Origin of the sequence: Fibrobacter sp., from assembly GCA_024398965.1 — a bacterium.
In the GTDB taxonomy this organism is placed as follows: Bacteria; Fibrobacterota; Fibrobacteria; order Fibrobacterales; family Fibrobacteraceae; genus Fibrobacter.
The window spans coordinates 1-57,671 of record JAKSIF010000014.1 but is presented as its reverse complement, the minus strand read 5'-3'; the positions used below and the strand labels follow the sequence as shown (position 1 = coordinate 57,671).

Sequence of the window (57,671 nt, the reverse complement as noted above, 5' to 3'; positions counted from 1 at the left end):
TAACGTGCGGCGTATGCGCCGGAACGGTCCACCTTGGAAGGATCCTTACCGCTGAATGCGCCACCACCATGACGACCCATGCCACCATAGGTGTCCACGATGATCTTACGGCCGGTGAGGCCGCAGTCGCCGTGAGGACCGCCAACCACAAACTTGCCGGTGGGGTTGATGAGGTAGCGGGTCTTCTTGTCCAAGAGCTTTGCAGGGATCACCTTCTTCACCAGCTTTTCGATGATTTCCTTTTCGATCTGGCTGTGCTTCAGTTCCTTGCCGTTCACCTTTTCTTCGTGCTGGGTGGAGATCACCACGGTGTCTACGCGAACCGGCTTGTCGTTTTCGTCGTATTCAACAGTAACCTGGGACTTGGCGTCGGGGCGGAGCCACTTGATTTTGCCCTTTTCGCGGAGGTTCTGGATTTCTTCCATGAGCTTGTGGGCGAGGCTAATGGGCAGCGGCATCAGTTCCTTGGTGTCGTCGCAGGCGAAACCGAACATCATGCCCTGGTCGCCAGCACCCTGCTTGTCATCTTCCTTACCTTCTGCAGCCTTGGCGTCAACACCCTGGGCGATATCCGGGGACTGCTTGTCTACAGCGACCATGACGGCGCAGCTCTTGTAGTCGAAACCGATTTCGGAATCGGTGTAGCCGATGTTCTTGATGGTTTCGCGGGCGATAGCCTGGTAGTCCAGGTCTGCCTTGGTGGTGATTTCACCAGAAATCACAACGAGACCGGTGTTCACCAAAGTTTCGCAAGCGACGCGGCTGGCGGGGTCCTTGGCAAGGCAGGCATCCAGGATGGCGTCGGAAATCTGGTCGCAGACCTTATCCGGATGACCCTTGGATACGGATTCAGAAGTAAAGAGATAATGTGCCATTATTGGCTCCTTTTTGGCATCAGGCGCGAAATGAATGCCGACCCTTGTACGTGTTTCGCAAAATCGCGGCAACCACAACACCAGATGAACCTAGTTTATGTGAATTTTTACGGACGCAAATTTACAAATTTGCGAAAACGCTGGCTAATGAATTATTGTAAAAAGAAGATGGAATCCTAAGTTTATGGAAAATTCTTTACTACCTTTCCCGGCATGGAACTCAAGCAATTTTCCTCCTGGCTCAACGACCTGCTTTCTCCGCAGGCTTTTCATGACTACTGTACCGATGGCCTTTGCGTCGAGGCTAATGACAAGGTGACTAAAATCGTCACGGGAGTCTCCTTCCGCGACCGCCTCATTGACGTCGCCATCGAAGAGAAGGCGGACTGTATCATAGTCCATCATCCCAACGGTTTCTGGAAGGGGGAGGACCGGGTTCTTGTCGGTAAGTTCGGTGAACGCATGCGTCGCCTGATGCAGCACGGCATTTCCCTCTATGGGTTCCACTTGCCTCTGGATGGGCATCCTGAAGTTGGCAACAACGCCCTGATTGCCAAAGCCATGAACCTTTCCAACTTGCAGGGTTTCCTGCCTGAAGGAGAAAAGTTTGTGGGATGGATTGGTGAATATTCCCAGCCTCTCACTCAGGATGAATTCCTGGCCCAGGCGGAAAAGGCCTTTCCTCATGGGGTGCAGAACCGTTTGATGTATGGCTCCAAGACCATCAAGAAGGTGGCGATCTGCAGCGGCTCCGGTGCCAGCGGAATCGAAGAGGCCATCTCCCTGGGAGCTGACGCCTTCATTACCGGCGAAATCAAGGAAGCAGTTCCCATTACTTGCGAGGAACTTGGCTTCAACCTGATTAATTGTGGACATCATCGTACCGAGGTTTTTGGAGTACGGGCCCTGGCCGAAAAAATCCAATGCGAACTTGGCATTCCGTCAAAGTTCGTTGACCTGGACAATCCAGTGTAAAAATGTGTTTTTTTTGAAAAGGCCTCCGAAAGGGGGCTTTTTTTTGTGATTTTTGCGAAAAAAGTGGATTTTTTACATTTCCGTCCACTTAATTATAACTCATTGAGTATCAACAAGTTACGTTCATTTGGGGCTATTCTTGGGAACACTTGTGGAACTTTTTGTGAGTTGAAATACTCCTTTTTTGGGGTGCATTTTACTACTTTCGCGCCCATGGATTTCATGAAGACCACCATACACTTCCAGAATTCAACCAGTTCTGTGACGCTGCATGTTCCTGCCTTCCTTTTTAAGGCATGGCCTGTACTTCGTGTGTTCGTGGTCCTTGGCCTGGTTCTTTTTGCGGTCCAGGTCGCATCCACAACGATTTATGATGGCATCCTGAAGCACCAGCTTCATAACCGCCAGAAACTGAATCAGGAAATGTCCCAGATTCAGGAAACCATGGATTACCTTTCCAACACCACTGCGGAATTCCTTAGGGACGAGAACCGAGTCTACGCTCGTTTTAGCCTGCCTACTCAGGACGAGGCCTCCCGTGAGTTGAGTACCGGTGGTGCCGTGAGCCCCGAGGAACTTCTGCTCCGCAAGACTTCTCCGGTTATGGAAAAGATGGCAATCCTTAGCGAAACATCCAGCCGTATCCAGGGAAAGCTTCTTAACAACGATGCTTCTTTCAAGAAGATGCACGCCTACATGGACCAGAAGATGGCTCTCTGGCGTTACATTCCTTCTATCGCCCCGACCAAGGGTCGCTATGCATCCTCCTTCGGCCCCCGTATTCATCCGGTGACCGGCCAGGTAGGCAAGATGCACCAGGGCGTGGATATTTCCAACGATCGTTGGACCCCGATTTTTGCTCCTGCCGATGGCGTTGTGGAAGTGGCTCAGCTCAGTTCCTCCTTCGGTAATTTCGTGACTTTGAACCACGGCAACGGAATCAAGACTCGCTTTGGCCATATGCAGAAGTATCTGGTCCAGCCCGGTGAACTTGTACATCGTTACCAGGTTATTGGCTACATGGGAAATACGGGCCTTTCTGTTGGTCCCCACCTCCATTACGAGGTATGGGTGAACAACAACCCGGTGAACCCGCTTGCTTACATGCTTCCCAACGACCACTCCATAGACTAACTCTCAAGTTAGTGGTCTGACCTAGGAACGCAAGCCATCCGAAAAAATAGCGCCGGCTGGACTGGCTAAGGATGGAACTCCCCTGGAGGGAGTTTGAAAATCTCTAAGGTATTTTGTTCTTTTGCTGTGGCACGAGCCATGGCTTGTCCGCTGTTTGTGGAAATCTTCCCGGATCCGTCGGATGTTCCCGATAACGAGGGGGAGTTTGTTGAAATCCGGCTGGACCGGAATGAGGGAGATGCACTTCCCGATACCCTTGTGGTTCAATTTGAGGAGAAGGAACCCCTGCGGTTTTTGTATCCGGAGGGGAAGCGCCTTGTCCTGGTTCATGACCTGGCGTACTGTCCGGAGGGAGACGGGGTTGCCTGCGGGGAGCTTGGCGGGGTGACGCTTCCTAATTCCAGGGAATCCTACTGGAAACTTTGGACCGAAAGTTCCTCCCTGTGGGGCGGTGTTGAAAGGTCTTGCCCAGACTCCGTGGGATTGTCGAAGCCCAAAGCGGGAAAGTCCTTCCAGAGGGTAAAGGAGTCTGACCGATGGGAGCTGACGTTACCAACCCCGGGGGTGGAAGACGCCTACTATGAACAGCAAGATGGATTGCCCGATGATGAGCCTGGCGTGTCCGGTGTGGATAGCCTAACGGGAGAATCCCCTCTGGTCATAACCGAGGTTCATCACTGTCCTCTTGAGCCGGAGCCGGAGTGGGTCGAAGTCTATAACCGGACGGACAAGCCTGTGGCTCTGGACAAGTTCCGTTTCTGCGGGCGTGGAGGGACGTGGAAAGGAGTCGTTGGGCCATACGAGTCCATGGTCTTTACCCGAGATACCTTGATGCTTCGGGAATTTATCGGCTATAAGGATGTCAGGCTGTTTCAAGTCGCCATGGGCTATTTGAACAATACGGCGGGAAACATTTCCGTCTGCTTCGGCCAGCAGGTTGTAGACAGTGTGTCCTGGGACAAGAAGACGGTTGCATGCCCCTCGGGCTTTAACCCTCTTTCGGGGCGAGGGGAGAATACGCCTGGTTTCCAGCGAAGGCTGGATGTGGGGAAGAAACTGACGGAACCCTTCACGTACAAGCTTTCTTCTCGGGTTCTTCGTGCCGGCGGGAACCCCCTGCGGGTTTACGTGGAAGGGGATGTGCCCGTAGAGATACGACTGCTGGACTCCGCAGGCCGTAGTGTATGGCACGCGCAGGCTCCCGCAGGGTCTAACCGCTGGTGGGATGTTCCCCTGAGGGACTTGCCCGGACTGGGCGTTGCCTATGTGTCGCTTACTGCAGGCCGTTTCGAGAATACGGTTGGCATTCTCCTGAGACCGTAATATGTGGATCGCTATTCTTATCTTGTTGATAGCCCCGCTGGCCCATTCCGTATCGGGGGAGCCGGAATTTGTTCATCTTCCTGCAGGACGTCTGGATAGCCAAGTGGGAGTGTCTCCGGCAAGGCCCGCGGATCCCTCTTTCGGCTTTGCCTATTACGGCGTTGCCCAGGTCTCGGAGAACGCCTTTCTTGCTCAGGGCGAGTTTGGGTCGGATTCCTACAGGCTTGGTTTTCAAAGTTCATTTTTAATGATGGATTCCATTTACCGGAGGTCCTATTCGGAGGCGGCTGGCGCCTATATCTGGCAGGGGCTGGCTGTTGGATTAGGTTACGGATTTTCCATGGAGTGGGTTCCTATTCTAAGCGATCAGTGGACGAGACATCTGGTGAAAGTGGGAACTTCCTTTCGTAGGGGATGCTTTTCTTTGGGAGGTGTACTAGAAAGCTGGACTGAAGAACTACTTTCCGTAGACTATGTAGTGGGCTTGCATCTGGATGGAAATCGTTTTGGATCTTTTGTTGAATTTGATGGAACCTCTGTGGAATTGGGAAGCCGATTTCGGTTCGCCTTTCTTGAATTTCTGTCATCGTACCGGTTCCCTGGTTTTGGGGTCTCTGTTTCTCTGGTTCTACGGTTCGATGCCTTCGAAATCGGTAGCTACTACGGCTTTTCCAATGAATCTTTGGAGTGGTTCGGGGGAGGCTTCCGCAAAAATTTGAATAAAAAGACTATCTTGTAGATTGACGGTTCTGTTATGGTATTCTCAGCAGTCTTTGTAGCTTTGGTTTTTGTTCTTTTTGTTGTGGTGGTTGCCCTGGTGATCGCCATACTTTTGGTACGCGATATCCAAAGAAAGGAAACCATATTCCATAACTACAAGATTCATCTTAACCAGATTGTTGTGGTTCTTGCGGAATGGGGCGAAGTTCTAGATGTATTGCCTCAGTACGCGACAGATCCTTTCTTTTCCCAAATTATTGAAAAAAAATCCTTGGAAGGTATTTTACCTCCGGCTGATGATGAACGCCTAAAGGGCTATATCAAGGGCTTGGACGCCTATCCGGATATTCCCTTTGTCTTCTCCTATGCGGGAGAATCTGGCTTGCTTTGGTATGAGCTTAGGGCTCACGTGCGAACCGACAAGAATGAACGTGTCAGAGTTCTTGTTATCCAGAACATCACCTCCGAGGCTGTTTCCAGATTGAAGCTGGATAGCCTTCAGGAAAGGGTTGACCTTCTTTTGCAGAATACGGGAGACTTTCTATGGAGTTTCGACGCCGATGAAAGACGTTTTTCCCTATTGACACCCATAATTGATGAAGAGGGGAGGGTTGTTCCCAGATCCATGGGTGTGCAGGATATTCATACCTTTTTCCCAGGGGAAGACTGCGCCCTGTTTGAACGACGCATTAATGCAAGAATCGTTGATTACCGTGCATCTGGCCACGACGTTAATGAACAGGCCTTTGTTCGTTTACGCATGATTGGCGATGGTGGCAAGATGGTTTGGTATAGTTTCCGTTGCAAGCTCTCGACGACGGAAAATTCGAAGCTGGTCTTCAGGGGTGTGGCGCGACGAATGGACCTCCTGCTGGATAATTCCATGGATGACGAGGAATGGGGGCAGGATTACTCCTTTGCCTCGGTCATGGCCATGCCCGATGTCCGCATATTCTGTGTTGACCGCGAGTACAAGGTGATTTTTGGAAACATGTTGTTCGCCTTGACCTTCGGCCACAATAGTCCCAAGAGGATTGTGGGCAAGCGTTTGCCCGAAGTTGTTCGACCCAAGTATTTCTCGTTTATGCAGGGGATTATTTCGGATGTCTTTGAAACAGGGAAGGCTCGTTCCTGGAAGGGACCTTTTGAAAGAGATGGTCGATTGCTTTGGTTCAATGCGACTCCAATCAAGAGCCGCGATGGAAGCATCCAGAGAGTGATGGGTGTGTATATTCCCATTGACATTGAAGACTTTAATTCTCTAGGACGGGGCTTGAAAATAAGTGCTAAATCTCCCGTTGAAAATGAAGATTTAATATAAAACAAGGAGCAAAGATGAAGTTGTTTAAGAACATGTTTGTTGCAGCCTGCACGCTGGCTTTTGTTGTTGCTTGTGAAAGCAAGTCTGAACAACCCGCAAAGCAAGAACAGCCTGCAGCTAAGGTTGAAACGAAGCCGGAAGAATCTAAGCGTGTTGTTGCCCATGTTGAAGTTCCTTCTGTTGACTGGGCTAAGGCTCTGGATATGAATAAGGCTGGCGCCCAGTTCCTGGATGTCCGCAATCCCGATGAACTTCGTGAAGGATATGCCCCTAGAACCTTGAGAATTCCTCTTCCGGAACTGAGAAACCGTATGGGTGAGCTTCCCAAGGATCAGGACTTGCTGGTGTACTGCCGTTCTGGCCGTCGTAGTGAAGTTGCTGTTAAGCTTCTGATGAACTCTGGCTTTACCCGCGTGTATAACGTTCAGGGTGGTTACCTGGCTTATCCGCAGAAGTAGTTTTCTGATCGCTGTTTTTTCCAGATGAATTACCTTCGACAAGCTCTCGACGAGTCCGTCTTTTCTATCGGTGTGAGCCGCCCCAATCCGGCGGTGGGTGCCGTCGTTGTGAAGGATGGAATCGTCGTGGGGAGGGGGCGTACGCAGCGCCCTGGGAGTGCCCATGCCGAAGTCATGGCGCTGCGTGACGCGGGCGAACTTGCCCGCGGCGCGGCCATCTACGTGACGCTTGAACCCTGCTGCCATTATGGCCGCACGCCCCCCTGCACCAAGGCCATCATCGACGCTGGAATCGCAAAAGTCTTTTACGCCCACGGCGATCCCAATCCCGTTGTCCGCGGGAACAGCCGCAAGATTCTGGAAGAGGCCGGCATTGAAGTCTACGAAGGCGTGGACGCCTGCATCGCCGCAGAAATTGAAAGTGATTGGGACGACGATAACTGCGGTGGCGAATGCCATTGTCTTTCTTCAAGTCATTCCCCCACACCCCCCGGTGTCAATCTTAACGGAGAACCGCAAGGTTCGGAGTCGAAGAGTCTGGCATCCCATTCAAAAGCTGCCGTTGCCGAAGGTAGCGAAGTTTTCCACGACATCGAACGTTACTTCGAAGCTTACGATTACTTCGTTCGTAACAAGCGTACCTTTGTAGAAGTCAAGAGTGCCATTACCGACGAAGGCTCCATGGGGTACGTTCTGCCCGATGGCTCCCATAAGCCCATGAAAATCACAGGGGAGGGGGCCAACTGCTGGAATCACGAACTTCGCGCCATCAGTGACGCCATTCTCGTTGGGGCAGGAACTGTTCTCGCAGACAATCCCTCCTTGAACGTTCGCAATGCTGCCGGAAACGATCCCGTAAAAATCGTATGGGCCGGCCATCACGAATTTTCTGCCGAGGAAGTTGCAACACTGAAAGTCTTCGGCTTATGTCATTCTGAGCAAGCGAAGTCTTTATTGTGTCATTCTGAGGAGCGAAGCGACGATATGGAATTGTCGGCAACTTGTTGCACTACAATTCCTAGGTTCGAAGGAGCAGAATCCAGAGATGTTCCCGTTATTCACGCTCTTGTATTCTCTTGCGTATCTCAGCCCAACATTCCCAATGCTGTGGTGTTCACCAAGTCCACCTTCGCCGATTGCTGGAGCGAAATGCTGGACCATCTTTCGGCCTTGGGCATGCACCGCCTTATGGTGGAGCCCGGTGCCGGCCTTGCCAAGCAGCTTTTTGCCGACGTTGCCGCGACCTCGGCGCAAAAGCCTCTTTGGAACCGTCTGGATCTTTGGCGCTCCACGGACCACACCATCGAAGACGCTCTGGCCTCCTTCATTGACGAAGGCTCTGTGGCCAAGACCTTGGATTTTCCCGCTATTCCGGAAAAGCTCATTGCCAAGGAATCCTTTATGGTTGGCCCTGATGTGCTTACCGTTTTTTATCCCGGTTAAATACAAAACATCGGCGTAAATAAGCTTCAGTATTTAGTAAATTAGTTTAATCTAACTTTGGCTAGGGTCACCTCTCAAAATCCCCAAAAATAGCCCGTTTTCGCCCCGCTTTCCTCTCGTAATTCATAATTCATAATTCATAATTTTCTATCTTTGGCCCGTATGTTTACAGGTATTATTCAAAGTACGGGAACCATCCTTTCTCTTGAAACGAGAGGGGATGCCCTTACCATGCGCTTATCAGCACCCGGTTTCTTCAAGGGTTGCAATTTGGGCGATAGCGTGGCCAACGACGGCGTGTGCCTTTCCATCGAAAGCTGCACCGACGACGAGGCTACCTTCTGCCTTATGCACCAGACGGTGGAAAACACCTCCTTTAAGCAGGCTGAACCGGGTAAACTTGTGAATCTGGAAAAGGCTTGCCGTGCGGATTCCTTCATGGGCGGACATTTTGTCATGGGCCATGTGGATACTTCCGTAAAGGTTTTGGCCGTCGCCAACCGCGAAACCGGCGTGGAAGTGGACTTGGAACTTCCCAAGGACCTGCGCCGCTATGTGATTCGCCGCGGTTCCGTGTCCCTCAACGGTATTTCCCTTACGGTTGCCGAAAAGTTCGAGGATTCCATCCGCGTGTGCATTATTCCAGAAACTCTCGCCAGAACCAATTTGCGTAACTGGGTGCCCGGCACTATTGTGAATGTTGAAGTAGACATGCTTGGCAAATATATCGAGAATTATTTGAAGGAGCGTGACCTTGCTTAGTACGATCGAAGAAGCCCTTGAGGATTTCAAGGCCGGTAAATTCCTTATCGTTGTTGATGACGAAGATCGTGAAAACGAAGGCGACTTTGTAATTGCCGCCGAGAAGATTACACCGGAAAAGGTGAACTTCATGCTCCACGAAGGCCGCGGCGTCCTTTGCTGCCCGCTGCCCATCAAGCGCTGCCACGAGTTGAATCTGACCCGTCAGACTGCAGAAAACACTTCCATTCTGGGTACGCCTTTCACCATCATGGTGGATAAGATTGAAGGCTGCACCACAGGTGTTTCTGCCCACGACCGTGCCGCTACCATTTTGGCTCTTTCCGATCCTGCATCCAAGCCCAGCGATTTTGGCCGTCCGGGTCATATTTCCCCGCTGTACGCCCAGGAAGAAGGTGTCCTTCGCCGCGCAGGCCACACGGAAGCTGCCGTGGACCTGGCCAAGCTGGCTGGACTTCGCCCTGCAGCCGCCCTCATCGAAATCATGAACGAGGACGGCACCATGGCACGCATGCCCCAGCTGGAGGAAGTCTCCAAAAAGTTCGGCCTGAAGATTATTTCCATTCGCGACTTGATCGCCTACCGCCTGAAGAACGAAAAGCTGGTGCAGCGTGTGGCTGCCCCCAACGTTCCTACCAAGTATGGCGAATTCAAGGCTTATGCCTATCGCAGCGCTACCGATGGGGTAGAGCATGTGGCCTGGGTGGCCGGCAATCCGGACTTCTCTAAGCCGGTGTATGTCCGCGTCCATAGCGAATGCTTGACTGGCGATATTTTTGGCAGCATGCGCTGCGACTGCGGTGAGCAGTTGGAAGCCTCCATGAAGTTTATTGGCGAACACGGCGGCGTGCTCCTGTACCTCCGCGGTCAGGAAGGCCGTGGCATTGGCCTCTGCAACAAGCTCCGCGCTTACGAACTGCAGGAAAAGGGCCTGGATACGGTGGAAGCCAACATCAAGCTGGGCTTCAAGTCCGACCTGCGCCAGTATGGCACCGGCGCACAGATCCTTGCCGACCTGGGTGTCCGCCAGATGCGTCTTCTGACCAACAACCCCAGTAAGATCAGCGGCATTTCCGCCTACGGTCTTGAAATCGTGGAACGAGTTCCTATCGAAATCAAGCCCAACAATGTTAACCGTTTCTACCTCCGCACCAAGAAAGAAAAGATGGGCCACGACCTGAAGTTGGACGAGGCTTAAGGATAAATTATGAACGAACTGAAGAATTCTCTCAATGGTACTGGCCTCAAGGTGGCAATCGCCGTGGCCCGCTTTAACGAAATCGTAACGGACAAGTTGCTGGAAGGCGCACTCCGTCAGCTGGCCATTCTTGGTGTAGATGAAAAGGACATCACCGTGGCTCACGTTCCTGGCGCCTTTGAACTGCCGGGCATCTGCCGTCGTATGGTGGACTCCGGAAAGTTTGATGCTGTCATGGCTCTGGGTGCCGTTATTCGCGGCGAAACCGGCCATTATGACGTTGTTGTGAATAACTCCACCAGCGGTATTGCTGGCATCGCCGCCGAAGGCAAGGTTCCCATGATTCTTGGAATCCTCACCACCGACACTGTGGACCAGGCCATGAACCGCGCAGGCCTCAAGGCTGGCAACCTAGGTTGCAGCTGGGCATCTACTGCCGTGGAAATGGCAAACCTCTACAAGCAGATTTAATTGATAAACTGAAACTTAGAAGAACGAGATTAAAGTTTTATGGCACAAGTAAGTTTTAGACCCGCCCGCGTATTTGCAATGCAGTTGCTGTACGCCATGGAAATTACCGGACAGACCGTTGCCCAGGCATTGCCGGGCGCCATTGAAGCCCAGCCGACTTCTGAAGGCCGTAGCTTCCCGGATGCCCAGAAGAAGTATGGCATGAAGCTGGTGGATTTGATTCTTGAACACCGCGACGAACTTGATGAAGAAATCAAGTCTGCCGCAATGCATTGGGAACTGGACCGCATGGCTAAGCTGGATCGAATCATCCTCCAGATATCCATGGTTGAACTGTCCTACATTCCGGATGTGCCGGTCAAGGTGGCTATTTCCGAGGCAATCCAGATTGCTGAAAAGTTTAGCACAGACGGTTCTGCTGCTTTTGTAAACGGCTTGCTCGCAGGCTTTATGCAGAAACGTGGAATTGTAGTTCCTGGCTCTAAGGAGAAGAAGTAATGTTAAAGGAAAAGTGGATGAAACACATTTTTGCTGGTATCACCTGCCTGGTGGCTTTGATCGTGTATGTCATGACCATGGCTCCCACGGTATCCTTCTGGGACTGCGGTGAATTCGTTGCCTGTGCAAACACCTTGGGCATTCCTCATCCTCCTGGAACTCCGTTCTTCGTGTTCCTGGCTCGCGCTGTAATTGTCTTGCTTCCCTTTGTTGAAGAAATCGCCAAGCGTGTGAACTACATCTCCGTAGTAAGCTCTGCCGCTACCGTTTACGTTACAGCTCTCTTTGCCTGGGAAATCCTTGCCATCGTTCTTGATTCTGCCAAGCAGGTTGGCGAAGGCATTTTCGAACGCCTTTCTGACAAGATTACCGGTAAGGTCCGTACCACGGTTCTTGGCACCGCTGCCCTCGTTGCAGGTTTCCTTCTGACCTTCTCCGACACTTTCTGGTTCAACGCTGTGGAAGCAGAAGTGTACGGCATCGCCATGTTCATCCTGATGCTGGTTTCCTACCTGGGTCTCGTTTGGTATCGCAAACGTGACGAGGACTATAGTGACCGCATTTTGATGTTTATCTGCTACATTGCCTTCCTTGGCGTAGGCGCACATCTCTACACCATGCTTACCGTTCCTGCTGTATTCGTGCTGCTCCTGGTGGCTCAGCCGAAAAAGATTGTGGAACGTATTCCTGTGTGGATTACCGGAACGCTCCTTTGTTCCGTCATTTACATGGTGTCTGCCTTCATTGAAATCTCCATTGCTTGTTTGGTCGTGCTTTCTGTTCTTGCTCTTGCAAAGCCTTTCAAGGCAGGCATGAACCGTAGCGTTCGTCTTTCCCTGGCATTCGCCTTCTTTGCACTTGTCGGCTATAGCACTCACCTTTACATTCCCATTCGTTCCGAACTGAACCCGACCATCGATGAAAACAATCCGGAAATCAACATCCGTGACGATCAGGGTAACCTTCAGTTGGGCAACCTGTTCAAGGCTGAAAACTGGGAAGCCTTCAATGCGTTTATCGAACGTAAGCAGTACGGCTCTGAAAGCATGATTAGTCGTGCCTTCTATCGTCGTTCCCGCGTTTCCCATCAGTTCCTCAGCTTCCCTCACATGGGTTACGGTGGTTACCAGATGGCTCAGTACCTGCCGTACAAGGTGGGCGAGGTGAACTACGCAAACGGCGTGTATACCTTCGATGCTGGCGACAACCAGCCTGTGGAACGTCTTGGTTTCAAGTTCCCCACTCAGATGAGCTTCATGGGTGACGCAACCCTTCCGCAGTTGCTGTTCTTCCTGATCTTTAACGGTCTCATCGTGATGGTCTGCGTATTCGTATGGAAGCGCAACACCAAGATGGGCGTCTTCATGTCTGTCCTTTATGCGCTGTGCTCTCTCGGCCTGTTGTTCTATATCAACTTTGCCGATGGCGCCCGTATGGAACAGCGTGACCGCGATTACTGGGTAAGCGTAATGAACCGTAATATCCAGGATCTCAATAACCGTGGCGCGGGAATCACCGCTCTTCCGGATCCTAACGAATTGATTGACATGCGTCAGAATATTGAACATGCCAGAATCCGCTTGGAAAATCTTGAAAACCGTGGTGGTGACGCAGGCCGCATTGAATCCCTCAAGCGCGAAATTTCCGGTTACGAAAATACTGCTGTTTGGCAGAACTGGAAGAAGATTGAACAGGGCTTTGCCCAGGTTGGGGCTCGTGCGCCCTTCCCGGAATCTGTTCACCTGGAAGTTCGCGAACGTGACTACTTCTATACTCCGGCCTTTATCTTTATGAGCCTTGTCTATGGCGTTGGCGCCGGCATTCTGGTGTTTATGGCGGCAACTGGTTCCATGGCCGTTATGGCAACTCCGGTTGCTGCAACCTTGGTTCTCGTTTCCTTCTTGATTCCCTGCGTTTCCAACTACAAGGAACACGACCGTTCTGGCCTTTGGGTTCCCTGGGATTACGCCTACAACTTGTTGAACAGCTGCCGTCCCAATGCAATTCTCTTTACCAACGGCGATAACGATACCTTCCCCCTGTGGTTTGCTCAGGAAGTTGCCGGCATCCGTAAGGACGTTCGTGTTGTGAACCTGTCCCTGGGTAACACCGACTGGTATATCAAGCAGATGCTTGACAATGAACCGATTCTCAAGCTCAGCTACACCAAGGAAACCATCGATCGCGACATGGTCCTTGACAATAGCTCTGCAAACAATCCTAACCATCAGACTTCCACTTGGGTTAAGAACGCCAACCGTCTGATGCCGCAGCTCAAGCAGCGTATCGATGCTATGGAGGGCCAGCAGCTTTCCGCAGCAGACTCTGCAAAGCTCCTGCAGTTCAAGGTTCACTATCAGGTTTGGGATGCCTTCACCGAATGGGCCGCCCGTACCCGTAGTTCCATGATGCTTGCCCAGCATAAGCTTGTTATCGACCTTGCTCTCCAGAACATGGATCGCCCCATTGAAATTTCCACTACGGTTGGTACATCCAATTTCATGGGCCTTGAAAAGTACATGGTCCAGGAAGGTATGGTTTATAATTTCCAGAAGGGTGACCTGACCGTCCGTCGTAATTCCTTCGATGCCGCCTATACTGCAAGCCTTATCGATACTGTTTACAAGTATCGTGGCCTTGGCGATGGCACCGCATACATTAATGACGAAACGGAACGTCTGCTTTCCAGCTATGTTTCCCTTTACCTGCAGATTTCCTTTGATGCTCGTGACCAGATCGAAAAGCTGCGTAGCGAACATCCCTTCACTGCAGAAAAGAAGGCTAAGGTTGATAGCCTGGCAGCATCAGCCGCCAAGTACCTGGAAATGGGCATTAAGCAGTTCCCCAAGGAATGGCGAAACTACTGGGCTGCCGCATTCGTATTCCAGGCTGCAGGCCAGAAGGCAAACGCAATGGACGTTGTGAACAGAGGCATGGAGGCTGTTCCCAGCTTTGAAGAAGGTGGTCGCGCCCGTCTCGCCATGGCTCAGCGCCAGATCGAGATGATGTCCGACGAACCTCTCAAGGTTGAGGAAGCTCCTGCTGCTCCTGCCGCAGATTCCGCTGAGACGACTCCTGCAGAAAACGCCGTTGTTGCTGCTGCAAACTAAAGAGGTCTTGAATGGATTTAAGTTTGGTCATTCCGGTTAAGGAAGAAAGCGAAAACCTTCCGGAACTCCTGAAAGAAATCGCCGCCGCCATCGATCCTACTGGCTTCAAGTACGAAGCTATCATTATCGATGACGGTAGCCGCGACAATACCTGGGAAGTAATCGAAAACCTCTCCAAGGAGTATCCCTTCCTTCGCGGATACCGTTTCCAGTTCAACTGCGGCAAGGCTGCCGGACTGGCTTTCGGCTTTTCCAAGGCTACTGGCCGCTATGTTGCCACTCTGGATGGCGACCTTCAGGATGACCCTCTTGAAATTCCCAAGATGATCAATATCCTTGAAGAAGGCTATGACCTGGTTTCTGGCTGGAAGATTCGTCGCCTGGATCCCTGGCACAAGACCTGGCCCTCCAAGTTGTTCAACCTGACAGTTTCTGCCGTATGCGGCAAGCGCCTTCACGACTTTAATTGCGGTATCAAGGCATATCGCAGTTCCGTGGTTCGCTTTATCAACTTGTATGGCGACTTCCATCGCTTTATTCCGGTGATGGCCAAGTGGCAAGGTTTCCGTATTACCGAAATGCCTGTGGCTCATCGAGCCCGTGTCCACGGTGTTTCCAAGTATGGCGTATCCCGCCTGGTTTCCGGATTCCTTGACCTGCTTTCCCTGATGTTCCTCAAGAGTTTTTCCGCAAAGCCTCTGCACTTCTTTGGCTTGCTGGGTCTGATCTTTGTGATGCTGGGTCTCGGTGTGTCCGGATACTTCGGCTACGAATGGATCCAGACTGGTGCACTCCATGTGCGTCCCTTGCTTCTGGCAGGAGGATTCTCCCTGGTTATGGGAGTTCAGTTCTTTAGCCTTGGACTTCTAGGTGAAATGATGAACGGAAGCAAGAAACAGACCTATCCGGTGGCGGAACAGATACGGGATACCCTGGAATAGAGTTTTTTGTATATTGAATTATCGTTTTGGAGCGAGAATAATGGCATATCCGAAGAGTTTAGTGATTGTACCGACCTACAATGAGAAGGAAAACATCCTGCTCATTATGTCTGCTATTCTGGAACAGAATGAATGTCTTGAAATCCTGGTAGTGGACGATGGTTCCCCGGACGGAACCGGTGATATGGTCGAGGCAGAAACTCTGAAGAATCCCCGCATTCATCTTCTTCGCCGCCCAGGCAAGATGGGTCTTGGAACAGCTTATGTTACAGGGTTCAAGTGGGCCTTGGAACGTGATTATGAACGAGTATTCGAAATGGATGCGGACTTCAGTCATAATCCTGCGGATTTGAATCGTTTCCTGGAAGCGGCCGAAAAAGGTGCAGACCTTGTGCTTGGTAGCCGTTACCAGCATAATCGCATTAGCGTTGTAAACTGGGATCTCAAACGATTGATTCTCAGCTATGGCGCGAACGTCTATACCCGTCTTGCAACAGGCCTTCCCATTAGCGATGCCACTGGCGGCTTCAAGTGCTATTGCCGCAGTGCTCTCCAGGCCTTGAATCTGGACAAGATGAAAAGTGATGGATACTGTTTCCAGATCGAAACGACCTTCAAGGTTTGGAAGAAGGGACTTACCGTCAAGGAAATTCCCATTGTGTTTACGGATCGAACTCGAGGCACATCCAAGATGAGCGGCGGCATTATTTCCGAAGCCTTCTTCCTGGTTCTTAAACTGCGTCTCGGCTTGGCTTAGTTATTTGAGCTGTTGCAAAAGGTTCTTGTTTCATGGCTGTAGATTATTCCTGTTCCGTCATCATTGTCGCCTATAATTCTTGCGACTTCATTCCTGCCTGTCTTAAGTCTGTCCGCGATGCTAGTGAAGGTATCGATGCGGAAGTCATTGTGCTGGATAACGGATCCCCGGAACCGATCACCGCTGAAATCAAGAATTTTTTCCCGGAAGTCAAGTGGATTGACTCCAAGGAAAATCTGGGCTTTGGCAAGGGCTGCAATCTTGCTGTAAAATCCGCCTCCAAGCCTTATCTGTTTTTTATCAATCCTGATACTCTCGTATCTAGGGATTCCTTCCGCAAGATGCTGGAATTTGTGCAGGAACATCCTGAAACAGGTCTTGCCGGTAGCCGTATCCTGAATGAGGATGGTTCCCTGCAGTTGGCTTGCCGCCGTTCCTTCCCGACGACTTTTTCCGCAATTTCAAAGACGGTGGGCCTGGCCGCCTTGTTCCCCAAGAGCAAACTGTTCGCCTCCTACAACATGACCTACGCCGATCCGGACGAGGTTACGGAAGTGGATGCCATCAGTGGTTCTTTCTTCTGCATGCGCCGTGACTTGTACGAACAGCTGAAGGGCTTTGACGAAGACTTCTTCATGTATGGCGAAGACTTGGATCTCTGCTTCCGCGCAAAGGTGGCTGGTTTCAAGAATTACTATACCCCGGCTACAAACATCCTCCATTTTAAGGGACAGAGCTGCAAGACTCGTCGCTGGAAGTCCTACCTGGATTTCTACAAGGCAATGATCATCTTTGTGAAAAAGCACAAGGACCTGTATTTTGTTCCCTCGCTCTTGGTGACTCTGGGTATTCTGTTTGCTGCGTTCGTGGGAATGTTTACCCGCCTGATTCCAAAGTTCTGGAAGATTTTCCTGGACTTGGGCGTGGTGGCCCTGTGGGCTCTGATTGCTTTTAGGTCAGAACATGAAGTTGTGCTGGATTATGCGTGTTTTGACGATGGGACCAGTAGCTGTCCGGAACCTGTCCATGCGCTTTTACAGCATTCCATATTTGATGGCAGGTTGTTTGAAAACTGGTGGCTTGTAGCTATAGTGGCCATAGTCAATATTGTTTTCCTGACTTTCCGTGGGGAATATGCTAGTGGCAGTCTTAAGGGGGATCGTTTTATCCGTCACCTTTTGCCGTTGAACTTGCTTTCCGTGGGTTGTTATATTGGATACCGCCTTGTTACGCAGCTGCCTCAGACATTTGCTGGTTTTCAGAATCCCATGATGGCTTATGACAAACCCTGGGCGATTATCGTTGGTGTTTCCATTCTGTTCATCCCCTTGGCCCTCAAGGCCTGGCGCCGTGTGGCATTCTGGATAAACTATTTCTACCGTATCTTTGCCAAGAAGCGTCACCGCTCCATTCTTCTGGGCGGATCCCAGGATTCCTTGAACAGCTGGTTTGACCGTTACAATGTGATTCCGGGTATCGAAATCCTTGGCTGCGTTACCAATGACAAGTCTAAAATTACTGACGAAAATCGTCAGCATGTCCTGGGAAACCTGTCCGAGATGGAGTCTATTTGCAACCGTACGGGCTGTCGTGAGCTTTTGGTTGTTTCCAATGCGTCCGGATTCCGTGAATCCTACGACATAAATTGGCTTGATAATCTTGGTTTGAGGGTCTATTTGCTTATTGGGAACGCTGTAAATGGCGATTATGCCCTTGTAAACCTCAAATACTTGCGCTAGCCAAAATTTTCTTTCGAAAATAGAGTTATCTTTAACATAAGTATATGCTATAAAGGGACTTATGTTAGACTCTAAGCTTTTGGATATTCTTTGCTGCCCCGAAACCAGGGCTGCTCTCAAGTTGGCTTCCAGCGAACGTCTGGCTGCTGTAAATAACGCTATTTCTGCTGGCTCTCTGAAGAATGTGGGCGGCGAGGTTGTTACTGAAACCTTGACCGAGGCTCTGGAGACCGTTGATGGTTCCAGACTGTATCCGGTGCGCGAAGGTATTCCTGTCCTTTTGTCTGACGAAGCTATTATGCTTTAGTTGAGGTGTTTATGCCTGTTACAATGGAATCTCTCAAGAAAGCTGTGAACAAAAAGAAGGGCAAGTCCATGGTCTTTGCCTGGCTTGCCGATTTGGAACGCGCAGCCGGTGACCTGGATTCGGCACTCAAGCTGGTAGATGGAGGCTTGACTCTCTATCCGAATGACGTGGCCGCCATGCTGGTCCGTGCCAAGATCCTGTTTGAAAAGGGTGAGCACGAAACCTGCGTTACCCAGTGCGAAAATGCCCTTATTCATGATCCGTTCAATCTGGCTGCCTACAAGATTATGGGCGATGCCTACGATGCTCTTGGCAATGAGGGCAAACGTAATGTTTGCTATCGTCAGTTCCATGACATGGATCCCCTGAACAAATTCTGGAAGGAAGAGTACGAGGCCATGCCGGAAGCAGAAACTGCTCCCGCTGCTGAGGCTGCTGCAGTTGCCGCTGGTGCGGAACTTGCCGATAGCCAGTTCAACATGGACGACTCCTCCCTTGATCTCAATCTGTCCGAAGAACTGGAAGGCTCTTCCGAAGCCGTTGCCGCAGAACCTATTGAAGAGGCTTCCTTTGAGAAGGCCTTTGGTGATGCCTTTGGCGGTGTAACCGACGACGTGGAAGAAGAACCGGAAGGCGGTCTCAACCCCTTTGAAAAGTCCAGTGAAGATCTTTCCGATATCAGCTTGACTACGGTTGAACCCACGACGGAACAGCCCGAAGAGGAATCAGGAAGTTCCCTGTTTGAAAAGTCCTCTGCCAGCACGGGTCTTTTTGCTGGACTTGATGACGATCCCCAGGAAGAATCTTCCTCTATGGGTTCCGTATTCAGTTCTGCATCTGCGGAAGTCGCTGAAGCCCCGGCCGAAGGTGGCGAGGCAGAACTGGACGCTCCTGCTGCGGAATTCTCCGTAGAAGACGATCCTTTTGCAGCTCTTGCAGCCATGCTTCCCAATGGGGACGCAGCAGATGATTCTCAGGTCGAAGACCTGGCCGCATCTCTTGATTCTGTCATCTCTACTTTTGATAAGAGCGAAGGTCCTGTCGAAGAATTCCCTGTGGATGAGAACATCTCCGGTAACGATGTAAACTCCGCTCTGTCTGACATCTTTGGTCTGGAAGATGACCTTGCCGCAGACTCCTCTGCCGAAAAGGTTATGCCCGAAGCATCTGCACCTGCAGTGGAAGACAAGCCCACGACCGTGGACAATGCCTTTGAATCCATCTTTGGCGAAGACGAACTTCCCGAGGAACTGCCATCTACAGCCCCTGCTCCCGCCGTAGAAGAAACGGCACTTGAAGCTCCTGCACCTGCAGTGGAAGACAAGCCTACCACCGTGGACAACGCCTTCGACTCCATCTTTGGCGAAGACGAACTTCCCGAGGAACTGCCATCTACAGCCCCTGCTCCCGCCGTAGAAGAAACGGCACTTGAAGCTCCTGCACCTGCAGTGGAAGACAAGCCTACCACCGTGGACAACGCCTTCGACTCCATCTTTGGCGAAGACGAACTTCCCGAGGAACTGCCTGCGGAAAAGCCTGCTGCCGAAGTTTCCGACGAACTTTCTCTGGACAATATGGACCTGGATCTTCCGGCCATGGACAACGCTGTCCAGGAAGAACCTGCCCTTGATGACGCTCCATTTGAAATTGAAGGCTCTTCCAGTTTGTTCGAAAAGTCCGCCGATTCCAGCTTCTCCTTGGATGATAAGTCCGAAGCTCCGGCTCTTGCATCTGCAATGGACTTTGTCTTGGATGAAGAGCCTGCTGCTCCTGAAGCTCCTACCACATCTGGTCAGACTTTCAGTGTAGATAGTGCTCTTGATTCCCTCTTCGGTGATGATGATGAATTGCCGGAAGAAAAGCCTCTTGCTGCACAGGAAACAGTTGATTCCGTCTCCTTGGCAGAACAGGTCGATCGGGCAGAAGCTGAATTGGAACTTCCTGCAGAACCGAAGAGTAACGGTTCCGACATTGCCAAGGAAATGGGCGGTGCGTTTGCCTCCATGTTTGGTGACGACGACGACCTTGATCTTCCTGAGATGAATGAATCTGCTCCTGCTGCAGATCAGGAAGCTACTGGCGCCATTGTAGAAGAATCCTTTGCAACGCCTGATGTTGCTGAAGGCGAAAATGCTGACGACAGTGTAAAGTCAAGTTTGGACAAGTCCTTTGACAGCCTGTTCGGCGAAGATGACCTTGCTGCCGAGAATGAACCTGCTCCCGCAGTAAGTGCTGCTGAAACTTCCCCGAATTTCAATTCTCTTGAAAACGAGGTGTCCGGCGCCTTTAAGGGGCTCTTTGATATGGATGATGACCTCGAGGCCGAACCGAAGCCTGCAAACAACGGGGTTGATTTCCTCATGTCCGGGGATTCCGACGATGAAATTTCCGCTGGTCTGATCAACAATCCTGACGCGCCCTTGAATCGCGGCAACAATGATCTGGACGACAGCATGAAGACCCGTACCTTGGCTGAAATTTACTTTGACCAGGGCTTGTACGAAAAGGCTCTTGATATCTATCAGGATCTGGCACAGAAGGATCCCGATAATCAGGAAATTGCTTCTCGAATGAGAGAAATTAAAAATCTGTACGACGAACGATTTGGAGGTTAGTTCCCATGGCAGAACTTCGTATTGAACAACTTCTTCGCGAGATGGTGAATCGCAAGGCTTCCGACTTGCATATCCGTGTTGGTGTTCCGCCTGTATACCGTATCAACGGCTCCCTGCAGCGACCTATCGAAGTTCGTGTGGACGCCGCAATGATGGATTCCTTCTTGGATGACATCATGAACCGAGAACAAAAGTTGCGTTTTGAACAAAATAAGGAATGCGACTTTGCTGTGGGTGCTCGTGACATGGGCCGTTTCCGTGTAAATGTTTTCCGTCAGCGCGGATCCATCGCCATCGTTATTCGTCATATCAAGGCAAAGATTCCTGCCTTCGAAGAATTGCATCTTCCCGAAATTATCCGTGATCTGGCCTTGACCAAGCGAGGTCTTATCCTGGTTACAGGAACAACGGGCTCCGGTAAGTCTACGACACTTGCTTCCATGCTGGATTACATCAACCAGAAGGAATCGGTGAACATCATTACCGTTGAAGATCCGATTGAATACCTGTATCGCGATAACAAGGCTATCATTTCTCAGCGCGAAATTGGTGTGGATACATTGTCTTACGCCAATGCGCTTCGTGCAGCCCTTCGTCAGGATCCGGACGTTCTTCTGGTTGGCGAAATTCGTGACTTGGAAACCATGCAGATTGCTATGACGGCCGCCGATACTGGCCATATGGTGTTTGCTACCATTCATACGACCAACGCCACAGAAACAATCCATCGTGTGCTTTCCATGTACCCGCCTCACCAGCACGAAGAAATTCGATTGCTCCTGGCGGAAGTTCTTGCCGGTATCATTTCCCTGCGTCTGTTGCCTACCAAGGATGGCCAGGGCCGAGTCCCTGCTGCTGAAGTGCTGGTGAACACCGGAGCCATCAAGGAGTATATCCAGGACAAGGACAAGATTGACATGGTTGAACAGGCTATTGCCGAGGGCCACATGCAGTACCATAGCCAGACTTTTGACCAGGCCTTGCTTGCTCTTTACCAGTCTGAGCAGATTTCTCTGGAAACCGCCATGAACGCTGCTACCAACCCGGATGACTTCGACTTGAAGATTCGTGGTATTTCTGGTACGTCCGAACGTGGCTGGATGTAATCTTGGTGTCAAGAAACCTTATGAACTTAAATGAAATTTCTGTAGGTAAAATCACTGTCCGTAGTGTTTTTACCTTTTTGCTTGTTGTCCTGTGCTTAGCAGGCGTGTCCAATGCGTCTTCACCGATTGTGGGGTCCGAGCGCACACGTAACCTGAGGCTCCTTGAAACATCTCCAATGTTGTTTGAACTTCATCGGACCACGACAGGGGAGGGTCGCCAGTTCTTCGCATTCCCCCGAAGGGATACTTCCTTTAGGGCCTCGATGCGAGAGGATGTTTCGGAATCCCTGCTTGGCTACGATAACGTCAATGGAGCCTTTGTTTTAGGTCATGATAATAGTGTTCCTTGCGGAGAAAGTGATACGGCATGTATCGCCCTGGCTAAGGAACTTGCAGTGAAGCACCCCCGCATTGCCGTAGCCATGTCCCTTGTGGGAGGCATGGATTACCGAGGTGGGGAAGCCCTGGGCGATACGATTTGGCCTAGCATAGATGGTGGTATTTATCTTCGCGGTTATGCCGATTCCGTGGACTTTGAGTTGGATGCCCGTATCTACGACGAAGGTCATTCAGCAGATCGTCCCAAGTCCTTTGACGGGGAATTCCTGGAAGTGCAGCGTGAGGAAAACAACTCAGGCTTGGAGTATACCAGCTATGCACGTTATCGCGCCCATTTCGCTTTTAACTATGACTGGTTCCGCCTGGACTTCGCTCGTGACGTGATGCATTGGGGGCCCGGTTATTACAACAATTTGACGTTGAACCAGTTTGCCCTTCCTTATAACATGGTTACCATGGATCTTCAGTTCGGACCGCTTCGTGTAACTACGTTCTATGCTGACTTGAGAATTTACAACAGCATGAGCATGAAGAACAAGGACGAAAACAGAAACCTGTTTGGTCACCGTTACGAACTGGCCGCCGGCAACGCAACCATTGGTGTGAGCGAACTTCAGGTGCAGTACGATAATCTGAAACCCTGGCTGTTTATGCCTGCCGTTCCTCTGTTCATGGAAAAGGGAAACTACTCTGAGGATAGCAATAACGGTTCTCTGTCCTTCGACTTCAACTATCGCCTTTTCAACGCAGTCCGATTCTATACGGAATTCTTCCTGGATGACATGGAAAGTCCGGTAAGCTTGGTAAATAACGATAATATCGAAGCCAAGTGGGCTTGGATGGCCGGTATTCACGGTGCCCAGGATTTTACAGTAAATGGTCATCTGCTGGAAGTCGGTTCCATTGCTGAATACGCACGAATCGAACCTTACGTATATAGCCATTTTACCAAGAATACCGCCCAGATGGCCCACCTTGGTCGCCCCATTGGCAATCAGAATGGCCCCAATAGCCAGGTGATCGACTGGACTCTTTATGGTAGGCTGGATAGGCATATCTTCGCCTCCCTCCGCCATACCTGGTACTGGAAGGGAACTGATTACGGTAGTGCGGTAAACGATACTACGCCTCGCGTAGACCATATGAAAATCCATAAGAAGTTCCTTGACGGAGCCAAGATGGAATACTCCCTGACGCCCTCCATCAGCTACGAAGGTCAGTTTGTCAGCTACATGGGGGAGATAACCTTGATAAACGATAAGAAGGTCTATCTTCGCGCAGGATTCAAGTGGTAATTAGCAATACCAGGGCTTAGGCCTTGAAACTGGAAATTAGATATGAATAAGCCTGAACTTCTTGCTCCCGCTGGCGATCTTACCCGAATGAAGTACGCCTTTGCGTATGGAGCTGATGCAGTCTATGCTGGTCAACCGACTTTCTCCCTCCGTTCCCGCGAGAACGGTTTCAAGAGCTTGGAAGACTTGGCCGAAGGTATTGAATATGCTCATAGCCGCGGCAAGAAATTCTACCTTACCAGCAATATCATTCCCCGAAACGTGAAGGTGGAATCTTTCCAGAAGGCCCTGCGTGCAGCAATTGAACTTAAGCCCGACGCACTGATTGTGGCTGATCCGGGTTTTGTGGGCTGGCTCTTGAAGGAACTGCCCCAGGTGGAAGTGCACCTGTCTGTCCAGGCGAACTGTACCAATTACTTGACTGCGAAATTCTGGCATGAGCTGGGTGTGAAGCGCGTTATCTTGAGTCGCGAACTTCGTCTTCCCGAAATCATCGAGATGAAGAATATGCTTCCATCCCTGGAATTTGAAGTCTTTGTCCATGGTGCTGTGTGCATGTCCATGTCGGGACGTTGCATGCTTTCCAACTGGGTTACCCATAGGGATGCAAACCTTGGCGCCTGCGACAACTCCTGCCGCATGCCCTACCGTCTTTATGCCAACGAAGGCCCTCAGTGCGAAGACTACAAGGAACAGGTCGGGAACTTTACGCTTCAGCGTACCGACCGTCCGGAACTTGATCCGATCGCTCTTGATGAGGATACCTGGGGAACGTACTTCATGAGCAGCCGCGACCTGTGTGCCTTGGAGGTTGTACCGGATCTTATGAAGGCTGGCCTTGAATCCTTCAAGATTGAAGGCCGAACCAAGTCTGTGTACTACTTGAGCCAGGTGGTTCAGGCCTACCGTATGGCAATCGATGCATGCGCTGCCCAGTCCGATAATGGCGAAGAAATGCACGTGACCGATGAAAGCCGCAAGGCAATTTCCTTTGTAGATGGTCGAGGCTTTATGCCGGGTTTCTTGAAGGGCCCGTTGCCCCAGAATTATGAATCTACCCATGTAGAGGCGGAAGGGGGATGTGTTGCAGCCCAGATTCTGGATTATGACCCGGCAAGCCATTCCGTCAGTGTCAATGTGAAGAATCCCTTCTCCATGGATGATTCCCTGGAGTTGATGATGCCCGGTTTCATGACGCCTTGCGAAGTCCTTTCGATGAATGATTTCAGGGGTGGCGCTGCGGATAGACTCAATCCGGGTACCGTAGGCCGCATTTTCTTACCGAAAGATGTGATTTTTACTCCAGAAAACGCAAATTTTGGCTTTTTTGTTAAGAAAAGTGCCCCAAAAACAAAGTAAATACATACATTTACCGCATGGCAGTTGACGAAGCTACAAAGAAGCAGAATGAGCTGGAACTTTATCAGATAGATGATAAGGCCATAATTCCGTTCTTCGAAGCTCACAAGGAAGAACTGAAAAAGTTCATCGCGGAACGAGGCCAGCAGGGGCTGTGCCTGCTGGAACTGCTTAAGCAGTTTATCCGCACATATCGTCTGCCTTTCAATATGCAGCGTTATATGGCTGTCCAGACCACCTATATTAAGCAGACCCTCCAGGAAAAGATGCAGGATCGCCAGATGGCCGTCAGTCATTGGATTCAGCAGCATGCCGACCGTCACCGCAGTCGCATGATTCAGTTGCAGTGCCTTTACCTGGATCGCATCAAGGAACGTTTGCTGCCTGAAATCGAGAAAATTCTGGATCAACGCATCGAAGAATTGAAGTCAAAAGAACAAAATCTTTAACTTGTTGATTTACAAAGAGTTACGAAAAATTGCCGAAATCCGCTCAAAAAGGCGGATTATTTTTTTGTAAGTTTTGTTTTTGGGGGCTGAAAAGTCCCTTTTTTTTGTCAACCCATGAAACAAAATTTTTCCGTTGATAAGTTGTGGAATATATAGGGTAACAGGTTTGATTGTTGCGTGATTAAATCCGTGATTAGGTTGTAAAGTAGGGGACAGAAAATGGGAATAAAATTTTTTTGCCCTTTTTTAACGAAATTCGGCGATAGCAAAAAAAAGATGAGGAACGGTGCCCTATCGGGTGCGCCTTTACTTAACTTTTTCACGGTTTTTAGATCTTTTGTACATCTATTGGTTGTCCGTGTCGAATACTGTTTCTTTATTGGATTTTGAAGAGTCTCCCTGGCAGTCCGTGCTGGAGCGATTCCGTGCAGAGTGTAATGATTTTTTGGGTTCTACCATTCTTGAAACTGTAGGTTTCGAGGGAATACAGGATGGCTATGCCTTGCTGACTGTGCCGGATGAACTGCGGGAAAATTGGATCAACACCCATTATAGAGATATTTTCCGTAAGGCTTTTTCTGCTGTTTACGGTACAGAGTTTATTGACTATCGTATTCGCCAGATTGCCCCGACGGCTGCAGTTCCCGAGATGACTCTTTCCGAGCGTAAGCTGACTGCTCCCAAGGCTCCTGTATTGCCCCGTGTTCGTGCAGCCCAGTCCAAGCCCAAGGCTAGAAAAAAGCTTAGCCTTTATGCCAACTACACCTTCGAAAACTTTGTGGAAGGCGAATCAAATTCTACTGCATTCAAGGCCTGCAAATCTGTTTCCGAAAATCCTGGCGATCCGGGCCTGAATCCGCTGTTTGTCTACGGGGCGTCCGGTCTCGGCAAAACGCACTTGTTGCAGTCTATCGCATGCTGTATCCAGAAGAAACAGCCTTCTGCCAACGTGGTTTACTGCCATGCGTACGATTTCCTGCGTGATGCAACCTCTGTGGCCAAGGCCCTTAAGCTGAAGTCGGGTAATGTCAGGGAACTGGCAGAAGCCTTCCAGGAAAAGTACGAAAAGTGCGACATTCTCCTGCTAGACGATGTGCAACTTCTGGAGAAGGGGATTGCAACACAGGAACGCCTTGCGATCCTCATAAGGCATCTTCGTTCCATGGGCAAGCAGGTGGTTATCTCCTGCGACCGCCATCCGTCCAAGTTTACCCGTGTGGAAGACATGTACGAAAGCGCTAGCAGCAAGAGCGGAGTTCCCAGTATATCTTCCAAGCTTTTGGCTCCGCTTGAATCTTGCGTTGCCGTAGGTATCGATGAACCCGATCTGCAGACAAGATTGCAACTGTTCCAGAAGAAATCTTCGAACGTTCCCTTTGTTGACAAGGATCGTGAGGAAATCTGCAGGTTCCTTAGTATTCCTCCTCGCCAGAATGTGCGCGTTATCGAGGGCATGTTGAACTGGCTTGGTGCCATGAATCATTTCTGCAACGAAAATCTTGACCTGAATGCCGTCAAACGTCTGGTTGCTCCAAACGAATCGTCCAGCCGTGCAGAAATTTCCATCAAGGGTATTGCCGAAACGGTCGCCCTTGAATTTGGTACAGACCTGGTGTCCCTGAGGAGCAAACGTCAGGATGCCGGAACCTCCTTGCCTCGCAAGGTGTCTATGTATTTGAGCCGTAGGCTTACATCAGAATCCCTGGTGAATATCGGGGTGTTCTTTGGTCGCGACTACGCCACAGTTATCGCCGCAATCCGGTCCCTGGAAAAGCTCTTGGATAAGGATGAAACCCTGGCTCGCAGGGTTCAGGATATCCAGTATTTGTTGGAAGCCTAGCAATGCTTGCTTTGGTGACTGGGGGTGCAGGCGTCGTAGGGAAGGCGCTCTGCCGGGAACTTTTGAAACACGAAGTGTGTGTGCGTGTTCTGACGCTCCCGGGCGATACTCTGGCTAGCGCGTTACCAAGTGATGTGGAAATATTCTACGGTGACGTGACCGATCCCGATTCCATGAAAAAGGCCTTTGAAGGCGTCGATGTGGTGTATCACCTGGCGGCCATCCTTCTTTCTACCCGACAGGGAATGTTCGATAGGATTAATGCCCAAGGAACAAAGAATGTGGTGGAGGCTGCCATAGGTGCCGGTGTCCGCCGTATCCTCTATGTATCCAGCATTTCCGTTACCTATCCGGCACTGACCGAATATGGCCAGAGCAAGTTGAAGGGGGAAGGTTATGTTAAGGCTGCCGGCGAGAGAGGCTTGGAGTGGACAATCGTCCGCCCAACCTTGGTCATCGGCGACGGGGGTGGAATTGAATTCAACATGTTCGCCCGTTATGTATGTCGGTTTCCCGTGTATTTCCTTCCTGGCGGAGGCAAATGCTTGAAGCGTCCTGTAAAAAGCGTTGACCTTGTGCAGGGAATCGCTGCCGCAGGTCTCTCCGAAAATGCGGTTGGCAAGACCTACGCCTTGGCTGGAAAAAATGTGCTGTCCATGGCTCAAATGGCAAAGTCAATCCTTAAATCCAGGGGAATGCGTCACTTGATGGTGCCTCTGCCCTGGTGGCTCTGCAGAAAATTGGCTGTACTTAAGAGTTGGATTGGGGGAAAGCCCGTGACTGCAGAACAGGCTCTAGCAGGTTTTCTTTTTGATGCAGCCCCCTCCATAGACGAGGCTGTTGAAAATCTTGGCTATAATCCAGGTTCTCCGCTCTGAAAGAACGCTTAATTAGAAAATCTCGGCTTTTTGACGAAAAAAAGTGTAGATTAGTTGAAAAGGTTGAGGTTGTTATGAAAATGAATTTTCATAAGTTTTTGGGGGCGACTTCAGTCGCTATGACTATGGCTACCGCCATGATGGTTTCCGCCTGTGGCGATGATGGTAGTTCTTCAAACAATGTGGAACGAGAGGAAGATTCCTCCAGCAGTTTGGTTGAATCCTCTTCGTCGGAGGAAGTGTCTTCTTCTTCCGAAAAATCGAATTTGCCTAAGGGCGCCCGTGTAGCAACCCTTAAGGATATGGATAAGAACATATCCCTGGGTGAACTTTTCGGGACAACGGTTTATCTGGCTACAGGCAGCAAGGTTGGCCTGTATTCGCTATGGGTTCCTGATACAGCTTGGATTGCCTTTCATTCCGAAATGAATGATGGAGAAATATTCTTTGACAAGTCTAATGGAGCCCTCATGGGGGCATCCAGCATTGCAGTCTATGATTCGTTGAAGAACATGCTCGATAAGGGAGCCAAGCTTGAATTTATCATGAATTCCGATGAAAAACTGCAGTATTCCCTGAATGGCGGCAAGTATCAGGACACAGAAGTTGCCAAGGTGGCTATTTCCGGCTCCAACGTGACCAAGGCCGACGAATTGAAGGGAAAGAAACTGTCCTGTACATCAGGTGATACGACCAATACCTATCTCTTTTACGAGGGTCGATTCCTGCAGGAAAATTCCTTGGATAAAAAGGATATCTCCTGGTCGGCCGGCTATTATGATATACAGCGTGGAATGCTGTTGATGATGCCCACTTTCTATGACCAGCAGGCCCTGGCCTTGAAGTCTTTGTATGTAGACGGAGAATTCAACCTGACATCGGCTACTGGTAGTGAGTATAAGTGCAAGAATTCCAAGTTTGAATTCGATTCGGTGGACGAAAGCGACCTTGTGGGTGAGTGGGTTGCCTCGAAGGATGGTGAGGACTGGACCCTGGAACTGAAGAAGGATGGTTCCCATCAGCTTCAGGCAAAGGAAAAGGGTGGCACGATTGAACTGAAGACAGGTGTGTGGAGTGTGTTCGGAGATTTGCTGCTTATGAGGAATACCGGTTGCCTTAATCCATCCTCCTGCTCCAAGGCTGTGAAAGGTGTCGTTTCTGGGCTAGACAAGGACAAGGGTTTCAACTACGATCATTCTGATACGGGGGATCCTCTGGTGCCTACGGCTTGGACAGTACCTTTGTATGAATAAATTCCAGTAAAAAAAAGGACCCGAAAGGGTCCTTTTCTAATCTTTTGAAGAATTAGATGCTTACTTGTCCTTTTGGGAAGCAAGGGACAAGCATTCCTCACTTTGCTCGGCTTACTTGTCCTTGCACTTGCAATCACCTTCGCCATTGCACTTGCATTCGCCTTCACCGCCGCATTCGCATTCTCCGTTTCCGCCACAGCATTCGCCTTCGCCCTTGCCGCACTTGCACTGGTGCTGCTGGAAGGGGGCCAGGTCCTGTTCGGTAGCTTCGCGAACATCCACCACTTCGATGGCAAAGTTCAGGTTCTTGCCAGCCAGTTCGTGATTGGCGTCGATAACAGCCTTGTCGCCGTTGACGGACTTGACGCGGATGGGCATGGGACCTGCCGGAGTCTGTGCGTAGAACTGCATGCCAGCTTCAACCTTGTCCACACCCTGGAAAACGCTGACGGGAACTTCCTGGGTCATGCGTTCGTCGTATTCGCCATAGCCTTCGGAAGGGATGACCTTGACATCGAACTTGTCGCCAACTTCGTGGTCGTACATGGCCTTTTCCAGACCGACAACGATCATGTGCATACCCTGGATGTACTGGAGGGGGTCGCGGCCTGCGGAGGTGTCAATGACCTGGCCTTCGTCGGAGGTGAGGGTGTAATGCATCTGGACAACGGTCTTGTCGGCAATCTTCATAGTGTTCCTTTTGTTAAGGCAAACGTTAAGCTGTTTGCAATGTCTTGATTTTGAGAAAATCTAGAAATTTATTCCTGGATGGAGAATGGAGTTAGGCGGATGCCGTTGGATTCTCCGGTCCTTCGCGGGAATACCTTGGGAAGGCTCTGGCTGTATCCTTGGTATTTTAGGCGTTCCTTGGCGATCCCTTTCTTTTCCAGGTAATTGTAGATAACCTTGGCGCGGGATTCTCCCAGGGATTCTCCTTCGACTTTGCTGCCACTGGCCGCGCATTCTATTTCCATGGCGAGAGGGTTCTGGCGCATCATGGATATAATGTCGTTGAGAGCCGTATAGCTGGAGTTTACCAGGGTGGTGTCACCCGCCTTGAAAATGATTCGACTTGCGATGGAATTGATGTTCAGCCTAGAATTCATGGGGCATCCATTATGGTCAACGACCACATTTCTTATAGTCCCCGGGCATAGGTCCATCCAGTCGGCGATTCCATCCTTGTCGGTATCAATGGGGCATCCAATGCTGTCGATGGGAGCACCCTTCGGGGTGTTCTGGCATTTGTCCTCTTCATCGAAAATGCCGTCTCCATCCTGGTCCAAACGGCAGCCGTGCTCGTCCACGCCGACTCCACTGGGCGTGTTCGGACATTGGTCCTTGGAATCGGGAACACCGTCGTGGTCTTCATCGGCAGGGCATCCTACGCTATCCACTTTTTCACCTTCGGCGCTGTTGGGACATTTGTCTAGGTCGTCAGGAATTCCATCCTTGTCAAAGTCCAAAGGGCAGCCGTCCTGGTCGATGGAGATTCCTTCGGGGGTGTCAGGGCACTTGTCCTTGTCGTTCGTTATTCCGTCATGGTCCTGGTCCAGAGGGCATCCGGTGGAATCCACGATGTCGTTTGGCTTGGTCTGGGGGCACATGTCGTTATTGTCGTCAATGCCGTCTCCATCACTATCGAGTGTGCATCCATCAGCATCTACGGCAAAGCCGGCAGGCGTGTTAAGGCATTTGTCCAAATAGTCGTATACACCGTCGTTGTCGAGATCCAATGGGCAGCCATTGTAACCGACTACAAGGCCGATTGGAGTACCCGGGCACTCGTCAACAATGTTGAGTACGCCATCCTGGTCTTCATCCACGGGGCATCCGCGGGTGTTTACGACCATGTTTCTGCTGGTTCCCGGGCACATGTCCTTACGGTCAATAACCCCGTCTCCGTCACTATCGTTCCAACTGAAGTCAAGCTGTTTGCTGAGTGTGATCGCCATGCCAAAGGTTGGCGTACTGAAGGTTGAATAGTTGATTTTGTCTTCGCCGGAGGAAAGGCTGATGGGAAGGCCATTGGAGACCTTCTCCTTGCGGAAGTAATTGATGCCGACATCTCCAGAGATGGTTAAGTCGGTTGCGTAGGGGAGGTGCAGGCGCAGACCTGGCGTAAACCGCAACGGGCTGACTGCGATGTTGTGGGTAATGTTGCTGGTCTTGATCGGTGTTTCGCCGGAAACTTCAATAACGCCAGTCAGGAACTTTTCGGGGAATATGTTGAATCCCCCGCCCCACAGAACGTAATTTGCGGAAGCACCTAGTATCTTGAGAACACCAGCGTATCCGTTAAAGCTCAGTTCATTTGCCAAGAAGGCGGAAAGGTGGGCGTAGCCGGATATGCCCCAACTGTCAGAGGTAAAGGCATGGCTTTTCCCATCGGAGTCCGTGTACCAACGGTGCCTTGGTCTAAAGCCAATATCGCTATTCCCGGTGGGAATCAGGATTTCGCCGCTGAAGGCGACAAAGGTCCTGTCATTGATGGGGTAGGAACCCTTGATGCCGAACTGCATATCTCCAAGACCGAATCCGCTCAGGTCTGTTTCTGGAATATCTCCGTCATAATGGAATGGAAGTCGGGTACTTATTTCCAGATGGTCGCTCAATCCGAAACTCAAGTAGAGAGCTTCGTCGTTTGACGGGGTGTTGCTGTTCAGCGAAATCTGACGACCGTCGCTGTTCGTGTAAAAGCCGTCTATGCTTAGGGGCTTTCCGTCGCTCACCATTTCGTAGCTGCCGGATAAATAGAGAATGCCCTGTCCCATGTTTTGGGCTGAGGGCACGTGTATTCCGCTGTTTGACCTGGCAAGCCCTACCTGGCCAAAGCCGGCGGTGGCAAAACATGCCAGTAAAGTGGCGATTGAGGAAAGCTTTAGTTTCATTGGATGGCTAGAAAGTAACAATTTTTTGGTTCCAAAATTCGTCCCCTTCTCGATAATGAGTATATTTGTGCCTCGAATGAAAGATTTCCGTGAAAAACAAGATTTGCCGAGTTGGCATCGAAAGTCCCAGAAGGCGTACCGAGTTAACCGTGTCATTATCATTTTGCAGATGGTGGCCTCCCTTGTCCTGGCCGGTGTGATTTGGTTTGGTGTTGAACGCTTGATCCACTGATAAAACTTGATGATTGATTTGTACAAAAAGTCCGGCTTTGCCTTTTTTGCGTTACTATTGCAGGTGATGTTCCTTGCTGGTTGCGCCTCTAAACCCGCTCCCGTCACCCAACCCGTAGAACATAGCTCAGAAAACCAGGTTATTGAGGTACCCTCTTATACGGAAAGTGCTCTGAAGGATACGGTGTCCGATTCCTTGGCGGCTCGTCCATCCTGGACTTACTACCAGTACGCCCTGCAGGCCATGGATAACCAAGAATGGATGCTTGCCCGCCACTATCTGGACGAATCCTTGAAACTGCTGATTGCAGAAAAGTACGATTCTACTTACAAGAATGTTTCTGCAGCGGAAGACTCCATCTATCGCGAAAAGATGTCATTGAAGCTGGTTCGTGCCTTGGACGAAGTTTATCCTAATGTTGCGAACCTCGGGGAGGACGCGGAAAATTTTGTCCGGAACGAGGTGTCCATCGAAGGCATCGACGACCTTGATGAAAATGTTGCCGACAGTGCCTCACTACAGGTAATTGAAAGCTTCCTGGATACCCTTGATGTAAAACAGTTTACCTTGCCGGTAGAGTTCAACGACCGAGTGATGCAGGAAATTTTCTACATGACGGGTTCCGCCCGCAAGTTCATGGAAGGCTCCCTTAATCGAAAGACGGCCTACGATTCTCTGATCTATGCAAAGATGGATGAAATGGGCATGCCTCGTGACTTGATCTATTTGGCTCTTGTCGAGTCTGGCTTTAAGGTGAAGGCCTATAGCCGCGCAAAGGCCTCGGGCATGTGGCAGTTTATTCCAGAAACTGGTAAACGTTATGGCCTTGAATTGGACTACTGGGTGGACATGCGCCGTAATCCGGAGCAGGCAACTGTTGCAGCCCTTAAGTACCTGGGTCGCCTGTACGAGGAGTTTGGTGATTGGCAGCTGGCTATGGCCGCTTACAACTGTGGCGAAGGTCGCGTCCGCCGTTTGATTCGTGAGATGAAGGCTGACTCCACTAGGGATTCTACCCAGGCTGTCACTTATTGGGAACTCCAGCTGCCGAAGGAAACCATGCGCTATGTGCCCCGTATTCTTGCGGCTATGGTGGTGGGCCATTTCCCGGAACAGTATGACATGACTATCAAGAAGCAGACTCTGCCTGACTATGATACCGTCACGGTCTTTGATTCGTTCCCGCTGGAGGAAGTGGCCAAGCTTCTGAAAGTTAAGGAAGATACCCTGCGCAGCTTGAACATGGAACTGGTGAAGTGGTGTACTCCTCCTAATAGGGATTCCTATTTGCTTAGATTGCCGGTGGGTACCCGCGCAGCCTTTGTCGATGGTTATGATAAAATGGAAAAGAACAACTTTTCTAGCTGGCACCATCACAAGGTAAGAAAGGGCGAAAGCCTTGGAATCATTGCAAAGCAGTATGGCATCAAGGTATCGGAACTGCAGCAAGCCAACGACATGAAGAGTACCCGTATTCGTGCGGGACAGAATCTTCTGATTCCCATCAAGGTTACTCCTAAACCGAAGTCCAAGTCTTCGTCGTCTGGCAAGAAACCGGAGAAAGTCCGTGTCTATGTAGCCCAGGCCAGTGACGATATGGCTTCCGTAGCAAGAAGACATGGTGTTTCCCAGGATAGCCTTCGTTCATGGAATAATCTGGATGTGGTTGCCCAGTTGAATGCGGGCGACACCCTGCTTGTGTCTAGACCAGAACCTCAGAAGGCGGTCGAGGAAACCGCTGCGCCGACCGAGGCGAGAACATCTAACGAGCGTCCGAAACTTCTCAAGGGCCAGCGTTACGAAGTCAAGTCTGGAGACAGCTATGTTGACATCGCCAAGGCCTACGATGTTCCCGTAGTCCTGTTGCTTCAGGCAAACAATGGCTTTAGCAAGCGCCTAACTGTTGGTGACTCCTTGGTAATTCCAGAAATTGTTCGCAATGTGTCAAAGCCCGCAGCAAAGGCAAGTCCCGAAAAGAAAGTTGAAAAGAAGACCGCAGAAAAGAAAACCTCGGAAAAGAAATCTGCCGAAAAGTCTCCCATCTATGTGGTCAAGTCTGGAGACAACCTTAGTGTCATTGCCCGCAAGTACGGCACAACGGTTGCCAAGATTCAGGCCCTTAACAACATGGGCAATAGCACCAACATTGATGTTGGTCAGAAACTGAGAGTTCTCGGCGATCCGGAACCCGTTGCTGATTTCAAGATCCATGAGGTCAAGAAGGGCGAGGGTCTTTGGGATATCGCCCGTCAGTACAAGGTGACCATCGAAGATATCGTCAAGTGGAACAATCTATCCGATACAAAGATTAAGATTGGCGATAAGCTAAAAATCAAGAAATAAAAAAAAGGACGCGAAAGCGTCCTCTTTTTTTTAAGCCTTTGACTTAGAACAGCGTGATACCCAGGCTTACGAAGGGCTGGAAGTAAGTGTCGAAGTCCAGCATGAACTGATCGCCATCCTTGGTTTCTGACAGCTTGCGTTCGTAGTAAGTGTGGAAGTATTCATGACTGTTGCGAACGCCGGCAGAAAGGAACGCTCCGTGCCATGCCATGCGCAGACCAGCGCCATAGGCGTAGCCGTAAAGGATGGGGGAGGTGAACTTGGTATCGTCGGAGAAGAAGGTCTTTCCAAAAATACCGCCAGCGAAGAGGTAGGGCTTCAACATGAACTGGTAGTTGTAGCTTTCGACCAGGGGAAGTGCCAGGTCGAAACCGAACTGGAACAGGGCGGTGTGAACCTGATGGCGACCGTCGATGTCGGAGGAATCCAGCGGGGCGTCAATAAAATCCTCGGTAAGTTCGGCCAGGTCGTCGTAGGCGGACTTGGCGTTGCGGGGATGGTGGCTGATGCCTAGGTACTGGTAGCCGGCCATGATGTAAATGTCGAACCATTCGGTCAGGGGCAGGGTACCGGATGCTCCGTAGATGTAGGAATTGTCTACGGAAATATCGTACTTACGGTCACGAACCTTATATACGTAGGTGACGTTGCTGGACTTGATGTTTCCAAACTCTACATAGGGACCGAAGGAGCCTCGGTCTTCATACTCCATGAAATCGCTGTTTTCTGCAGCGGCCATGGAGGTATCTGTGATGTAGGTCTGGGCGGATGTAAGGCTGACTGCAGCCAGGGCGAGAGAGATAAATAACCGATTCATGTGATAAATTTAAAATATTTCATGTAAATTGAAAATTTTCGTGAAATATTTGCAAAAAAAGTGTATTTTTTTCGCAGATAATTAAAAAATCCCTATTTGGAGCCCAAATTTATGAATAAGAAGCTTTTGGCACTTTGCGCCGCCGGTTTGATGTTCTCCCTGACAGCCTGTAACGACACCATGGATCCCAATGATCCCCAGTCTGTGCGTAAGTATTTGACCAAGCAGCAGATTCCTTTTACCCCGAACCAGTTCGTTTCCTACGCTGTTAGCGGTGATACTGCCAAGATGACCATGTTCCTCCAGGCTTCTTTCGAAATTGATGCTCCTGCAGATAACGGCAACAATGCTGTTGCAATTGCTGCAAACAAGGGCAATATGGCTGTGCTGAACTACCTGTTTGAACATGGCGCAAAGGCTAACGTTCGCAACGGTAATGGCGAAGCTGTCATTGACAATGCCGTCATGATGGGCAACAAGGAAGTCGTTTCCCGCCTCTTGACTCAGCTCAAGGCCGAAGGTGCTGAAACCCAGACTTTGGGCACTGCCGTTCTCCTTGCAGCCAAGGCTGGTAAGGTCGACATGCTCGAAACCTTGGCAGACGCAGGCGCACCTCTCGATGCTCGCAGTGCTGATGGTTATCTCCCCATTCACTGGACTGTCAAGAATGGCCAGTACGATGCAATGATGTTCCTCATCAACAAGGGTGTCGATGTGAATGCCAAGTGCGGTCAGGGCTATTCTGTACTTGACTGGGCAACCAACGAAGGCTATACCCGTCTGATCAAGGCTCTGAAGAAGGCCGGTGCCAAGAATACTCCGCAGTACTTCAAGGACTCCAAGGCTAAGTAATAATGATGCAAAGGGAACCCCATGGTTCCCTTTGGAAACCTTCCTAGAATCAGTAGGAAATTGACATTCAAGAGGGAACCCCATGGTTCCCTTTGGAATCCTTCCTAGAATCTACCAAGGCTATCCATTTTGAAAAGGGACCCCTGATGGGGCCCTTTTTTGTATGCGGGTGCGAAAATTTTATAAATGGTTAATAGCCGTTTTTAAGCAAATATTAGGCGAAAATTGCGTTTTTTTAAGAAACTTCTGTTTTTTGTATGGTGGTTCTTTGTATTTTTGCCGCATGAAGTTTTCGAAAATTTCCTTTATTCCCAAGCTGTGTCTATGCCTGTGCTTGACCTGCGTTTTTGCTGGTGCGCAGGAAACTGTTGAAAGTATTAAACGTCAAACCAAAGCTGTCGAAGCGGAAACCGCTCGCGAGAAGTCCATGCATGATGCCGAAAAGAAGCGCCATGCGGAATTCATCGAAGTCGGCCGCAAGAAGGTTCAGGCGCTCTCTAGCCAGAACAAGACCCTGAAGGCCGAAATCGACTCCCTCAAGACCGAAATCAAGAACTTGGCCGAAGCCCGCCAGAAGACCGCTGGCACCATCAAGTACTTTGAAAATCGCAAGGCCAAGTATGGAGAATCCCTGGCAAAGGTCATTGATTCCTTGGTTCCTGTATTCGAGTCGGATTTTCCCTACCGCAACGAAGAAACTATTACCAGTATCAAGGAAATTGCAAACCAGCTTCACAAGGGCTTGATTGAAGCGGATGATGGCTTGAACCGTACGCTGGAGGTTTTCTACGACCGAATCCGTCTTGGTTATACTACGGAAGTCTGGAAGGGCTTTTTGCAGGTAAATACTCGTAACGTAGCAGGCACCTTTATGCGCTATGGCGCAGTTGCCTCGATCTTTGTTAGCAACGATGGCAATGACGTGCTGTGGCTTGCGCGTACAGAAAACGGTGGTTACACCTGGATGAATGTTTCCGACGACTTGGCAATGCGTACCGCACTTAAGGATGTGATGAAGGTTGCCGAAGGTAAGACCGCTCCGCGCTTGGTTACTATTCCGGTGGTTCTTCCCAAGGAGGCTAAGTAATGAATCTCAATATGCTTAATCTCCGCAAGTGGATTGCTCCCATGGCTGTTGCAGCCGTGCTTTGTGCAGCACCTTCTGCAACATTCGCCCAGCAGGATAATATTGATGCTGTCAAGAAGCGTGCTGAATTGAACAGCGCGAAGGCTGACCTGGAAGAAGCTCGCAAGAAACGAGACATGGCTGTTGCAGCCCGTTGGAAGGATCGCGAAACTGCAAATCAGGAACGCGAGATGTTCAATGAAAAGTACCAGGAAAGCAAGGAAAAGGTTGACGCCCTTATGTCCGAACGTGCTCGTCTGTTTGAAGATGTACGCGTAGCCCGTGAAGATCTTGCCCAGGTAAAGCTCCAGGCAGAAAAGGCTCGTGCCGAATACTTGTCCTTGGCTGCTGGTCCGGAACGTCTTGAAAATTTGGCCAAGTTCCAGGAACAGGGAATTCCCTTCAAGATTGCTGAACGTGTTGAAGCACAGAACAAGGTCAAGAAGGAGATGGGATTGTACCGCGATGATCCCCTCCGTATAGCCAAGTCTATCTTGAACGTTGCCAAGAATGAAATGTCCTTTACTCGCGAAATCCAGCAGGAACAGGCTGAACTGGTGTTCGGTACTGCAGTCTCCGAGGGGTACCGTCTCCGCATGGGTGGCCTGTTTGCAATGCAGATGGCTAATTCCGCCCTGGATTCTGCGGGAAACCGCCCGTCCGCTTTGATGCTTCCGGTTGCCGGAGAAAAGAAGCGCGCTTTCAGCTGGCAGGAAAACCTGACTCCGGAAACCAAGAGTGAGGTATCTAATGTCTTTGCCAACGCAAAGGACTCCGCCTATGTGATGGTTCCTGTGGATGTTCTCCTGAGTACGGAACTATCCTCTGAACTTGCAAATCATCAGGAAACCACATGGAAGGATGAACTCCTGACCTTCTTCAAGAACGGTGGCATCCTGATGTATCCCATTGTGACCATCTTTGGCCTTGGTCTTTTGATTGTCCTGTTCAAGCTTCTGTGGCTCTTGATTTGTGGTTTTGGCGGCTTTGGTGTACGCAGAACTTTGAAGGCCCTAGAAGCAGGCGATGTGGAAAAGGCTCGTGCTGAATCCGTGAAATCCCACGGTAAGGTAGGCAAGGTCCTGAAGACCGTCCTTACCAAGGAATACGGTGGCCGTGCTGCCGCAGAGAAGGCCTTGGAAGAACTGTTCTCCGCCGAGGTTCCCAAGATTGAATCCGGCTTGACCTGGGTTTCTGTTTTCGCCGCAACAGCTCCGCTTTTAGGTTTGCTTGGTACCGTGATGGGTATGATTGAATTGTTCGATGTCATTACCATGCACGGAACTTCCGATCCCAAGCTTCTGGCAGGCGGTATCTCCATTGCCCTTGTTACCACGGAAGCAGGCTTGATTGTCGCTATTCCGTTGCAGCTTTTGCATACCTTCCTTTCCAACAGGTCTGACGCTCTTCGTGGCCGTATGGAGAAGGCTGGCCTTGCCGTTCTTAACGCTCTCTGGATTAACGAAAAGTAAGGTCTAGATTTCGTGATCACAGGTGTAGATCAAAATTCCGTATTGGAAGTGGCCTTTGGCATCCTCTTTAGGGGAGGATGGGTTCTTGCCCCGATTTTTGTGTTGGGGTGGTTTGGCTGGTTCTTGATGCTGGAACGTTACGGCTACTATTTTATGCTGCGTGGTCGCTCTTTTTCCGCTTTCTGGAAAACCCTGGAAAAAAAAGGGGAGGACGCCGCCTTTGCAAAGATGGGTCGTCGCCGTTACGGGTATTTCTACGCCCTGATCAAGGATGTTCGCAAACACCGGGCCGAGGGTCCTGTGGCTGTTCGTAATGCTATGGAAGCAACTCGTCACCGCATATCATTGAATCTTGCTAAGTCCCTGAAGACCATTTCTACCTGTGCTGCTCTTGCTCCCATGATGGGGCTTCTAGGTACTGTTTCTGGCATGGTGCACACCTTTGAGACGATTCAGCTCTTCGGTTTTGGCAACCCGGTTCTTTTGGCAGACGGTATTTCCGAAGCTCTTTTGACGACCCAGGCTGGCCTGTTAGTCGCTTTCCCCTTGATGCTTGCCTACAACTATTTGTCTGGCAAGGTTGCCGAGGTGGAGGACGACGCCTGGAGTGAGGCCTTGAAATTTGAATCTTACGTGTTTGATCCTGAAAAATTCGAGTGTCATTCTGAGCTGTCTGAGCATCCCCAGTGTCATTCTGAGGCTCGTTCACAGTGTCATCCTGAGGAGCGTAGCGACGAAGGATCTAGCGAGGTAACAAAATGAGTTTTATCCGTAAACGAACCCGTGAAGCTGGTGGCATCGATGTGTCCCCGATGCTGGACATGGTGTTCATCCTTTTGATTTTCTTTATAGTAACCTCTACGTTTACCCGTGAGACTGGTGTGGATGTGACAAAGCCCAAGGCTAGTTCAGCCAAGGATCTTGCCAAGGAAAGTATCTTGATTGGTGTAACCCGTCAGGGAACGATCCATATTAACGAAACCCAGGTGAACCTGACGACACTCAATACGGTGCTGCGTCAGATGATGGCCGAAGCTCCGGATCGCCCTGTGATTATTGTTAGCGACCGCGATGCACCCAACGGGGTTGTGGTCGATATTCTTGATGAATGTAACTTGGCCAAGGTTCGTAAAGTTTCCATTTCCGCAAACAAAGAGGAATAAAGCCTAACGAGAAAATGAAAAATGCAAAATGAAATATGAAAAATTAAATCATTCTTCATCTTTCATTCTTCACTCATAACTCATAACTCATAACTCATAACTCATAACTATGTCCACCTTCTCTCCCACAGATCTTGTCGCTAAGTATCTACGCTATCCCATAGCGCTGGTGCTTTCCTTTGTGGTGAGCGCGATTTTCTTCTTGGCAGTCCCCGTTATCAATGCCCTGCTGTTTGATAAGGGTGTTAAGACCGAGAAGGAGCTGGAAGCGGTTACCGAAGTAGAAGTTCTTGTTAGCGAGAAAAAGCCCGAGGTCAAGCAGAAGGTTATCCGTACGATTGTTAATCCCAATCCCTTCAAGATTTCTTCCAACATGGGTGTAGGGCGTTCCCAGAATTTCCAGATGGATTTGTCCCTTGCTCGTGGTGCTGCCGGTGACGGAGTTGCCGTTGGAACGGGCGGTATGGAAAACGTGGTGTACGAAGCTGGCGAAGTGGATGAACAGGCTTCCGTTCTTCGTGAAATTCAGCCCAAGTTCCCTGAACGCGCTAAGCGTCTGGGTGTTTCCGGCTATGTGAAGGTCTTGATTGTAATTGACGTTTATGGCGATGTGGCCCAGACTCAGGTCTTGACCTTGGATCCTCCGGGCTATGGCTTTGAAACCGAAGCATTGAATGCCGTACGCCAGTGGAAGTTCAGTCCCGCCCAGCTCGGCGGATATCCGGTGGCCCAGAAGGCTACAAAGGAGTTCCGCTTTGTTAAGTAGTTGCATGTGTCATTCCGACCCAATCCTGCGTCATTCTGAGCCGAAGGCGAAGAATCTAGCCGTAGCGATGTTGGGGCTGCTGCTCCTTGCTGTTTCTTCTTTTGCGGCTGAAGATTACTTCTTCAAGGCCAATGAACTTTATGACCAGGGTAAGTACAAGGAGGCTGTGCCTCTTTATCGTGCTGCCATCGATGAAGGCCGTTACGAGCCTTTCGCCTGGTTTAACCTGGGAAACGCCCTAGTCCAGCTGGACCGTAAGCAGGTGGCCTTGGTAGCTTACCGCCGTACTGTGGAACTGCTCCCGAATTTTGAAAAGGCCTGGATGCTCATGGGCGACATCTACTATTTGGCAGGGGATGCAGGGGAGGCCATTGCTGCCTACAACCGTGCCGTAGAATTGGGTGTGGAATCGGACCATGTCCATTTTGCCCTGGCTGAATGCTATATGAAGGGTCGTGACTGGACTTTGGCCCAGAAGAACTTTGAACGTGCCCTGCAGCTGAACCCGGACCGCATGGATGCCTGGTATGGACTTGCCGAAGTCTATGAAAAGCTTGGCGACTATGAGTACGCCATAAAGACCTTACAGAATGCATTGCAGATGACAGCCACTGCCGGCGCCGATGTTCACTTTACGCTGGCGTATTACTATCGCAGTATGGATTCCACCAGACAGTCACTGAACGAGATGGAAAACGGCCTGCTGATGGATCCGGAGAATGTTTCTGCCCGCCGTTATCTAGCCCAGATGTACGTGAAGAATGAATCCCCCTGGATGGCCATATTTACGCTGGAAGAAGGCCTTCGCCATAACAAGGGCAAGGGCGACCTGAATCTGGACTTGGGACAGATCTACTTTAACCAGAAACGCTACGACGAAGCCTTTGAATGCTATATGAAGGCTTGGCTTGCAGGCTCGTCCCAGGGCCGCATCGGTGCCGAGAACGTAGGCCATGTGTTTACCAATGCAGGTGAAACAGAAAAGGCGGAAAGCCTTTACAAGCGTATCCGCGAAAAGAAATGATTAAAACTTAGTCATCCTTGACGCAGCGGATTCCGTAGCGGAAGTATTTTTTTTCGATATCTTCATCTATACGCTGAAAGTTGAAGTTACGTTTCATTCCGTCCCTGGAGGTGACGGTAAGGTAGTATCTGCTTGCATTGTTGGTTGCATCGACGGCTCCTAGGCAGGCCACTCCGTTACTTTCATAAATATCGAGGTATCCGTATTTCTTTTCTAAACAGGTGTTCGGAAGTACGTTAAAACCGTACTTGTCTGTTCCATGGGCTCGGGCGTGCCATCCAAAAATGCTCATCAGGTCCTTGCCATTCTTTTGAACAAAGGCGAGCAGACTATCCCAATCTGCTGTCGTGGAAACGTGCCAGTTTTCAGGACACAAGGTCTCTGAGCTGTCAGGAACGAATGGGGCGGGATAGTGCCTGCCTATTGTTCTGCAAGCGTCCCTGAGTGAAGAGCATGTGCTAGTCTTGGAATTGAACCTAAGGTTTTCAGCCATCCATGTGGTTCCGTTGATTTCTAGGGTTTTGTAGGTATTCCCGTCTCGTTCGTCGGTAAGAGTCCCGTAGTCGCCGCTGTAGCCATAGGCGACGGAAGTGTCGTTGAGGCAGCGAACCGAGAGATACCGGGATTGTCTGGGTTGTAGGAAACGGATGGTGTCGCTGACGCCATAATGATAGGAATACAGCGCGTAGGATGTTGTATCGGATGCTGCATCGGAAGACCAGAACTCCGCGTAGCTATTGCCAGTCGACGTGTTGTTTTCCACGAAGGCCATGGAAAAGCCCAGAGAATCGTTGGCATTGCGGTCTCTTTTTGAAACCAGCGTGTAGGAGTGGTTATTGGGGGCGGCTAGGTACAGCAGTGTGTCGAAGTCTGTCTTGCTAGGAAGGTGCCATCCTGCGGGACATGCGGTTCGGGCTTCTTCAAAGTTGTAGAATAGCCCATGGAATCGGGCATGGTCGGACTGGCTGTTTTCCGTTTCGTAGTTTAAGTTCTCGGCCATCCACTTTTGATTCAAAATGACTGTTGTCTTGTAGACTTGATTGTCTCGTGGATCTGTGTATTCGCCATACTTAAAATCGGGATTCAGGTAGGGATTCCCGGTCAGAGCTGTGTCGCGGAATTCCTGGACATAGCCCTTGACGCATAGCAGGTTTCCTGTTTCGTGGTAAATAGATTTATAGGAAACGCTGGAGGTTGGGCCGAATCCAAAGATGTTTCTGTAATCATTGCTTTCGCCTTTGCGGACAAAGTAACCGGCAAAGGTCTTGGGCTCGGTCAGTTCCCTATAGTCGATGCTTGCACTTCTCTTTTCTGTATCCACCCATACGCCATAGTATCCGGTTGGCTTAAGGTCGAATCCGTAGGCGTTTAGGCCGTTTCCTTCGTTCCATCCACTGGCGGATTTCATCATCATTCCTGCAAAGCATTTTCCGCCGATGTTGTCGAATAGGATTTCCCATTCCAATGAGTCGGGAACATGCCACCCCTGTTCGCAGGAGGCAGCTCTATAAACGGCTACAGATTCCTTGGGCCCGTGTTTCCAAATTTGCGTTCCAATCTTGATGCCGCCATCTTCACGCTCGCAGTTATCTGTCTTTTTGTCGCTGCAGGGCTTCACTTTCGGTGACCAGACGGCATCTTCGCAGCCCTTATGGTTTGACTTGATGGTGGCTGGGTCCTTGAGGTCGGGGATGTTTTCGCTTTTGACGCAGCGGATGGCGAATGATCCGTTGCGACGGTCAATTCCGTAGACGCTGAGCTTGGATGACGATAGGCTGACGTATACCCCTCGGGTGTAGCCCGCATGGTAATAGATGTTTTCGTAGTTAAAGTTTCTGGAGGTGGCGAAACCTGTGGTCCCTGTGAGGGAATCCTTTTGAGTGATGACGGAGAAGTGATATTCGTCTGTGCCGCAGTATTTTTTTTCGCAATTCTCCTTTGCAAGCAGGCGACTGGCGATGTTGTCGTAGTATCTTGATTCCCCGTAGGATTCGCTTTTGCCCCCCATCGCCACTGCAAGGGTGTCCCATTCCACGATGTCAGGAATATGCCATCCGTTGGGGCAGACTCCCTGGAAGGGGTATTCGCATTTTTCCATGGCGGTACAAAGGCTGTTTTCGGAATCCAGTAATCCTGCCCAGGAATAAATTCGTCCAAAAGTATTGCAATCCTTGTCCTTTTCGCCTGCAGCGCAGGAACTTCCGTTCTCTGTCTTGAAATTCAAGTTTTCCGCCATCCAGGTCTGGTTGCCGATGGTGACGTACTTGTACTTCCGACCGTCGCGTTCGTCGGTAAATGTTCCTGTTTTTACCGTAGATGGGTCCACTTTGTAGGGAAGTGCCTTGGAGGAACTGCTCTTGCCAGAAGAACTGCTTTTGACTGAAGAACTGCTCTTGTCAGAAGAACTGCTCTTGCCTGAAGAACTGCTCTTGCCTGAAGAACTGCTGCCTTTGTCGTCATCCTTGCTTATTTCATCTTGAGCAGAAAAGACACTGGATGATCCATCGTCATCGCAGCCGGCAAACAGGAACAGTGCTTGTAGAAGTATTCCAAAACAAAAAAACTTTTTCATTATAACCCCCGTTACATTTATTCATCAAATATAGAGAAATAAAAAAAGTTTGTGGTTGAAGATTGGTGATTGCTGCGTATTTTTTTTGCTAGATTTGAGGTTGTGGCAAAGAAGAAAAAGTTTTTTAAGTCTCCGGCTTTGGCTCAGTCCAACCGCAGTAAGGAAGATCGCCTCCGCGAAACATTGATGTAGGTTGTAAGCGGAGAAAGCCGTTTGCTCAACCGTCCTGACGATCTTTACGAAACCATCGGCAAAGGCCTCGTCGATATCGAGGATTGCAAGGATCCCAAGGTCCAGCTGGAACTTCTGGTATGGACACTTCGTGCAGATTTCTGCGCCTTCAAGGCCGAAGAAGACGAACAGGAATATTGGGATAGCCTGTTCTACGATGCAGGAACCTTCTTTGTTGAAATTGCCAAGGACTACGAAGACAAGGATTACGTTGCCGACTTGATTCACGATTTGGCTGAGCCCCTGTTTATCCATCCTTAATTCACGCGACTCCGGCCCGTTTTGGGGAAAATCTTTCGGGGCGAGCCATTGGTATACAAATGGCGGACTCTTATGTGGGGTCCATTATAATGCCTCCTACTTTTGGATTGATTGCGGCTCATTTTCCTGTGATTCTCTGGCCTGTTGCATTGGCTGTGTTTGTGAGTTGTCTTCTGATTTGCGTTTGCCTGTTGGATTACGTTACCCGTAAGAAGTTGAATAATGCTTTTGCCAAGGAACGCATTATGGACGTTCTCCATCAAGTATCTGAAATGAATGCCGCCCGTAACAGGATACGCCGCCGCCGTCGCAAGGATCGCCGAAAGGCTAGACAAATTCAGCTGCGTAAAGCCAGAAAAAATCAGTGACTTTGATGATTGATAACTAGGTTAAGGGAATCTTAGTTGTTAGATTTAAGGGTGGAGGCTATGATGAATAAAATTTTATCTCTCGCTGTCTTAGGTTTCGTCGGAATTGCTAGTGCTTTTAACTGCATCGATGCCGTAAGATTGGTGAATATTACAGAACAGATGTTGTTCTCTCTAGATGAATCCGTTCGTCTCGATAGTAATAAATCCGTGAATCGAGATGGTGTTTCTGGAACGACCTATAATTTTTTGTGGAACGGACCTTACCTTGAATCTTACAGTGGAATAAGAATTCTTTCTGATGGATCGTCTGCAATGAGCTCGGTTGTTCCTTTTTATGTAGAAAAAGAAAGTGAGCTGAAGAAAACAGGCTTTGAAATCCTTTTGTCAAAGGAGCTGAATGGCGATACCACGGTTGTTAATCATACTCGATATACCGATGGAAAAAGTTTCGTAAATAGCAGAGGCTTGTTTTTCGGTGAAAATCTTGTCATTGAATTTTTACCGGATGAATCTGCGAGTTCTCTTTTCGATCGTGAGGAATTGATTACAAGGAACGATACCTTGTTCACCAGGAAATGGACAAAAAATAGTTCTGGAGATTTGTTCGTTCAGACAGAGTTTATTCTTGCTGTCGATAAAAATGATTCTACCTTGTGTAATCAACGGGTTGTTTTGGCTACGGGAGATACCGTACAGGATCGTAAAGGCGAATTTAAGAAAATAGAAAATGGCTATTCTCTTTTTTTGACTGACGTTGACGAAAATAGCAAGGCCCTTCAACAGTATTTCTTTACTGTGTTGAAGGATGATAGTTCTGTAGAAAATCCAGATACTTCTGCAGCCGAAATCCCCGATACCACAGTGGTTGAACTGCCTAAGGATTCTGTTGTTACGCCTGTGGATTCAGTAGAAACTTCGAAGGATACAACGCTGGCGATTGCGAAGCGGATGAAAGCTGAGCCTGTGTTTAAATCTCGAGACCACTACATCGACCTGAAGGGTCGTCGTTTCTCAAAGCAAAAGAAAGAACTGCCTTACCGCGTTTTATTCTAGTTTTCTAAATTTTTAATCATGGCAAAGAAGAAAAAGTTTTTTAAGTCTCCGGCTTTGGCTCAGGCCAACCGCAGTAAGGAAGATCGCCTCCGCGAAACATTGATGCAGGTTGTAAGCGGAGAAAGCCGTTTGCTCAACCGTCCTGACGATCTTTACGAAACCATCGGCAAAGGCCTCGTCGATATCGAGGATTGCAAGGATCCCAAGGTCCAGCTGGAACTTCTGGTATGGACACTTCGTGCAGATTTCTGCGCCTTCAAGGCCGAAGAAGACGAACAGGAATATTGGGATAGCCTGTTCTACGATGCAGGAACCTTCTTTGTTGAAATTGCCAAGCAGTACGAAGACAAGGATTACGTTGCCGACTTGATTCACGATTTGGCTGTGCGCCATGTGGGTGGCGAAGGCCGCTCCGTTGTGTTCCTGAGTCTGGATGAAATCATGCCTGCAGAACGTGCCCAGCAGTTGCTGAATGAGCTTCTCTCTCAGGAAGAACAGTTTGCTGCAGAAAACCGCGAAGACGTGCTGGATGCTATTTGCGATATGGCTGATTCCATCAAGGATTCAACCAACTACGCCAAGGCTGCTCTCTTGAAGGATCCGGACAAGAGCAATGCAACCATTATTGATATTGCCAACGCCTACTTCATGGCCGGTGACCTGGTGCTTGCAAAGCAGTGGATGAACGACGTGAAGAATCCGGGCAACGAAGACGAGGAAGCCTTCCTTGACTTGCAGGCTGCCATTGCCGACAAGGAAGGACGCAAGTCAGACTGCATCAAGATTGCCCGTCGCCTTTACGAAACCTTCCCGAAGATTATCAACCTAGGACGTCTCTGTTCCGTTGTTAGTGAAGGGGAGGCTGCCCAGCTTCTGCAGGAACATGAAAAGTTCCGTAGTGGAAACTCCTGCGACATGGAATTCATGCAGCTGCTTGCCGGTATGAAACGTTATGACCAGCTCTCTGCCTATGTGGATCGCTTTGAAAACGATTTGACTACCATGGATGCCGATGAACTGGGCGAACTTGCTGATGCAGCAGAAAAGGATGGCCAGAAGGATCTTGCAAAGCACATCCGTGACTGGATCGTGGAAGAGCCTGAAGAAGCTGAGGCCTTTGACGACAAGGACTAAAATATAGAGGGACCTATTTGGCCCCTTTTTTATTCCAAATTCATTTCTTGAGGAATGGCGCCTTCTATGACCAGGAGGCGTCTTTTCATATCTAGACCGAGTCCGAAACCCACCAGGGTACCGCCTTTGCCGATGACGCGGTGACAAGGATAGATGAAGGGAATGGGATTGACGTGGAGTGCGCTGCCTACGGCACGGACAGCCTTTGGACTGCCAATCTGTTCTGCGATTTCCTTGTAGGATCGAGTTTCGCCGAAGGGAATGGTCTGTAGCGATTCCCAGACCTTGACTTGGAATTCGGTGCCGTACAGTTTGCAGGGAATGTCGAATTCCCGGAGTTTGCCTGCGAGGTACAGATTCAGTTGCTGAATGACTTTTCGGTAGGTCCTTGCTGTAGAAGGCGGTAACTTGGATTCCACATCGGGGCCGGAGTAGACGCAAGCGTGAACCGTACTGGGCTTTACACTGTTCGTGTCGTCTGCGGCGCTATAACTCAAATTGCACAACTTGGACTTTTCAAAAACGAACGTCCATTGTCCCCACAGGTTCCTGTGGATTACGGTTGTGAATTTTGAGTCGTTAAAATCCATGATTTGAATATAGATAAAATAAAATGAAAAAGCCCCGATTTTGTCGGGGCTTGCAATATCTTGCGGAACTTACTTTCTCAGAGGGAATTCCGTGAAATCCTGTACTCCGAATTCCTGTCGCAGGTAGTCCCAGCGGACAAGACGGTTCTTCCAGTAGTACTTGCGGTACAGACGTCGGGCTACGCGGCTTGTCAGCTCGTAGGGGATGGTGTGGTGGTCGTCGGCCACGCTTTCCATGGAGATTCTGAAGTCCAGTTCACCGTTCACAACGTCAACCGTTTCGCCAACCTGAACGTCGGGGATGTGGCTCACGTCCACCATGGCAGCGTCCATGCAGACACGACCCAGGATGGGGCAGAGCTGGCCACGGATGGATACAAAACCCTTGTTGTATTCACCGCGGAGGTAACCGTCGCCGTAGCCGATGGCGATGGTTGCAACGCGGGAGGTCTGCTGGGCCATCCAGTAGCCGCCATAGCTTACGGTTTCGCCGGGCTTGACGTCGTGAATGTGTCGGATGGTAGACTTGATTCGCATTACCGGCTTGATGGGCCAGGGAGAGGGGGTGGCGCCCATGGGGTTGTAGCCATAGAGGGCGAGACCCGGACGGACCATGTCGAAATGGCTTTCGGGATGAGTCAAGGTTCCTGCGGAACTGGAACAGTGGCAGATTTCCGGACGAAGGCCTTCGGCTTCCAGAACGTCCACCAGTCGGGTGAATCGCTGGATCTGGATCTCAGTCTTGGGATTGCCCGGCATGTCTGCTGTGGCCAGGTGCGTGAACATACCTTCGAACTGCAGATTCTTAAGGCTCAAGGCGGCACGAATGTTGTTGAAGTCTTCGGCGTCAAAACCGTAGCGGTTCATGCCGGAGTCAATTGCCAAGTGGGCCTTGCAGGTGCAGTCGTTGTCACGGAGGAACTGGTCGAAAGCCATGGCTGTACGGATGTCCGTAATGGCTGCAGTCAGCTGGAACTCCACAAAGTAGGCGAAGTCCGCGGGAGTGCAGGGGCCAAGAACCAAGATGGGCAAGTCCATACCGTACTGACGAAGTAGCATGCCTTCGCTGATGTGTGCCACGCCAAGATAGTCGGCTCCGCCGAACTTGGCTGCAAAGGAGCAGGCTAGGCTGCCATGGCCGTAGGAGTCCGCCTTTACGGGCAGAAGGATCTTGGTGTTGGCAGGAATCTGGCTACGGATAAACTGAATGTTGTTACAAAGAGCGTCGAGATTGATTTCAATCCAGTTGGGGCGCGCAATACGATTCAAATCGGGAGGGGTAGATAAAAGCTTCATAATGCCCAAAATATAAATAACTCCCATGGATGTTGCTACCTACTTTAATCAAGGTTATGCCTTAATTTCACTCTAATTTGGAATAGATTTTACCCCTTGAAATGTAAAGTTCATAAGGTTCTCAAAACATGAAAATCAGTCCTGGCTCCAGCAACTACAAGGGCTCGGCTGAACACCGATATTTTTACATTCCGAAGCACAAAATTTTCTTTACGGTTTCTGCCGATTCCGCGGAAAAAAATCTTTATAGTTTCAAAATTGTAGATGAGAGTCTTGTTCTGATGCCGAGTAAAGGAGCGGTCATTGAACGGGAATTCTGAATAAAGTAATTTGTGATTGAGGCGAGTGAAACGACCGAATCTACTTGGACTTTTCCGAACCGATAATCAAAGAAATGAAGTTGTCTACTAGCTGGTCACGACCTGAAACACAGGCGACATGAACTGGTCTATTTGTCCTCCCGCTAAAATGTAATGAGTTGAGTGAATGGCTTGCCCTTGCAAGTCCTGTTCCTCTTTTGCCTTCCTGGGCTTGAATGTTCTCCTAAGAACAGCTGTCCTCGTATTGTCTGAAAATCATATTCATTATTTCCCATAAAACAATAAATCCGTAAAAAGGAAAGGTAGGATAAAATCATGAAAAACCTGCAAGATAAAACCGTAAATGAATTCATCGCATCACTCATGCCCGATTCAGATAAGAAGATGGGCTCCATTGCTGGAGTTTCCTTTCTTGTGGCACTGTCTCTGTGCTTCTGGGCTGCGGCATACGAAAGGGTGATTGACGATGTCATTTTTGACAAATTACCTAATGAAGAACTGAAGGCCACCGTAAGCATATTGAACAAGAAAGAAGAAAAAAAGGAGACGCCTAAACAACAAAAGAAAAACCAACAACAGGAAATACAACGTAAAAGACCTGGTGGCGGTGGAAAAAACTCTGGCAAGGGAAATCCTCGTGCACCATTAAATCGCGGAATCATCAAGATGATTACCGCCCAGACGAACAACGCAAGCGCCATGGCCTATGATCTCATGAAAAATCAGCAGTTTGCCAAGGATATCGACAAGGTGCTCAAGCACACCAATGGTCTCCAGACTACGGGAAAGACCAAGATTGGCGAGGTCCGAGGTAAGGTGAATGGAGGCTTCAATGAAGGTCAGTTCGCCGGTGGTAGCGGTGGTATTGACGATGCGTTCACCAACTTGATCGGTAATGCAGCCGGTTCCATTGCGACCAAGGCGCTTAAGGGGCGTCTGACTCCTCCTTCGCCGACAGATATCGATATGAGTTCTGCCAACTCGGCTCGCTCAGCATCGGATATCATGAAGGTGATCCGTACGCGTACTCCGGGGCTTCGACATGTGTATAACAAGTACCTTAAGAAGAATCCTGGTTTCCAGGGCAAGGTGACATTAAAGTTTACCATTGCTCCGGGTGGTGAGATTGTCAGCATAGCCATAGTTTCGTCTACGACGGGATACGGGGAATTCGATAACGAAGTCAAGAATACCGTAGGCCGCTGGACATTTAACAAGGTGAAATCTGGTAACACTACCGTGACGGTTCCCTTTACTTTCTCCGAATAGAAAAATTGTTTGTGTATGGATTGAAAATTTTTTGCCGGTAGTCGCGAGACTATCGGCTTTTTTATATTTAAGCCTATGAAAGATCCTCGCATTACAAAACTTGCTGAAAATTTGATTAACAACGCCATCGCTCTTAAGGCTGGCGAAAATATCCTTATTGAAACCACTGATACTCCCGACGAACTGAGCACGGAATTGGTCAAGGCTGTCGCAAAGGCCGGCGGAAACGCTTTCGTTCATAACTACAATGGTCGTGTACGTCGTGAAATGATAAAGTCTGCTACGGAAGAACAGATGAAGGTTTCTGCTGACTTGGCCATGGCTGAAATGCAGAAGATGCAGTGCTACATTTCCATTCGTGCTGCTGAAAACGCCATGGAAAATTGCGACATTCCTGGCCCGCAGATGAAGAAGTACCGCTTGGCTAACCAGGCTGTTCTGGACTATCGCGTGAATAAGACCCGCTGGTGTGTGCTTCGCTGGCCCAATCCTTCCATGGCTCAGGCCGCCAAGATGAGTACCGAGGCCTTCGAGGACTTCTACTTTGAAGCTTGCCTGGCAGACTATCCCAAGATGGCAAAGGCCGCCCAGAACCTTGTGGACCTGATGAACCGTACCGACAAGGTGCGCCTGGTTTCCAAGGGAACGGATTTGACATTCAGCATCAAGGGTATCGGCGCTGTGCCTTGCTGCGGTAACATGAATATTCCCGATGGGGAAGTGTATACTGCTCCTGTCCGCAATAGCGTTAACGGCGTGATTCAGTATAACACTCCGTCCCTTTACGATGGCAAGCAGTTCGGTAACGTTCGCCTGGAATTCAAGGACGGCGCCATTGTGAACGCCTCCTGCGAAACCGGCTCCAACGAGGCCTTGAACGCTTTGTTCAATACGGACGAAGGTGCCCGCTATGTGGGCGAGTTCGCCATCGGTTTCAATCCCTACGTGAACAGCGCCATGTGCGACATTCTTTTCGACGAAAAGATCGCTGGCTCCATCCACTTTACTCCGGGCCGCTGCTACGAAGACGCTCCTAATGGAAATGTGTCTGCAATCCATTGGGACTTGGTTCTGATCATGCGTCCCGAATACGGTGGCGGTGAAATCTGGTTCGACGATGTCCTGATCCGTAAGGATGGCAAGTTCGTCATTGATGAGCTTAAGTGCCTGAACCCAGAAGAACTGGGATAAAGAAATTTTTTGGGGGTTACATATGATTTTGAAGAAAATAACGCTCATACTTGCCGCTGCTGCTGTGTTGGCTGGGGCTGCATCCATTTCGCCGGTCATCCCTAAGAAGGTTGACGGTTGTTACCAGATTGGTTCCGCTGCCGAGCTGTATGGCTTTGCCGCTGTAGTCAATGGCTCTGACGCATTTAAACTTGAGTCCGACGCCTGCGGTAAGCTTACCGCGAATATCGTGGTGAACCAGAATGTTCTTGCTAATGACACCTTGAATGGGGATGGAAGCAATTTTGTTCCCTGGACTCCCATGGTCGGTTTTAGCGGAAAATTCGATGGACAGTTCCATACTATTTCCGGTTTGTACTTCAATGATGATTCGTTTGAATATGCCGCTCTTTTCAGTACGGTAAAGGGTGGTGAGGAAGGAGACTCCATTGTCATTGCCAATGTGGGGCTTGAGGACTCCTATATTCTGGGCAAATATTACGCAGCAGGCCTTGTGGGTCGATTTGAATCGGGTTACATGGCCATTGAGAATGTGTATAATATGGGCTTAATTCTTTCCTATATAAATGCCAAAGGAATTATGGCTGAAATGGGGAGCGTTGATACTTATCTCAACATCAGAAACGCTTACAACGCAGGTCCCCTAGATAGAAATAAGGAAAACTGCGACGTAGTCAATATCGGCGCCAGTTATCGCGGTTATACATACGAAAATATTTTCGAAAGACCGGGTTGTAATATTTATACCGGGGCACATTCAACAACCATGACCATGGAGGAATTGGAAAACGGAACGATTGCCGCCTTGCTTCGTTATAACATGAGAGGTAAGGGCTGGGGACAGAATGTGGGCGTGGATAAGCATCCCGTATTTAGCGATGAAATAAAAAATTATGCAGGCAAAAGTGTGGTTTCTAGCCTGGCATTCCACAATGTGGACCATGCGGAGGATTATCCGGACCATTATGTGGAATCGTCTATAGTCCAGCTTCCTGTTCCTGAACGTGATGGCTATCTGTTTATCAAGTGGTTTACGAAAGAAGGGCTTAAGGGTGATACCCTGGACAAGATTATCAGAAGTACAACGGGAGATCTTGACCTTTACGCCATGTGGGGAAAGATTCCTGAAGTGGTTGACGGTTGCTACGAAATAGGGACGGTGGAGGAATTGTACGGCTTTGCAGAAATCGTACGTCAGACAAATGTGATTCAGACGATGTCCTACGACGATTACACTGAATTCTGTGCCAAGCTGACCGATGACATTGCCGTGGATACCGTAGGTGGATGGACCCGCTGGTTCCCCATACAGAAATTCCTTGGAACCTTCGATGGAAACGGAAAAACTATCTCTGGTCTGTACTATAACACTCTTTCTTCCAAGGGCGAAAACGTAGGCTTTATTGGCAGCACCGTTTCTATGAAAGGAAAGAAATCCGTCGTAAAAGATCTTGGCCTGTTGGATTATATGTTCAAGGGTGAGCGCTGCGCAGGCGCGATTGTAGGTTCTGCTGAGTCTACGGATATTCTTCACGTCTATAGCAAGAAAGGCTCTGTGGAAGGAGGCATCGGTGGTGGAGGTATCGCTGGCTGCACCCTTTATGGAGTAAAGATTGAAGAATCCTATAACGAGGGCTCTGTTTACGGTCGTGTTGGAATTGGTGGACTTGTTGGTAAGGCGGAAAGTGGAACCCTTATTGCCAACTCCTACAATACGGCTTCAATGAACGGCAGTTCCTGCTGTGGTTCCTCGGAAAGAGGCGGACTTATTGGTGATGGTTCTTCCAACGTCAAGATCATCAATAGCTTTAACCTGTTGACGACGTCTTCGGCTTTTGGCGCAGGCGGATTGGTGGGCCGCTATGGCTCCGTAGAGTATTATAATGCCTATGCCCTTGGTCAGGATGGCTCGTCAGGAATCGGCGTTACGGAAAGCGATTACGAGGACGGAACGGTTGCCTACCTTCTGCGTGAATACAAGGATGATGAATATGATGGCTCCATGTGGGGACAGCATGTCGGCATAGATAAGCACCCTGTGTTTACGGAAAACATCACCTTCAATGACGATGATATTAGCCTTGAACCCAAGATTCCGGAATTGAAGGATGGTTGCTTCCAGATTGGTTCCGTGAATGAACTTTATGGATTTGCCTTTGAGGCCCATGCCTCCGTCATTGATTCCACAAGAATCACTGGAACATTGTGCGGTAAGCTGACCGAAGATATTGTCGTCAATGAGAATCTTCTTGGCGGCAAGTATGAACTGAGTTCCGGTAGTCATCTTTCCTGGCGTGGCATAAGGAACTTCAAGGGAATTTTTGATGGCGACGGCCATACAATTTATGGCCTGTACATGAATGGTTACGAAACCTATTCACGATGGGAAGATGAATACCTAGGCTTCTTTGAGTCTGTTTACAATACCAGTGAGACCGATACCACAAAGATCCTGAATCTTGGAATCGAGGACTCCTATTTTAGAAGCGTTCATAACAAAGCTGGTCTGATTTGTCAGGTCAAGTCAGACTCCGGTTCTCTATTGATTAAGGGAACCCATGTGGATGGTTTATTTGATGGACGCGGAGATGCTGCAGGATTTGTTGAAGAATCCGCAAGTTCCGATATTACTATTGTGGAATCCTATTTTGAGGGCAAGAATATCGGTTATGATTTGTCCTGCTTTATCAGGAGAGGCAAGGGCGACTTGCATATAAGAAACTCTTACTGCGACATTGATATCGGTGAAGACAAGTCCTATATCTTCGGTAGTACCAGTGGGAAGAATATTGTTGAAAATTCCTTCATCATGAGTTCAAGGTTGGGCTGTGAATATGATGAGGCTTCTACAATAACGAATTCCTATGCGATTCCTTCTGAAAATGATTACCTAATGAAGTCGGATAAAGTTTCCTATGTCACTCCAAGCCAACTTAGAAATGGAACTGTAGCAAAGCTGCTTCATGACTATAAGAGCGAATCCTTTGATGGCAGCGTTTGGGGGCAGAATGTCGGGGTGGATAATCATCCGGTCCTCAGTGGAGTTATTTCCAATTTGGATGTCAAGTTCTCCAAGCTTGTATTGGTAACCTACGATGGTGACAAGACTCTATATGCAGATGAGTATGCAGAGGGCATTGCCCTTGACTTGCCGGTTCCTGTACGAAATGGCTATGTATTCAAGGGATGGTACGACAATGATGCCTATGAAGGCAGCCCTGTGACTAGGGTTGCGGATACTGTCAAGGGCGAGGCGACCTACTATAGCAAGTGGTGGCATATTCCTACGCTGGTTGACGACTGTTACGACATATCCAGCGAGGATGAATTGTTCATGTTTGCGGCCATTGTCAATGGTACCGAAGGCATAGAACAAAATGAATTTGCTTGCGGTAGCCTCTCTGCGGACATTGTGTTGAATGAGCAGGTCCTGGTTGACGGAAAGCTTAATGAAGACAAGAAGGAGACCTTTGTTTCCTGGCCTAGCTTGAGATCCTTTGGAGGAAAGATCTACGGCAATGGTCATTCTATCTCTGGCCTATATGGAACCAGCTTCATTAACTTCGTGGGCGGAGGATCCCCTTCGAATCCTGTCTTGATCGATGGCCTTGGTATCAAGGATTCTTATTTCAAGGGCACGTACAATGTGGCCGGCTTTATTGGTGACGCCCAAAAGTCCTATATCGTGATCTCCAATTCCTATAACGAAGCTACCGTGGAAGGCGTCAAGGCTTGTGGAGGCTTTGTCGGAAGTAACGATGAAACTCATGTGTTTGTGGTCAATTCCCATAATTCAGGTGTAATCAACTGCGACTATGATGGTGGCGGCCTGGTGGGCCTTGACCGTGAACTTAGAGGCTCCATATCGATCATGGATTCCTATAACGAGGGCCCTGTTACAGGCCTTGGTCAAATGGGCGGCCTTGTTGGCATGGCCATTGAGTATATCCGAATTGTAAATTCCTACAATGTAGGGGATGTCTCAGGAAAGTCGACAATTGGAGGTTTCCTTGGTCGTGGCGCAGATACCAACATTGTTATCAATTCCTACAACAAGGGCTCTGTGACAGGAGATGAATTGACCGGAGCTCTGTTTGGCCGTATTTATACGAGTCTGGTGTCCATGGAAAACTCCTACTATGTGGATGGCCCTGTAATGGATACCTTGGCTAAGGCTGCTGCTGTTTCTGAATTTGAGGATGGCTCCTTGGCCAAGAAGCTCCATGATTATGAAGGAGAGGGCTTTGATGGCTCCGTATGGGGGCAGAAGCCTACGGATTCCTATCCCAAGTTGAACGAGTCTGATTCCGACAAGAATCTTGCCTTGCTGATGTCACTTGCTCCCATTGGTTCAAGCAGTAACGAGGAAGAATCCAGTTCCAGTAGCGATCTGCAGGAAAGTTCTAGTTCCAAAGTTGAATCCAGCTCCAGCGAAGATGCTGTCGAATCCAGCAGCTCTGCTAAATCCAGTAGTTCCGTTGAATCCAGTAGTTCTGTCGCCGGCTCCAGTTCCAGCGGCAACGTGGGTAGCAGTTCTTCTACAACGGTTGTTGCCCTGAATCTATTACGTTTGCAGTCCTTTGATGTAAATGTCTTTGATGGAATGGTTCAAATCGTTAACGGCCCTGTTGGACAACGAGTCGCTTTGATGGATATGCAGGGACGAGTGATTTCTATAGGCAGAATTGAATCGTCTGTGATGAACCTGAATGTGCCGCAATCTGGCAGCTTCGTTCTTCGTGTTGCAAACCAGACCCGTGTGGTGAACGTACGATAATTCTAGGAACGTAATTCTAGAAGCGAATAAAAAGCAAAGACCTCGCATTTGCGAGGTCTTTTTGCTTATCGAGAGTTTGTGCTTACGATAACAGATTGAACCAATCTTAGAGGAGCTCAGCGATCTGAACGGCGTTGAGAGCTGCGCCCTTACGGATCTGGTCGCCGGTGAGCCACAGGGTGTTGCCGCAATCGTCTGCCAAGTCCTTACGGATACGGCCAACGTAAACGTCGTCGTGACCTGCGCTTTCCAGCGGCATGGGGTAGATGTAGTTCTGCGGATCGTCCTTCAGGAACACGCCCGGAGCGTTCTTGAGAACTGCGCGGATTTCTTCGACAGAGACCGGCTTTTCGGTTTCGAACCAGACGGATTCGGAGTGAGAACGGAGAGAGCTAACGCGTACGCAAGTTGCGCTGGTGCGAACATCAGAGTGCATGATCTTGCGGGTTTCGTTGAACATCTTCATTTCTTCCTTGGTGTAGTCATTTTCAGTCATCTTGTCGATCTGCGGAATGACATTGTATGCCAGCTGGAAGGGGAACTTCTTGATATGGGTTGTGGAACCGGTTTCAATAATGTCCTTGTACTGCTGCTGGAGTTCTTCCATGGCAACTGCGCCAGCACCGCTTGCGCTCTGGTAAGAAGAAACGCGAATCTTCTTGATGTGGGAAATCTTTTCGATGGGATTCAAGACTACGACCATCATAATGGTGGTGCAGTTGGGGTTTGCGATAATGCCGCAACCGCCGTTTTC

48 protein-coding genes (1 of these 48 running past the window's edge) are annotated in these 57,671 nt (G+C 49.6%); 40 read left to right on the top strand and 8 right to left on the bottom strand.

Going from position 1 to position 57,671, the window contains the following annotated elements:
- Positions 1-875 carry the 5' portion of a methionine adenosyltransferase gene (gene metK, locus MJZ26_07740; protein MCQ2105669.1) on the bottom strand. Its footprint begins 322 nt before the window's first position, so only the first 875 of its 1,197 coding nucleotides appear in the window; its start codon is at positions 873-875; the stop codon falls past the left edge of the window.
- Positions 876-1,088: 213 nt separating this feature from the next.
- On the opposite strand from metK, the gene MJZ26_07735 reads away from it, so the two are divergent.
- The 24 genes from MJZ26_07735 to MJZ26_07620 all read left to right on the top strand — a co-directional run bounded on the left by MJZ26_07735 (position 1,089) and on the right by MJZ26_07620 (position 29,166).
- Entirely contained in the window at positions 1,089-1,850 is a 762-nt protein-coding gene (locus tag MJZ26_07735) for a Nif3-like dinuclear metal center hexameric protein (protein ID MCQ2105668.1), read from the top strand.
- Between the two features lie 213 nt (positions 1,851-2,063).
- Positions 2,064-2,984, top strand: a complete 921-nt coding sequence (locus MJZ26_07730) for a M23 family metallopeptidase (protein ID MCQ2105667.1) — start codon at positions 2,064-2,066, stop codon at positions 2,982-2,984.
- A gap of 93 nt (positions 2,985-3,077) precedes the next feature.
- Positions 3,078-4,307 (top strand): lamin tail domain-containing protein, encoded by a 1,230-nt coding sequence (locus MJZ26_07725; protein MCQ2105666.1) that lies wholly within the window; start codon positions 3,078-3,080, stop codon positions 4,305-4,307.
- A 1-nt stretch (position 4,308) separates the two neighbouring features.
- Positions 4,309-5,046, top strand: a complete 738-nt coding sequence (locus MJZ26_07720) for a hypothetical protein (GenBank protein MCQ2105665.1) — start codon at positions 4,309-4,311, stop codon at positions 5,044-5,046.
- 42 nt (positions 5,047-5,088) lie between these two features.
- Positions 5,089-6,348: a hypothetical protein gene (locus MJZ26_07715; protein ID MCQ2105664.1), complete on the top strand. Its 1,260-nt coding sequence runs from the start codon at positions 5,089-5,091 to the stop codon at positions 6,346-6,348.
- A gap of 14 nt (positions 6,349-6,362) precedes the next feature.
- Positions 6,363-6,806, top strand: a complete 444-nt coding sequence (locus tag MJZ26_07710; protein ID MCQ2105663.1) for a rhodanese-like domain-containing protein — start codon at positions 6,363-6,365, stop codon at positions 6,804-6,806.
- A 24-nt stretch (positions 6,807-6,830) separates the two neighbouring features.
- Positions 6,831-8,249, top strand: a complete 1,419-nt coding sequence (ribD, locus tag MJZ26_07705; GenBank protein MCQ2105662.1) for a bifunctional diaminohydroxyphosphoribosylaminopyrimidine deaminase/5-amino-6-(5-phosphoribosylamino)uracil reductase RibD — start codon at positions 6,831-6,833, stop codon at positions 8,247-8,249.
- 162 nt (positions 8,250-8,411) lie between these two features.
- Entirely contained in the window at positions 8,412-9,011 is a 600-nt protein-coding gene (locus MJZ26_07700) for a riboflavin synthase (protein ID MCQ2105661.1), read from the top strand.
- Positions 9,004-10,209: a bifunctional 3,4-dihydroxy-2-butanone-4-phosphate synthase/GTP cyclohydrolase II gene (locus tag MJZ26_07695; GenBank protein ID MCQ2105660.1), complete on the top strand. Its 1,206-nt coding sequence runs from the start codon at positions 9,004-9,006 to the stop codon at positions 10,207-10,209. Before MJZ26_07700 ends, MJZ26_07695 begins: the two co-directional genes overlap by 8 nt.
- Before the next feature lie 9 nt (positions 10,210-10,218).
- Positions 10,219-10,680, top strand: coding sequence for a 6,7-dimethyl-8-ribityllumazine synthase (gene ribH / locus MJZ26_07690; protein MCQ2105659.1), 462 nt, complete (start codon positions 10,219-10,221; stop codon positions 10,678-10,680).
- A gap of 39 nt (positions 10,681-10,719) precedes the next feature.
- A complete protein-coding gene (gene nusB / locus MJZ26_07685) occupies positions 10,720-11,178 on the top strand; it encodes a transcription antitermination factor NusB (protein MCQ2105658.1) in 459 nt (152 codons plus the stop codon).
- On the top strand, positions 11,178-14,288 hold the full coding sequence (locus MJZ26_07680; protein ID MCQ2105657.1) for a DUF2723 domain-containing protein: 3,111 nt from the start codon (positions 11,178-11,180) through the stop codon (positions 14,286-14,288). Before nusB ends, MJZ26_07680 begins: the two co-directional genes overlap by 1 nt.
- Positions 14,289-14,299: 11 nt before the next feature.
- Positions 14,300-15,229 carry a glycosyltransferase family 2 protein gene (locus MJZ26_07675; protein MCQ2105656.1) on the top strand — a complete coding sequence of 310 codons (930 nt, stop codon included), beginning with the start codon at positions 14,300-14,302 and terminating at the stop codon, positions 15,227-15,229.
- 40 nt (positions 15,230-15,269) lie between these two features.
- A complete protein-coding gene (locus tag MJZ26_07670; protein ID MCQ2105655.1) occupies positions 15,270-15,986 on the top strand; it encodes a polyprenol monophosphomannose synthase in 717 nt (238 codons plus the stop codon).
- Positions 15,987-16,018: 32 nt separating this feature from the next.
- Positions 16,019-17,725, top strand: a complete 1,707-nt coding sequence (locus MJZ26_07665) for a glycosyltransferase family 2 protein (protein MCQ2105654.1) — start codon at positions 16,019-16,021, stop codon at positions 17,723-17,725.
- A 61-nt stretch (positions 17,726-17,786) separates the two neighbouring features.
- Positions 17,787-18,032, top strand: coding sequence for a hypothetical protein (locus MJZ26_07660; protein ID MCQ2105653.1), 246 nt, complete (start codon positions 17,787-17,789; stop codon positions 18,030-18,032).
- A gap of 11 nt (positions 18,033-18,043) precedes the next feature.
- Positions 18,044-20,647, top strand: a complete 2,604-nt coding sequence (locus MJZ26_07655; GenBank protein ID MCQ2105652.1) for a hypothetical protein — start codon at positions 18,044-18,046, stop codon at positions 20,645-20,647.
- Positions 20,648-20,652: 5 nt separating this feature from the next.
- Entirely contained in the window at positions 20,653-21,753 is a 1,101-nt protein-coding gene (locus MJZ26_07650) for a type IV pilus twitching motility protein PilT (GenBank protein ID MCQ2105651.1), read from the top strand.
- A gap of 176 nt (positions 21,754-21,929) precedes the next feature.
- A complete protein-coding gene (locus MJZ26_07645) occupies positions 21,930-23,387 on the top strand; it encodes a capsule assembly Wzi family protein (protein MCQ2105650.1) in 1,458 nt (485 codons plus the stop codon).
- 42 nt (positions 23,388-23,429) lie between these two features.
- Complete coding sequence (locus MJZ26_07640; protein ID MCQ2105649.1) at positions 23,430-24,746, top strand: U32 family peptidase; 1,317 nt, start codon at positions 23,430-23,432, stop codon at positions 24,744-24,746.
- Positions 24,747-24,763: 17 nt separating this feature from the next.
- Positions 24,764-25,195: a hypothetical protein gene (locus tag MJZ26_07635; protein MCQ2105648.1), complete on the top strand. Its 432-nt coding sequence runs from the start codon at positions 24,764-24,766 to the stop codon at positions 25,193-25,195.
- A gap of 358 nt (positions 25,196-25,553) precedes the next feature.
- A complete protein-coding gene (locus tag MJZ26_07630; protein ID MCQ2105647.1) occupies positions 25,554-27,035 on the top strand; it encodes a DnaA/Hda family protein in 1,482 nt (493 codons plus the stop codon).
- Between the two features lie 2 nt (positions 27,036-27,037).
- On the top strand, positions 27,038-27,913 hold the full coding sequence (locus MJZ26_07625; GenBank protein ID MCQ2105646.1) for an NAD-dependent epimerase/dehydratase family protein: 876 nt from the start codon (positions 27,038-27,040) through the stop codon (positions 27,911-27,913).
- Between the two features lie 74 nt (positions 27,914-27,987).
- Entirely contained in the window at positions 27,988-29,166 is a 1,179-nt protein-coding gene (locus MJZ26_07620) for a hypothetical protein (GenBank protein MCQ2105645.1), read from the top strand.
- Positions 29,167-29,277: 111 nt separating this feature from the next.
- Here the strand turns inward: MJZ26_07620 and MJZ26_07615 are convergent, their stop codons facing one another.
- The gene (locus MJZ26_07615) at positions 29,278-29,856 is read right to left on the bottom strand and encodes a peptidylprolyl isomerase (protein ID MCQ2105644.1); all 579 of its coding nucleotides are present in this window, start codon (positions 29,854-29,856) and stop codon (positions 29,278-29,280) included.
- Positions 29,857-29,924: 68 nt separating this feature from the next.
- Positions 29,925-32,057, bottom strand: a complete 2,133-nt coding sequence (locus tag MJZ26_07610; GenBank protein ID MCQ2105643.1) for a thrombospondin type 3 repeat-containing protein — start codon at positions 32,055-32,057, stop codon at positions 29,925-29,927.
- A gap of 67 nt (positions 32,058-32,124) precedes the next feature.
- Here MJZ26_07610 and MJZ26_07605 point away from each other — a divergent pair, with 67 nt between their 5' ends.
- Positions 32,125-32,289 (top strand): hypothetical protein, encoded by a 165-nt coding sequence (locus tag MJZ26_07605; GenBank protein ID MCQ2105642.1) that lies wholly within the window; start codon positions 32,125-32,127, stop codon positions 32,287-32,289.
- A gap of 9 nt (positions 32,290-32,298) precedes the next feature.
- On the top strand, positions 32,299-34,632 hold the full coding sequence (locus MJZ26_07600) for a LysM peptidoglycan-binding domain-containing protein (GenBank protein ID MCQ2105641.1): 2,334 nt from the start codon (positions 32,299-32,301) through the stop codon (positions 34,630-34,632).
- A 43-nt stretch (positions 34,633-34,675) separates the two neighbouring features.
- Here the strand turns inward: MJZ26_07600 and MJZ26_07595 are convergent, their stop codons facing one another.
- Complete coding sequence (locus MJZ26_07595) at positions 34,676-35,449, bottom strand: hypothetical protein (protein MCQ2105640.1); 774 nt, start codon at positions 35,447-35,449, stop codon at positions 34,676-34,678.
- 111 nt (positions 35,450-35,560) lie between these two features.
- On the opposite strand from MJZ26_07595, the gene MJZ26_07590 reads away from it, so the two are divergent.
- From MJZ26_07590 to MJZ26_07560, 7 genes are all read left to right on the top strand, one after another.
- Positions 35,561-36,301, top strand: coding sequence for an ankyrin repeat domain-containing protein (locus MJZ26_07590; protein MCQ2105639.1), 741 nt, complete (start codon positions 35,561-35,563; stop codon positions 36,299-36,301).
- Between the two features lie 283 nt (positions 36,302-36,584).
- Entirely contained in the window at positions 36,585-37,388 is an 804-nt protein-coding gene (locus MJZ26_07585; protein MCQ2105638.1) for a DUF3450 domain-containing protein, read from the top strand.
- Positions 37,388-38,899 (top strand): MotA/TolQ/ExbB proton channel family protein, encoded by a 1,512-nt coding sequence (locus MJZ26_07580; protein ID MCQ2105637.1) that lies wholly within the window; start codon positions 37,388-37,390, stop codon positions 38,897-38,899. The genes MJZ26_07585 and MJZ26_07580 overlap by 1 nt, the downstream gene beginning before the upstream one ends.
- A 12-nt stretch (positions 38,900-38,911) precedes the next feature.
- Positions 38,912-39,661, top strand: a complete 750-nt coding sequence (locus MJZ26_07575; protein MCQ2105636.1) for a MotA/TolQ/ExbB proton channel family protein — start codon at positions 38,912-38,914, stop codon at positions 39,659-39,661.
- A complete protein-coding gene (locus MJZ26_07570; protein ID MCQ2105635.1) occupies positions 39,658-40,062 on the top strand; it encodes a biopolymer transporter ExbD in 405 nt (134 codons plus the stop codon). The genes MJZ26_07575 and MJZ26_07570 overlap by 4 nt, the downstream gene beginning before the upstream one ends.
- Before the next feature lie 109 nt (positions 40,063-40,171).
- On the top strand, positions 40,172-40,828 hold the full coding sequence (locus MJZ26_07565; protein ID MCQ2105634.1) for a TonB family protein: 657 nt from the start codon (positions 40,172-40,174) through the stop codon (positions 40,826-40,828).
- On the top strand, positions 40,818-41,852 hold the full coding sequence (locus tag MJZ26_07560; GenBank protein MCQ2105633.1) for a tetratricopeptide repeat protein: 1,035 nt from the start codon (positions 40,818-40,820) through the stop codon (positions 41,850-41,852). The genes MJZ26_07565 and MJZ26_07560 overlap by 11 nt, the downstream gene beginning before the upstream one ends.
- A 7-nt stretch (positions 41,853-41,859) precedes the next feature.
- Here MJZ26_07560 and MJZ26_07555 read toward each other — a convergent pair whose 3' ends face one another.
- Complete coding sequence (locus tag MJZ26_07555) at positions 41,860-44,424, bottom strand: hypothetical protein (GenBank protein ID MCQ2105632.1); 2,565 nt, start codon at positions 44,422-44,424, stop codon at positions 41,860-41,862.
- 213 nt (positions 44,425-44,637) lie between these two features.
- On the opposite strand from MJZ26_07555, the gene MJZ26_07550 reads away from it, so the two are divergent.
- From MJZ26_07550 to MJZ26_07535, 4 genes are all read left to right on the top strand, one after another.
- Entirely contained in the window at positions 44,638-44,916 is a 279-nt protein-coding gene (locus MJZ26_07550) for a hypothetical protein (protein MCQ2105631.1), read from the top strand.
- Positions 44,917-45,005: 89 nt separating this feature from the next.
- Positions 45,006-45,284, top strand: a complete 279-nt coding sequence (locus tag MJZ26_07545) for a hypothetical protein (protein ID MCQ2105630.1) — start codon at positions 45,006-45,008, stop codon at positions 45,282-45,284.
- 60 nt (positions 45,285-45,344) lie between these two features.
- A complete protein-coding gene (locus MJZ26_07540) occupies positions 45,345-46,340 on the top strand; it encodes a hypothetical protein (protein MCQ2105629.1) in 996 nt (331 codons plus the stop codon).
- A gap of 18 nt (positions 46,341-46,358) precedes the next feature.
- On the top strand, positions 46,359-47,474 hold the full coding sequence (locus MJZ26_07535; protein ID MCQ2105628.1) for a hypothetical protein: 1,116 nt from the start codon (positions 46,359-46,361) through the stop codon (positions 47,472-47,474).
- A gap of 29 nt (positions 47,475-47,503) precedes the next feature.
- Here the strand turns inward: MJZ26_07535 and MJZ26_07530 are convergent, their stop codons facing one another.
- The gene (locus MJZ26_07530) at positions 47,504-48,064 is read right to left on the bottom strand and encodes a methylated-DNA--[protein]-cysteine S-methyltransferase (protein MCQ2105627.1); all 561 of its coding nucleotides are present in this window, start codon (positions 48,062-48,064) and stop codon (positions 47,504-47,506) included.
- A gap of 69 nt (positions 48,065-48,133) precedes the next feature.
- On the bottom strand, positions 48,134-49,360 hold the full coding sequence (gene alr, locus MJZ26_07525; protein ID MCQ2105626.1) for an alanine racemase: 1,227 nt from the start codon (positions 49,358-49,360) through the stop codon (positions 48,134-48,136).
- 635 nt (positions 49,361-49,995) lie between these two features.
- Here alr and MJZ26_07520 point away from each other — a divergent pair.
- The 3 genes from MJZ26_07520 (at position 49,996) to MJZ26_07510 (ending at position 56,917) form a co-directional block, all read left to right on the top strand.
- The gene (locus MJZ26_07520; GenBank protein ID MCQ2105625.1) at positions 49,996-50,949 is read left to right on the top strand and encodes a TonB family protein; all 954 of its coding nucleotides are present in this window, start codon (positions 49,996-49,998) and stop codon (positions 50,947-50,949) included.
- Positions 50,950-51,024: 75 nt separating this feature from the next.
- Positions 51,025-52,140: an aminopeptidase gene (locus tag MJZ26_07515; GenBank protein MCQ2105624.1), complete on the top strand. Its 1,116-nt coding sequence runs from the start codon at positions 51,025-51,027 to the stop codon at positions 52,138-52,140.
- A 22-nt stretch (positions 52,141-52,162) separates the two neighbouring features.
- Entirely contained in the window at positions 52,163-56,917 is a 4,755-nt protein-coding gene (locus tag MJZ26_07510; GenBank protein MCQ2105623.1) for an InlB B-repeat-containing protein, read from the top strand.
- Between the two features lie 106 nt (positions 56,918-57,023).
- On the opposite strand, the gene MJZ26_07505 is transcribed toward MJZ26_07510, so the two are convergent.
- On the bottom strand, positions 57,024-57,671 hold a 648-nt coding region (locus tag MJZ26_07505), incomplete at its 5' end, for an aspartate-semialdehyde dehydrogenase (protein ID MCQ2105622.1).

Bases quoted from the DNA above. Each gene is read 5' to 3' on its own strand.
- MJZ26_07735 (MCQ2105668.1), top strand. From the start codon at position 1,089: ATGGAACTCAAGCAATTTTCCTCCTGGCTCAACGACCTGCTTTCTCCG.
- MJZ26_07730 (MCQ2105667.1), top strand. From the start codon at position 2,064: ATGGATTTCATGAAGACCACCATACACTTCCAGAATTCAACCAGTTCT.
- MJZ26_07720 (MCQ2105665.1), top strand. From the start codon at position 4,309: ATGTGGATCGCTATTCTTATCTTGTTGATAGCCCCGCTGGCCCATTCC.
- MJZ26_07710 (MCQ2105663.1), top strand. From the start codon at position 6,363: ATGAAGTTGTTTAAGAACATGTTTGTTGCAGCCTGCACGCTGGCTTTT.
- ribD (MCQ2105662.1), top strand. From the start codon at position 6,831: ATGAATTACCTTCGACAAGCTCTCGACGAGTCCGTCTTTTCTATCGGT.
- MJZ26_07700 (MCQ2105661.1), top strand. From the start codon at position 8,412: ATGTTTACAGGTATTATTCAAAGTACGGGAACCATCCTTTCTCTTGAA.
- ribH (MCQ2105659.1), top strand. From the start codon at position 10,219: ATGAACGAACTGAAGAATTCTCTCAATGGTACTGGCCTCAAGGTGGCA.
- nusB (MCQ2105658.1), top strand. From the start codon at position 10,720: ATGGCACAAGTAAGTTTTAGACCCGCCCGCGTATTTGCAATGCAGTTG.
- MJZ26_07680 (MCQ2105657.1), top strand. From the start codon at position 11,178: ATGTTAAAGGAAAAGTGGATGAAACACATTTTTGCTGGTATCACCTGC.
- MJZ26_07675 (MCQ2105656.1), top strand. From the start codon at position 14,300: ATGGATTTAAGTTTGGTCATTCCGGTTAAGGAAGAAAGCGAAAACCTT.
- MJZ26_07670 (MCQ2105655.1), top strand. From the start codon at position 15,270: ATGGCATATCCGAAGAGTTTAGTGATTGTACCGACCTACAATGAGAAG.
- MJZ26_07665 (MCQ2105654.1), top strand. From the start codon at position 16,019: ATGGCTGTAGATTATTCCTGTTCCGTCATCATTGTCGCCTATAATTCT.
- MJZ26_07660 (MCQ2105653.1), top strand. From the start codon at position 17,787: ATGTTAGACTCTAAGCTTTTGGATATTCTTTGCTGCCCCGAAACCAGG.
- MJZ26_07655 (MCQ2105652.1), top strand. From the start codon at position 18,044: ATGCCTGTTACAATGGAATCTCTCAAGAAAGCTGTGAACAAAAAGAAG.
- MJZ26_07650 (MCQ2105651.1), top strand. From the start codon at position 20,653: ATGGCAGAACTTCGTATTGAACAACTTCTTCGCGAGATGGTGAATCGC.
- MJZ26_07645 (MCQ2105650.1), top strand. From the start codon at position 21,930: ATGTTGTTTGAACTTCATCGGACCACGACAGGGGAGGGTCGCCAGTTC.
- MJZ26_07640 (MCQ2105649.1), top strand. From the start codon at position 23,430: ATGAATAAGCCTGAACTTCTTGCTCCCGCTGGCGATCTTACCCGAATG.
- MJZ26_07635 (MCQ2105648.1), top strand. From the start codon at position 24,764: ATGGCAGTTGACGAAGCTACAAAGAAGCAGAATGAGCTGGAACTTTAT.
- MJZ26_07625 (MCQ2105646.1), top strand. From the start codon at position 27,038: ATGCTTGCTTTGGTGACTGGGGGTGCAGGCGTCGTAGGGAAGGCGCTC.
- MJZ26_07620 (MCQ2105645.1), top strand. From the start codon at position 27,988: ATGAAAATGAATTTTCATAAGTTTTTGGGGGCGACTTCAGTCGCTATG.
- MJZ26_07615 (MCQ2105644.1), bottom strand. From the start codon at position 29,856: ATGAAGATTGCCGACAAGACCGTTGTCCAGATGCATTACACCCTCACC.
- MJZ26_07610 (MCQ2105643.1), bottom strand. From the start codon at position 32,057: ATGAAACTAAAGCTTTCCTCAATCGCCACTTTACTGGCATGTTTTGCC.
- MJZ26_07600 (MCQ2105641.1), top strand. From the start codon at position 32,299: ATGATTGATTTGTACAAAAAGTCCGGCTTTGCCTTTTTTGCGTTACTA.
- MJZ26_07595 (MCQ2105640.1), bottom strand. From the start codon at position 35,449: ATGAATCGGTTATTTATCTCTCTCGCCCTGGCTGCAGTCAGCCTTACA.
- MJZ26_07590 (MCQ2105639.1), top strand. From the start codon at position 35,561: ATGAATAAGAAGCTTTTGGCACTTTGCGCCGCCGGTTTGATGTTCTCC.
- MJZ26_07585 (MCQ2105638.1), top strand. From the start codon at position 36,585: ATGAAGTTTTCGAAAATTTCCTTTATTCCCAAGCTGTGTCTATGCCTG.
- MJZ26_07580 (MCQ2105637.1), top strand. From the start codon at position 37,388: ATGAATCTCAATATGCTTAATCTCCGCAAGTGGATTGCTCCCATGGCT.
- MJZ26_07570 (MCQ2105635.1), top strand. From the start codon at position 39,658: ATGAGTTTTATCCGTAAACGAACCCGTGAAGCTGGTGGCATCGATGTG.
- MJZ26_07565 (MCQ2105634.1), top strand. From the start codon at position 40,172: ATGTCCACCTTCTCTCCCACAGATCTTGTCGCTAAGTATCTACGCTAT.
- MJZ26_07555 (MCQ2105632.1), bottom strand. From the start codon at position 44,424: ATGAAAAAGTTTTTTTGTTTTGGAATACTTCTACAAGCACTGTTCCTG.
- MJZ26_07545 (MCQ2105630.1), top strand. From the start codon at position 45,006: ATGCCTCCTACTTTTGGATTGATTGCGGCTCATTTTCCTGTGATTCTC.
- MJZ26_07540 (MCQ2105629.1), top strand. From the start codon at position 45,345: ATGATGAATAAAATTTTATCTCTCGCTGTCTTAGGTTTCGTCGGAATT.
- MJZ26_07535 (MCQ2105628.1), top strand. From the start codon at position 46,359: ATGGCAAAGAAGAAAAAGTTTTTTAAGTCTCCGGCTTTGGCTCAGGCC.
- MJZ26_07530 (MCQ2105627.1), bottom strand. From the start codon at position 48,064: ATGGATTTTAACGACTCAAAATTCACAACCGTAATCCACAGGAACCTG.
- alr (MCQ2105626.1), bottom strand. From the start codon at position 49,360: ATGAAGCTTTTATCTACCCCTCCCGATTTGAATCGTATTGCGCGCCCC.
- MJZ26_07520 (MCQ2105625.1), top strand. From the start codon at position 49,996: ATGAAAAACCTGCAAGATAAAACCGTAAATGAATTCATCGCATCACTC.
- MJZ26_07515 (MCQ2105624.1), top strand. From the start codon at position 51,025: ATGAAAGATCCTCGCATTACAAAACTTGCTGAAAATTTGATTAACAAC.
- MJZ26_07510 (MCQ2105623.1), top strand. From the start codon at position 52,163: ATGATTTTGAAGAAAATAACGCTCATACTTGCCGCTGCTGCTGTGTTG.